Origin of the sequence: Bradyrhizobium vignae, from assembly GCF_004114425.1 — a bacterium.
Lineage (GTDB): Bacteria > Pseudomonadota > Alphaproteobacteria > Rhizobiales > Xanthobacteraceae > Bradyrhizobium > Bradyrhizobium vignae.
Genome location: NZ_RDQF01000061.1, coordinates 1 through 46,167 on the forward strand (window position 1 = coordinate 1; position 46,167 = coordinate 46,167).

At 64.7% G+C, this 46,167-nt stretch carries 46 protein-coding genes, 1 tRNA gene and 1 pseudogene; 16 read left to right on the plus strand and 32 right to left on the minus strand.

Going from position 1 to position 46,167, the window contains the following annotated elements; genetic code table 11:
* Positions 1–133 precede the first annotated feature (133 nt).
* The 3 genes and pseudogenes from EAV90_RS32970 to EAV90_RS32980 form a co-directional block, all read right to left on the minus strand.
* Complete coding sequence (locus EAV90_RS32970) at positions 134–1,312, minus strand: saccharopine dehydrogenase family protein (protein ID WP_122402957.1); 1,179 nt, start codon at positions 1,310–1,312, stop codon at positions 134–136.
* A 9-nt stretch (positions 1,313–1,321) separates the two neighbouring features.
* Positions 1,322–2,094: pseudogene (locus EAV90_RS32975) on the minus strand (DUF169 domain-containing protein).
* A 54-nt stretch (positions 2,095–2,148) separates the two neighbouring features.
* Positions 2,149–2,916, minus strand: coding sequence for a YdcF family protein (locus EAV90_RS32980; protein ID WP_162500586.1), 768 nt, complete (start codon positions 2,914–2,916; stop codon positions 2,149–2,151).
* 168 nt (positions 2,917–3,084) lie between these two features.
* Between EAV90_RS32980 and EAV90_RS32985 the strand changes: the two genes are divergently transcribed.
* The 3 genes from EAV90_RS32985 (at position 3,085) to EAV90_RS32995 (ending at position 4,991) form a co-directional block, all read left to right on the plus strand.
* A complete protein-coding gene (locus EAV90_RS32985) occupies positions 3,085–4,026 on the plus strand; it encodes an acetamidase/formamidase family protein (protein ID WP_122402954.1) in 942 nt (313 codons plus the stop codon).
* 200 nt (positions 4,027–4,226) lie between these two features.
* Positions 4,227–4,424: a hypothetical protein gene (locus EAV90_RS32990; protein ID WP_024341172.1), complete on the plus strand. Its 198-nt coding sequence runs from the start codon at positions 4,227–4,229 to the stop codon at positions 4,422–4,424.
* Between the two features lie 75 nt (positions 4,425–4,499).
* Positions 4,500–4,991, plus strand: a complete 492-nt coding sequence (locus tag EAV90_RS32995) for a GcrA family cell cycle regulator (protein WP_162500249.1) — start codon at positions 4,500–4,502, stop codon at positions 4,989–4,991.
* Positions 4,992–5,264: 273 nt separating this feature from the next.
* Here EAV90_RS32995 and EAV90_RS33000 read toward each other — a convergent pair whose 3' ends face one another.
* Positions 5,265–6,821 (minus strand): porin, encoded by a 1,557-nt coding sequence (locus tag EAV90_RS33000; RefSeq protein WP_122402952.1) that lies wholly within the window; start codon positions 6,819–6,821, stop codon positions 5,265–5,267.
* 408 nt (positions 6,822–7,229) lie between these two features.
* On the opposite strand from EAV90_RS33000, the gene EAV90_RS33005 reads away from it, so the two are divergent.
* The gene (locus tag EAV90_RS33005; protein WP_162500248.1) at positions 7,230–7,736 is read left to right on the plus strand and encodes a MarR family winged helix-turn-helix transcriptional regulator; all 507 of its coding nucleotides are present in this window, start codon (positions 7,230–7,232) and stop codon (positions 7,734–7,736) included.
* Between the two features lie 16 nt (positions 7,737–7,752).
* Here EAV90_RS33005 and EAV90_RS33010 read toward each other — a convergent pair whose 3' ends face one another.
* A complete protein-coding gene (locus EAV90_RS33010; RefSeq protein WP_122402950.1) occupies positions 7,753–8,865 on the minus strand; it encodes an alpha/beta hydrolase family protein in 1,113 nt (370 codons plus the stop codon).
* Positions 8,866–9,128: 263 nt separating this feature from the next.
* The gene (locus tag EAV90_RS33015) at positions 9,129–10,100 is read right to left on the minus strand and encodes an SDR family NAD(P)-dependent oxidoreductase (RefSeq protein ID WP_129145808.1); all 972 of its coding nucleotides are present in this window, start codon (positions 10,098–10,100) and stop codon (positions 9,129–9,131) included.
* 357 nt (positions 10,101–10,457) lie between these two features.
* Here EAV90_RS33015 and EAV90_RS33020 point away from each other — a divergent pair, with 357 nt between their 5' ends.
* Positions 10,458–10,697, plus strand: coding sequence for a hypothetical protein (locus EAV90_RS33020; protein WP_122402948.1), 240 nt, complete (start codon positions 10,458–10,460; stop codon positions 10,695–10,697).
* A gap of 130 nt (positions 10,698–10,827) precedes the next feature.
* On the opposite strand, the gene EAV90_RS33025 is transcribed toward EAV90_RS33020, so the two are convergent.
* Complete coding sequence (locus tag EAV90_RS33025) at positions 10,828–11,802, minus strand: alpha/beta fold hydrolase (RefSeq protein WP_122406630.1); 975 nt, start codon at positions 11,800–11,802, stop codon at positions 10,828–10,830.
* A gap of 121 nt (positions 11,803–11,923) precedes the next feature.
* On the opposite strand from EAV90_RS33025, the gene EAV90_RS33030 reads away from it, so the two are divergent.
* Positions 11,924–12,595 carry a TetR/AcrR family transcriptional regulator gene (locus EAV90_RS33030; RefSeq protein WP_162500247.1) on the plus strand — a complete coding sequence of 224 codons (672 nt, stop codon included), beginning with the start codon at positions 11,924–11,926 and terminating at the stop codon, positions 12,593–12,595.
* Positions 12,596–13,631: 1,036 nt separating this feature from the next.
* On the opposite strand, the gene EAV90_RS33035 is transcribed toward EAV90_RS33030, so the two are convergent.
* From EAV90_RS33035 to EAV90_RS33065, 7 genes are all read right to left on the minus strand, one after another.
* Positions 13,632–13,709 (minus strand) — tRNA-Pro (locus EAV90_RS33035).
* A 114-nt stretch (positions 13,710–13,823) separates the two neighbouring features.
* Positions 13,824–14,402, minus strand: a complete 579-nt coding sequence (locus EAV90_RS33040) for a MerR family transcriptional regulator (RefSeq protein ID WP_122402946.1) — start codon at positions 14,400–14,402, stop codon at positions 13,824–13,826.
* Positions 14,403–14,426: 24 nt separating this feature from the next.
* On the minus strand, positions 14,427–14,771 hold the full coding sequence (locus EAV90_RS33045) for an integration host factor subunit alpha (protein ID WP_162500246.1): 345 nt from the start codon (positions 14,769–14,771) through the stop codon (positions 14,427–14,429).
* A 133-nt stretch (positions 14,772–14,904) separates the two neighbouring features.
* Positions 14,905–15,885: a beta-ketoacyl-ACP synthase III gene (locus tag EAV90_RS33050; protein ID WP_122402945.1), complete on the minus strand. Its 981-nt coding sequence runs from the start codon at positions 15,883–15,885 to the stop codon at positions 14,905–14,907.
* Entirely contained in the window at positions 15,882–16,943 is a 1,062-nt protein-coding gene (gene plsX, locus EAV90_RS33055) for a phosphate acyltransferase PlsX (RefSeq protein ID WP_122402944.1), read from the minus strand. Before plsX ends, EAV90_RS33050 begins: the two co-directional genes overlap by 4 nt.
* Positions 16,944–17,238: 295 nt before the next feature.
* On the minus strand, positions 17,239–17,805 hold the full coding sequence (locus tag EAV90_RS33060; RefSeq protein WP_122402943.1) for a YceD family protein: 567 nt from the start codon (positions 17,803–17,805) through the stop codon (positions 17,239–17,241).
* The gene (locus EAV90_RS33065; RefSeq protein ID WP_129145809.1) at positions 17,802–18,353 is read right to left on the minus strand and encodes a ubiquinol-cytochrome C chaperone family protein; all 552 of its coding nucleotides are present in this window, start codon (positions 18,351–18,353) and stop codon (positions 17,802–17,804) included. Before EAV90_RS33065 ends, EAV90_RS33060 begins: the two co-directional genes overlap by 4 nt.
* A 98-nt stretch (positions 18,354–18,451) precedes the next feature.
* On the opposite strand from EAV90_RS33065, the gene EAV90_RS33070 reads away from it, so the two are divergent.
* Positions 18,452–18,937, plus strand: a complete 486-nt coding sequence (locus tag EAV90_RS33070) for an outer membrane protein assembly factor BamE (RefSeq protein ID WP_162500245.1) — start codon at positions 18,452–18,454, stop codon at positions 18,935–18,937.
* Positions 18,938–19,171: 234 nt separating this feature from the next.
* Positions 19,172–20,158: a Bug family tripartite tricarboxylate transporter substrate binding protein gene (locus tag EAV90_RS33075; protein WP_122402941.1), complete on the plus strand. Its 987-nt coding sequence runs from the start codon at positions 19,172–19,174 to the stop codon at positions 20,156–20,158.
* Between the two features lie 121 nt (positions 20,159–20,279).
* Here EAV90_RS33075 and EAV90_RS33080 read toward each other — a convergent pair whose 3' ends face one another.
* The 12 genes from EAV90_RS33080 to EAV90_RS33135 all read right to left on the minus strand — a co-directional run bounded on the left by EAV90_RS33080 (position 20,280) and on the right by EAV90_RS33135 (position 30,958).
* Positions 20,280–22,400: a sodium-translocating pyrophosphatase gene (locus tag EAV90_RS33080; RefSeq protein WP_122402940.1), complete on the minus strand. Its 2,121-nt coding sequence runs from the start codon at positions 22,398–22,400 to the stop codon at positions 20,280–20,282.
* Positions 22,401–22,635: 235 nt separating this feature from the next.
* Positions 22,636–23,637: a thiamine-phosphate kinase gene (gene thiL / locus EAV90_RS33085; RefSeq protein ID WP_129145810.1), complete on the minus strand. Its 1,002-nt coding sequence runs from the start codon at positions 23,635–23,637 to the stop codon at positions 22,636–22,638.
* A 153-nt stretch (positions 23,638–23,790) separates the two neighbouring features.
* Positions 23,791–24,288: a transcription antitermination factor NusB gene (nusB, locus tag EAV90_RS33090; RefSeq protein ID WP_100232645.1), complete on the minus strand. Its 498-nt coding sequence runs from the start codon at positions 24,286–24,288 to the stop codon at positions 23,791–23,793.
* Positions 24,289–24,292: 4 nt separating this feature from the next.
* Entirely contained in the window at positions 24,293–24,784 is a 492-nt protein-coding gene (gene ribH, locus EAV90_RS33095; RefSeq protein ID WP_122402938.1) for a 6,7-dimethyl-8-ribityllumazine synthase, read from the minus strand.
* Between the two features lie 126 nt (positions 24,785–24,910).
* Positions 24,911–25,534, minus strand: coding sequence for a riboflavin synthase (locus tag EAV90_RS33100; RefSeq protein ID WP_122402937.1), 624 nt, complete (start codon positions 25,532–25,534; stop codon positions 24,911–24,913).
* A complete protein-coding gene (gene ribD / locus EAV90_RS33105; protein WP_122402936.1) occupies positions 25,534–26,682 on the minus strand; it encodes a bifunctional diaminohydroxyphosphoribosylaminopyrimidine deaminase/5-amino-6-(5-phosphoribosylamino)uracil reductase RibD in 1,149 nt (382 codons plus the stop codon). Before ribD ends, EAV90_RS33100 begins: the two co-directional genes overlap by 1 nt.
* A complete protein-coding gene (nrdR, locus tag EAV90_RS33110) occupies positions 26,679–27,161 on the minus strand; it encodes a transcriptional regulator NrdR (RefSeq protein WP_011087793.1) in 483 nt (160 codons plus the stop codon). The genes ribD and nrdR overlap by 4 nt, the downstream gene beginning before the upstream one ends.
* A 15-nt stretch (positions 27,162–27,176) precedes the next feature.
* Positions 27,177–28,475: a serine hydroxymethyltransferase gene (gene glyA / locus EAV90_RS33115; protein WP_122402935.1), complete on the minus strand. Its 1,299-nt coding sequence runs from the start codon at positions 28,473–28,475 to the stop codon at positions 27,177–27,179.
* Between the two features lie 254 nt (positions 28,476–28,729).
* On the minus strand, positions 28,730–28,951 hold the full coding sequence (locus tag EAV90_RS33120) for a hypothetical protein (RefSeq protein ID WP_122402934.1): 222 nt from the start codon (positions 28,949–28,951) through the stop codon (positions 28,730–28,732).
* Between the two features lie 37 nt (positions 28,952–28,988).
* Positions 28,989–29,222, minus strand: coding sequence for a hypothetical protein (locus tag EAV90_RS33125; RefSeq protein WP_122402933.1), 234 nt, complete (start codon positions 29,220–29,222; stop codon positions 28,989–28,991).
* 196 nt (positions 29,223–29,418) lie between these two features.
* On the minus strand, positions 29,419–29,937 hold the full coding sequence (gene ldtR / locus EAV90_RS33130; protein WP_122402932.1) for a transcriptional regulator LdtR: 519 nt from the start codon (positions 29,935–29,937) through the stop codon (positions 29,419–29,421).
* A 523-nt stretch (positions 29,938–30,460) separates the two neighbouring features.
* Positions 30,461–30,958: a DUF6163 family protein gene (locus EAV90_RS33135; protein ID WP_122402931.1), complete on the minus strand. Its 498-nt coding sequence runs from the start codon at positions 30,956–30,958 to the stop codon at positions 30,461–30,463.
* A 122-nt stretch (positions 30,959–31,080) separates the two neighbouring features.
* On the opposite strand from EAV90_RS33135, the gene hemB reads away from it, so the two are divergent.
* The gene (gene hemB, locus EAV90_RS33140; RefSeq protein ID WP_122402930.1) at positions 31,081–32,142 is read left to right on the plus strand and encodes a porphobilinogen synthase; all 1,062 of its coding nucleotides are present in this window, start codon (positions 31,081–31,083) and stop codon (positions 32,140–32,142) included.
* Between the two features lie 303 nt (positions 32,143–32,445).
* On the opposite strand, the gene EAV90_RS33145 is transcribed toward hemB, so the two are convergent.
* Positions 32,446–33,345 (minus strand): DUF6151 family protein, encoded by a 900-nt coding sequence (locus tag EAV90_RS33145; RefSeq protein WP_197711557.1) that lies wholly within the window; start codon positions 33,343–33,345, stop codon positions 32,446–32,448.
* On the opposite strand from EAV90_RS33145, the gene EAV90_RS33150 reads away from it, so the two are divergent.
* Complete coding sequence (locus EAV90_RS33150) at positions 33,259–33,807, plus strand: RDD family protein (RefSeq protein ID WP_122402928.1); 549 nt, start codon at positions 33,259–33,261, stop codon at positions 33,805–33,807. The two genes, EAV90_RS33145 and EAV90_RS33150, sit on opposite strands and share 87 nt — an antisense overlap.
* A 114-nt stretch (positions 33,808–33,921) precedes the next feature.
* Positions 33,922–34,698 (plus strand): arginyltransferase, encoded by a 777-nt coding sequence (locus EAV90_RS33155; protein ID WP_122402927.1) that lies wholly within the window; start codon positions 33,922–33,924, stop codon positions 34,696–34,698.
* A gap of 153 nt (positions 34,699–34,851) precedes the next feature.
* Here EAV90_RS33155 and EAV90_RS33160 read toward each other — a convergent pair whose 3' ends face one another.
* Complete coding sequence (locus tag EAV90_RS33160; protein ID WP_122402926.1) at positions 34,852–36,216, minus strand: Nramp family divalent metal transporter; 1,365 nt, start codon at positions 36,214–36,216, stop codon at positions 34,852–34,854.
* 166 nt (positions 36,217–36,382) lie between these two features.
* Here EAV90_RS33160 and EAV90_RS33165 point away from each other — a divergent pair, with 166 nt between their 5' ends.
* Complete coding sequence (locus EAV90_RS33165; RefSeq protein ID WP_122402925.1) at positions 36,383–37,633, plus strand: MFS transporter; 1,251 nt, start codon at positions 36,383–36,385, stop codon at positions 37,631–37,633.
* Here the strand turns inward: EAV90_RS33165 and EAV90_RS33170 are convergent.
* Entirely contained in the window at positions 37,630–38,889 is a 1,260-nt protein-coding gene (locus EAV90_RS33170; protein ID WP_122402924.1) for an adenylate/guanylate cyclase domain-containing protein, read from the minus strand. The two genes, EAV90_RS33165 and EAV90_RS33170, sit on opposite strands and share 4 nt — an antisense overlap.
* A gap of 174 nt (positions 38,890–39,063) precedes the next feature.
* Between EAV90_RS33170 and EAV90_RS33175 the strand changes: the two genes are divergently transcribed.
* Together EAV90_RS33175 and EAV90_RS33180 are read left to right on the plus strand one after the other, a co-directional pair.
* The gene (locus EAV90_RS33175; RefSeq protein WP_122406627.1) at positions 39,064–40,221 is read left to right on the plus strand and encodes an MFS transporter; all 1,158 of its coding nucleotides are present in this window, start codon (positions 39,064–39,066) and stop codon (positions 40,219–40,221) included.
* Positions 40,222–40,252: 31 nt separating this feature from the next.
* Positions 40,253–40,444 carry a hypothetical protein gene (locus tag EAV90_RS33180; protein WP_122402923.1) on the plus strand — a complete coding sequence of 64 codons (192 nt, stop codon included), beginning with the start codon at positions 40,253–40,255 and terminating at the stop codon, positions 40,442–40,444.
* Positions 40,445–40,450: 6 nt separating this feature from the next.
* Here EAV90_RS33180 and EAV90_RS33185 read toward each other — a convergent pair whose 3' ends face one another.
* A complete protein-coding gene (locus EAV90_RS33185) occupies positions 40,451–41,281 on the minus strand; it encodes an N-acyl homoserine lactonase family protein (protein ID WP_129145811.1) in 831 nt (276 codons plus the stop codon).
* Positions 41,282–41,347: 66 nt separating this feature from the next.
* Complete coding sequence (dmeF, locus tag EAV90_RS33190) at positions 41,348–42,325, minus strand: CDF family Co(II)/Ni(II) efflux transporter DmeF (protein ID WP_129145812.1); 978 nt, start codon at positions 42,323–42,325, stop codon at positions 41,348–41,350.
* A 197-nt stretch (positions 42,326–42,522) separates the two neighbouring features.
* On the opposite strand from dmeF, the gene EAV90_RS33195 reads away from it, so the two are divergent.
* Together EAV90_RS33195 and chrA are read left to right on the plus strand one after the other, a co-directional pair.
* Complete coding sequence (locus tag EAV90_RS33195; RefSeq protein ID WP_145987015.1) at positions 42,523–43,341, plus strand: chromate resistance protein ChrB domain-containing protein; 819 nt, start codon at positions 42,523–42,525, stop codon at positions 43,339–43,341.
* Positions 43,341–44,726, plus strand: coding sequence for a chromate efflux transporter (gene chrA, locus EAV90_RS33200; protein WP_122402921.1), 1,386 nt, complete (start codon positions 43,341–43,343; stop codon positions 44,724–44,726). The genes EAV90_RS33195 and chrA overlap by 1 nt, the downstream gene beginning before the upstream one ends.
* Positions 44,727–44,824: 98 nt before the next feature.
* On the opposite strand, the gene EAV90_RS33205 is transcribed toward chrA, so the two are convergent.
* Positions 44,825–45,229: a GNAT family N-acetyltransferase gene (locus EAV90_RS33205; protein WP_164937213.1), complete on the minus strand. Its 405-nt coding sequence runs from the start codon at positions 45,227–45,229 to the stop codon at positions 44,825–44,827.
* Positions 45,230–46,167 lie beyond the last annotated feature (938 nt).

Below are 46,167 nucleotides of genomic sequence, written 5' to 3' on the forward strand. Positions count from 1 at the left end.
GCCGTCAAAGGCTGGCCGTCGCCCTGGCCTCAACTCCATCTCCGCTGCCGCCAGGCCACGCCTTGACGGCCGCAAACGGCGTCATGCTACCCTCAGCGATCGGGCGAATCTAATGGTTGCTACGAGAGCCAACCTACCCTTCCACCCCGAACGTCAGCCCGGCGTGATCGACCAGCCGCTTGATCAGCTTGTGCTGCATCGCTGCGCCCGGCGTCCAGAAACCGGCCGGAACGTCTGCTGCGTCGCGCAGCAGGCAGATCGCGCATTCGGAGATCATCTTCGAGGTCGAGCCGTAACCGGGATCGCGGTCTCCGGTGACGCCGGCGCGGACCATGCGACCGTCGGGAGCAATCGCGACGTAGAGCAGATTGAACAGACCGTTCTCGCGCTCCTCCTTCGACGGCCCCTCGCCTGGCTTCGGTGCGTTCGGACCGGTCTTCTCGGCATTGGCCGCCATCACGCGCTTCGCATTGGCCTCGCCCTTCTCGCCGGGACCGGTCAGGACCATCTCGTCGTAGACGAAGTCCTTCCCGTACGGAAAGCCCATCAGCATGTTGGAGCGATGGACGTTGCGGGTGTTGATCAGCGCCATCATGAACGGAGCGGCCCAGGATTGCAGGTCCTCCTCGTAAGTCGCCCTGTTGCCCTTCGGCTGTTTCGGGCCGGTGAAGCCCGGCGTCAGCGCGAAGTGATCGTTGAGGATGGCGACGAGGCTGAGATCCTTCGCGACGGCGTCGAAGGTCGCTTTCGCGCTCGCCGCGGTGCCACCGGACAGCGTGCCGCGCATGTCGCGCACGCGGCCCTTCACGCGCGGGGCCGGCGCGCCAAACACACGCCTCGCCTCTTCCTGCACGAAGAAAGTGCCGAGCTCGAACGGCACGGAATCATAGCCGCAGGAAAACACGATGCGCGCGCCGCTCGCCTCGGCCGCCGCACCGTACTTGTCGATCATCTGTCGCATCCAGACCGGCTCGCCGCAGAGATCGAAATAGTCCGCACCCGCAGCGACGCAGGCCGCGAGCAGGTCCTCGCCATAGAATTGATAGGGACCGACCGTCGTGATCACCGACTTGGTCTGCGCCACCATCGCCTTCAGCGACGCCGCGTCCGACGCATCCGCCACGATCAGCGGCGTGTCGGCTGGCGCGCCAATGGCGTCGCGCACCGATTTCAGCTTGTCGAGGCTGCGACCCGCCATCGCCCATTTCAGCGCCATGTCGTCCTTGTAATGGGCCGCCAGATATTCGGCGACGAGCTGGCCGGTGAAGCCGGTCGCGCCGTAGACGACGATGTCGAATTTCGCAGAGCTCATGATCGGCCTTTACTTCTTCGCGTAACTCACGCCCATGCCGGCACGGACGTCACTTTGAATGCCATAGGGCGGGATCGGATAGCGCAGGCCGTTCTTGGCCAGCGCCTTCATGCCTTCAATTGCCTTGGCGAGATGCGAAGGCTTCAATGCCATCAGCATCTCCTCGTCCGGCACGCCGCCATAGCGCCGTTCGGCATAGCATGGCAAGGACAGGCTGGGCTCCCCGGTCTTGAGCGCCCGCCCCCAGGAATCCGCGCACGCGGTCTCGCCGACCACGCCCCACTCGAATTTCTTGTAGCCGGTATATTGCAGCCCGTTGATCAGGATGATCATCTGCCCCGGCGTTGCATAGACGAGGCAGATGTCGGGCGGATCGAGCCGGCCGCTCGCCAGCGGACTGACGGCGAGCGCCTGATAGTGTCCGAACGGAACCACGTCCAGCGCCTCCTGGCGCTTGCGCGCATCTTCTGCGGTACCATGCCATAGTTCTCGCCGGCGAGCCATTTGTCGTCCTGGGGGCTGAGCCCGATCACGGCGCGGCATTGGCTACCTACGAGATCGTCGGCGGTGATGCCGACGGTCCAGCCGAGGCGCGCCGCCATGCTGACGATCTGATCGGTGGTGTGAATTGCATTCGGGCGGCGGATTTTCGGGATCGCCTCCATCTCTGCGGCCGTCGCGAACAACTTCATGCCGATCACGTTGGTCTTCAGCCGCAGCAAGCTGTTGAGATCGGCGACGAGGCCGGCAAGATCGATCCTGTCTGCACTCTGCTGTTGCATGGCTTCCTCCGCGCCGGCGATCGCGCGCCGTGTTCTTGTCTTGGTGCCCTCGTTCTAGTCCCTGCCCGGTCCTGGAAGCAACTCGCCGGTTCGGCCCATCAGACGGTAGGCCACGAGGCCGATCCACTCGCGGATGGCCACTTCCGTTCGGCCGAGTCCGTCCGCACCCATATTCGTGAAGGAAAACAAATCGTCTCGTCCGCCCATCCGCCAGTCCACCGGATACGCCTCGACGTCAAATCCAGCCTTGCGGAAGATCCCCATCGAGCGCGGCATGTGGAAGGCCGACGTCACCAGCAGCCAGCGCTCGCGCGGCTTTGGTGACACCAATTTCTTGGTGAACATCGCATTCTCCCAGGTGTTGCGGGAGTCACGTTCGAGGATCAGGCGCTCCTTCGGTATGCCGAGGTTCTCCAGGATCGGCGCGGAATAGTCGGCCTCCTTCGCCTCGGTCGAAACCAGGTTCGCGTTGCCTCCCGTGAACACGATGCGCGCGCTCGGATAGCGGCGGGCAAGCTCGGCCGGCGCGAACAGACGATCGGCCGCGTGCGCGACGACCGGCGTGCGATGCGCCGCCGACAGATCGGTGTCGACCGAGCCGCCGAGCACGATGATGCCGTCGGGCGCGCCGCGCGAGGCGTCCCACGCAGGAAAGCGAGACTCCAGCGGATAGATCAACAGATTGCCGAGCGGCGAGAACGCCGCGAGCGCCAGCAGCACCAGCGTGATCACGGCAAGCTTGCGGCCGAGCGCGGCAAAGCGCGTCACCATCAGCACGACAGACAGGATTCCGAGCTCGACCAGGAGATTGATCGGCAGCAGCGCGGTGCCGAGGGTCTTGGAAAGAACGAAAAACAGGGGAGCCTCGCTGAAATCATCTTGCCTGTCTGTGCGGGGCTTGACCGGCCCCGCCATCTTCAGAAATCTTCTTGAAAGAGGATCGATCGCCGGGTCAAGCCCGCGGCCGATGAAACCAACCGGACGCGGCATATGACCCATCATCACCTGCATTCCACCCCCGAAACCTGTCATTGGGGCTTCTTCGAAGCCGCGCTCAAGCCCGTCCTCACCATTGCCAGCGGCGATGAGGTGACGGTCGATACCATCAGCGGCGGTCCGGACGTGCTGCCCGATCGCGACAAATTTCACATTCCGCCGGAAATGCACCAGGTTCATGCCACAAACGAGCGCATGCTGCCGGGCCACATCCTCACCGGCCCGATCGCGGTCGAGGGAGCCGAGCCCGGCGACGTGCTCGCGGTCGAGATCCTCGACGTGCAGCTCCGGCAGGATTGGGGCTGGAACATGATCAAGCCGCTGGCCGGCACCCTGCCCGACGATTTCCACGAGACGCGCTTCCTCAACATCCCACTCGACCGGACGCGGATGGTCGGCCGCATGCCCTGGGGTTTAGACCTGCCGCTCAAACCGTTCTTCGGCGTGATGGGCGTATCGCCGCCACCTAGCTGGGGCCGTATCTCCTCGCTGATCCCGCGCGCAATGGGCGGCAATCTCGACAACAAGGAGCTCGGTGCGGGTGCGACGCTGTATCTGCCGGTGTTCGTGCCAGGTGCGATGTTCTCCTGCGGCGACGGCCATGGCGTGCAGGGCGACGGCGAGGTCTGCGTCACCGCGATCGAGACCGCGCTGCGGGGCCGCTTCCGCCTCACGCTGCGCAAGGACCTCAGGCTCGAGTACCCCCGCGCCGAGACGCCGACGCACTACATGACCATGGCGATGGACCCCGATCTCGACCAATGCGTGGTGCGTGCGCTGCGCGACATGATCGCGCTGCTCGGCGAGACGCGAAATCTATCGCGCGAGGATGCCTACACGCTGTGCAGCCTGGCCGCAGACCTGCGCGTGACCCAGACCGTCAACGGCGCCAAGGGCATCCATTGCATGATCGAAAAGACGATCGTGCACGGCTGAGCCGCCGCGCCCTTCCCCGACCTGCCGACATCGAGCCGCCGCCCGGTCTTCCCTGCGGCGCGCCGCGACGTGTCCGATTCCCAAGCGATTCCAACCAGGTGAGCTGCTGCCCCGGCGCTGATTTGACTTCCACCCCCGAAACTAAATAGAGTCTTAATCGTTACTTTTATGTACCCGAGTAAGAGGCTAGCGTTCGGGCCATGGCCACCGAAAAAGCCGAGACTGACCGCATTCCCGTAACCCTGGCGCTCTCGACCATCGCCTATCTGGAGAAACTGGTGAGACAGGGCACCCACGGCACCAGCGTTCCCGGCGTCGCGCGGACATTGATCGAGGAAGGCATCCGTCTCGCCATCAAGGACGGGCTTCTGTCGATCCGCGACAATGGCAGGACGTGAGCGCGCGCCGGACGTGAGGCGGACGGATCTCCGAGCGGGCGGATGGCCGACATCTGCAACCTGGGATCGCAACACATGCCTGTTCTCTCGCCTGCCTCTTCACGAACTTGGACCGACGAACGCATTGAGCTGTTGAAGCGGCACTTCGACGCCGGCCTCTCCTGCAGCGAGATCGCCGCCGACATCGGCGTCAGCCGCAACGCCGTGATCGGCAAGCTGTCGCGGCTGAATCTGACGCGCGGCCGGACATTCGACGACCGCAAGGTCCAGGACAGAGGCTTGGCGCCGGCGCGGGCGCGCAAGGCCGTGCCGCGGCTGCAATACGAGATGCTCGCCACCATCTATGGCGAGGCCGACGCGCCGGTGGTCGCAGGCCCGATCGACGACGCCAATCGCTGCTCGCTGCTGGAGCTGTCCGAGAACCGCTGCCGATGGCCGATCTCGACGCCGGGCGAAGACGATTTCTGCTTCTGCGGCAACACGACGCCCGACGGCCAGCCCTATTGCGCCGGTCACAGCCGCCTCGCCTACCGGCCGTATGCGCGCGCTCGCGCGATGCGCGGTTGATCTGCAGCATCTCCAAAAACAAAAAACCTCCGGCGGGGCATCACCGGAGGTTTCTGGAGGCTTAGCGTGAAGCTAAGAGCCGCAACTTTCGTATTTGGCCAAAAGCCATATAGCTTAGTAACTCAGGTAAGTAAATAAATTTGAGGCGATCGAACCGCATGGCTCGTCTTCGCGCTTCGCAACGGCTGCCGGATTTTCCGAACGCCCCTCATTGCGGAAAAAAGCCCCGGCGGTTTCCCGCCGGGGCTTCATCAAGGGCTCGATACCCCAAGCTTACCAGTTGCGCTGGGCGCGCAGCAGCAGGCTGTAGGTGTCCTGGTCCTTCAGCTCGTAGGTCGCCGCCGGCTTGGCGACGCCGGTCAGGGCTCCGGTCGTGATCGCGCCCGAATACTTCTGGTCGAGATGGCTGTAGGTGAAGTCGGCCGAGAAGGTCAGGTTCTTCACCGGCGTCCAGCGCGTGATGACGCCGACCTGGCCGATGTTGAAGTCCGGGTTGCAGGTGCCGGTCAGGGTGGCGAACGCGGCGCTGCCGCAGATCAGGCCTTTCGCCGTGCCGCTGTAATTGACCGCAGCCCACGCGCCGTACAGCGCCGTGTTCCAGTACGGATTCCAGTTGTGGGTGTAGGCACCACGGAAACCGTAGGTCTTGGTCAGTTCGAGGCTGCCGCCCGGTGCGAACACCGCATCAGACACGCCGGCGAAGCCGATGCTCTGATAGGCCGCGTTCGAGCTGCCGAACATCGAGTAGCTGGTCGCGGCCAGCTCCTGGAAGTTGTAGCGGCTCGCGCCTTCAGTGTAGACGCCCGAGATGTTGATCACGTCGCCGGCGCCAGTCGGGATGTTCTTGATGCCCAATGCGAGCTGGACGGCCCAGCCCCACTTGTCTTCCGGATGACCGGTGGTTTCAGTGGCGCCGTAGTAAGCGACATGGTTGTCGTGCGCCGCGACCGACGCCTGGAACAGGCCCCAGGCTTGATCGACGCGAACCATCGCGACGAGATCGGGCGAGCGGCTGCCGCCGAGGTCGTTCGAACCGTAGGCACCGCCGAGCACGCCCGTGGTCGACATGCCGGCCGTGTTCCAGATGTTGGTCTGGAAGACCTGCGTCTGGTCCTGCGCCGAGAACGAGGCCGTGATGCCCTGGCCGAAATCGGCCGTGTAGGTGAACTGCGCCACGCCGTTGGTGGTGCCGCTGCCGCCGACCAGCTGGTCGAAATTGTTGCCGGGATAGTTGATCCAGGGCGCGTCGAACTGCGACACCGCCTTACCCATGGTGAATCCGGCGAACTGGATGAAGGCGTAGTAGACGCCGAGCGCGCCACCGGAGATGCCGCCGTCCGTGCCGTTGACGGCGCCGCCGCTCGAGCCGGTGAGGCCGGTGCCGGCCGCGTTGAGGCCGATCGTGCCGCTGTACTGGGTCGCTCCCGTGGCCGAACCGGTGCCGCCATAGTTGCCGGTCGTCCAGGTGAAGACCGCGTCGAAATAGGTGCGGACGACGCCGTACTCGGTCGCGGTGCGGGTGTCGATGTTGAGATCTTCACGCGCGCGCATCGAGTAGTAGTTGGTCAGGCGGTTGTTGGCCGCGAACACGCCGTTGTACTGGGCGCTGTAATTGCCGCCGGCGTTGAGCGCCACTTCGGCACGCAAATAGCCGCCCAGCTTGATGCAGGTGTCGCTGCCCGGGATGTAGTAGAAGCCCGCGCCGTAGAGCGTGCAGATCTTGACGTACTCGACCGCCTTGGCCTTGACCGGAAGATCGGCGGCCTGGGCTCCACCGACGGCGATCAGACCCGCCGCAGTGCCGAGCAAAAGGCTCTTCACCACTTTCATTTAAAACCTCCAAGTTGCTCATTTTACGGAGACCGGACCGTGAGGCCCCCCAAGATCCCCGTCTCTCAAATCCGCTCGGCCGCTTTGCGCTTTCGGCCACACCCGCAATCGAGGCGAGGGACGTGAGCGAACCACCTGCAACGGGACGATCGAGTACCCCCCACCGTCACGCATCAATATGCCTGCGCCGTTTCGCTAATCAAAATAGTTTATTTGATCAGCTTTCTGGTTTCGCTAAACCTGTGCCCGCGGCGCAACACTTCCGCCGAAGCCTATAGCCTGACTTTCTCATCTTTGTAATTTTAGTGACAAAATTACCCTGCTCTGCACTTGCGTCGGGGCAGGCTTGCGTGGACTATGGCATCCCACGATCACCGGCCTGAAAGATCAGTTCACGGGAGTGACGCTGTGTCCGCGACGAGGAAAGAGGGAGCGCGCCTGCGCTCGATCGCCAACCTGGATATCATCAGGCGCTTCACCTGGGAGATATCGTCGATCAACATGTATCTGGAGGAAGTGCGGCAGATCTGGGCGCGGACGCTCGGCATCAGCGGCCCGCAATGGCTGATACTGATGGCGATCTCCGACCTCGACAAGGACGATGGCATCCCGGTCAACGTCGTCTCCAAGCTCCTCCACGTCGATCCGTCCTTCGTCACCACGCAATCCAAGCTGCTCGAGAAGAAAGGCCTGCTGCGCCGCCGCCCCTCGCCGACGGACGCAAGAGTGGTGCGGCTGTCCCTGACCGAGAAGACGCAGAAGCACCTCGCGAGCCTCAACGAACAGTACAAGACGATCAAGGAATTCGTCTTCCAGGAGTTCGACGAGCACGAGCTCACCGAATTCACCACCAAGCTCGCGATGTTGAAGTCGCGCCTCGAGAAGGCCTGCGTCCGCCTCAGCCTCGACTTCTAAGGGAGGTCGTAGCGCTTCAGATTCGCAGAGGCGAACTGAGCCGGGATTCAAGCCAGTCGAAGATGTATTCGTTGGCGAGGCTCGGATTGTCCGCGTGGGCCTGCGCGGCGCCGGTTTCACCGGCGGTGAACACCTTGAGCATGACCTCGGAGCTGCCAAGCCGCGACGTCTGCACGATCTGGCGGGCGCGGTCGGCCTTGAGCCAGCCGTCCTCGCCCAGCGTGATCAGCACCGGACATTCGGCGCTGGAGGCCATCAGCGGCGCATGGGGCACCGGAACGATGCTGACGTCGCTCATCGCAAAGCGGCTGGCGAAGAAGGCCCGCTCGTGCAAGTCCCACAGTCCGCCGTCGCAAACGGCCGCCGCCAGTCGCGGCTCCTGCAACACCGCGCGTGCCACGAAGGACGAGCCCCAGCCATCGGCCACGATGGCGATGCGGCCGACATCGACATCGCTGCGCGTCTCCAGATAGTCCATCACGGCCGGAATTGCGCTTTCGAGATCCCGGCGCCGCAGCAGCACATCGAGATAATCGTCGCGCTGATCGCCGAACAGATCCAGCGCCAGCATTGCAAAGCCACGCTCGCGCGCATGCGGCGCCAGCTTGAACAGAAACTCTTCCTTGCGGTGTCCGGGCTCGCCGATGCAGATCACGGTCGGGGCCGGCCCTCGACCCGAGGGCGCAGGCAGGAAATAGCCTTGCAGCGAATGGTCATCGAGCCAGGGGATCGTCACCACTTCGCCGGGGGGCGTGCGTGCCGACAGATAGCGGCGGGCGCATTCCTGCGTCGCGAGCACCGCGACCCAGCGGCGCTCGTCGGCCGCCTCGAGCGGCATCGCCGCCGCAGCGTAGTAGTTCATCGCGCGCAGCCAGTTGCGCTGCGCGCTCGCCATGTGCCCTTCCGCGAACGCGGCTTCGGCGCGGTGCCGGTTGGCCCGCGCGAGCTTTTTCCATTCACGGTGCCAGGACTGATCGTCGCCACGCTTCAGCTGGCGGGCGATCAGCAGGCATTCTGCGATGGTGGCGCCACCCTCCTGCGCCGCGGTGAGGAGCCGCGTGAATTCAGCGGAGATGTCCTCACGCTCCGGGCAAAAGATCAAATCGTCGGAGAGGCATGCGGGCATCATGGTGAGCTACGCTCTGGTCGTCGCGTTACCCTGATTGACTAAACTATTTCAGTTCAGCAACCAAGCTACCGTGCTTCAAATGAGACTCGCTTGAGATCACCATCGCTTGAACGATCGTCCCTGTCGCATGCCCGATATTCCAATTCATCATACGGCTACCAATTGGCGGGAGCTGGCACGCGAAATCAGCCGCGCACCTCTTGTCATGACGACCATCATACCTACATCTGGGCGCTTCTCTTGAGTGGGTCGGCAGTGCCGACTCACCCGAGCCGCCAGCCCACCTCTTGCGTTAAACTTTCGTAGAAGGCGCGGTCGTAAGCCTGCTCCGGCGTGGCGCGCACCCGCTCGTCGAGATGCTTGGCGTCCTCGCCGACGAGAATACGCCAGCGCTCCGCCTTGACGCCGTCGAGAATGATCTTCGCCGCCTGCGCCGCCGTCGTCGGCGCATCCTCCAGGAAGCTGCGGGCGCGCTCGGCGAACGCCGCCTGGATGTCGTCGTCCGACATCTTGTCGGCATCCGGCACGCCGGCCGCGGCCATGCGCTTGCGGGTCAGCGCCACCTCGTCGTCGCTGAGCCGCTCCGAGCCGTCGCCCGTCTGCACCTTGCGCGAATTGGAGACTATCGAGGTGCCGATGTGACCGGGCATCACCACCGAGCATTTGACGTGCGGGGCATGCAGGCGAAGATCGTTGATCAGCGCTTCGGTAAATCCTTTCACGGCGAACTTGGCCGAGCTGTAGGCTGTGTGCGCCTGGTTCATGCCGATCGAGGCCCAGAAGCCGTTGACGCTCGCGGTGTTGACGATGTGGGCCTCGTCCGCCGCCACCAGCATCGGCAGGAAGGTGCGCACGCCGAGATAGACGCCGCCCCAGCAGATGTTGAAGGTGCGCTCCCACTGCTCGCGCGTGTTGGTGAACAGGCTGCCGCCGCCGCCGATGCCGGCATTGTTGAACAGGAGATGGATCTTGTCCGTCTTCTGCTGCTCCGCGAGCTCGTCGCGAAAGCGCTTCAGATGATCCTCGATCGCGACGTCGGCGACATGCGTCGTGACGCGCAGGCCCTGCGGCAGCCTGTCGACCTCGCACAACCGCTTGGTCTCGGCCATCGCCGCTTCCGAGACGTCGCACATCGCGACGTTGCAGCCTTCGGCGACGAGCTGCCGCGCGAGCTCGCGCCCCATCCCCGTGCCGCCGCCGGTGATGACCGCGATCTTTCCAGCAAAATCCTTCATCGGACTTCGGTCCCTCCCCTTGTCGGTATGTTTCTTCGTCGCAGCGCCATTTAGCGAGGCGCGCGCAAAACTGTAGCAGCGCCGCATCCGCGGGTAAAAGCGGATCGGCGATGCCATTCGGCATCAGTTATTTCGGCACACGGATTATCGGCCACTCCAGTGCGGTCACCACGCGGAGCGCGCGGTCGGCGTCTCAAGGCGCACCGCCATAACCCGAAGCCGGACAAATGCGGGAACCACGGGGGAATGGACGCTGGGTTTGAGTCGGCCAAGCCAGCGTGTTGTTTGCGTGTAACAGGCTCTGGCACTCCGCTTGCATCCTCTTCGTGGTCAGAAACAACCAATGAGGTGACAGGAATGTTCGTGACCGTCGTAGCGGTGCTCTGCCGGCTAGGTGCGTCTGCCTCGGGCGCTTGCGTCGAGGAAATCGTGACCGACAGCAACATGACGCCCGAGATTTCGATGATGCAGTGTGCGGTCGGTGCACAGGCCCCCTTAGCGAAATGGATGGGCGAGCATCCGATCTATCACGCCAACTGGCGCCTCGAGCGCTACAAATGCGTGCCAGGTCACTACGAGATCAAGGGCCGCGCCTGAAGGCCCGCAAAAAACGGATAGCAAGACGACGAGGAAACGCCCCGGGGATCGCCTTATCCCTCCACGCGGGCGCCGCCAGCGCCGGACCGTTCGCGGCAACGCGCTCTGTGACGATGATCACGCCACATTCCTACCCAATCTCACGCAGGATGATTGCACGCGCCCGCCGTCCTTCCGGCGTCGGCATCAACGCATAATTATGCGGCTGGCCGCGCAAAAGATGCAGCTCGACCGACACGCCCACCGTCCGCGCCCGCTCCGCGAGATCGACGCTGTCAGGGTAGAGCAGATCGCGCGTCCCCGAGAAGATCGTCATCGGCGCCAGCGCGCGGAAGGCGCCGTTGAGCGGACTGACGAAGGGATGGCCGACATCGAGCTCGCCGGCATAGAGCCGTCCCGCCTCGACGATCCCCGGAATGTCCTGGATCGGATCGCGCGCAGCGATCGCAACCTGCTCCACGCGGCTGACCGACGCATCGGCCGCGGGCGAGATCAGCACCAGACGGCTCGGCTGCCGATGGCCGCGATCGCGCAGCCACTGGCAGGCCGCGAGCGCGAGCCCTGCGCCGGCGGAATTGCCGACCACCGTGACCTTTGCGGACCCTGCGTCTTCCAGCAGCATGCGCAGCAGCTCGGCCGTCGTCGGCACGACGTCCTTCGCAGTCGCGCGCGGCGCCAGCGGATAGATCGGCACGACGCAGCAAACGCGCGCCTGCCGAGTCATCTGTCCGACGAAGCGCCAATGAGCCGGCACGATCTCATTGATGAAGCCGCCGCCATGCAGGAACATGACGTAGTTGCACCCCTCATGGCCCGACGACGGTGCCGTGTAATAGACCGGCCAGCCGCCCATCTTCGTCAGCGTCGCCTCGACGCCGCGGCCGAGCCCCGTCGGCTCGAACGTTACAGGCTCCAATGCGAGCTTCCGCACGTGGGCCTGCACGGCTTCGGCTGATGCCAGCTGCTTCTTGAACGGAAGAAGGCGCAGCAGCAGGTTGAAGGCGCGGCTTTGCAGGCTTGGCGCGGGATCGCGCCGGGCCGGTGGACTGAACACGCAACCACCCGGGCAAAACTGCAAGGCCGACACGATCCTGGCAACGCTCATGGCCATATCCCCATCTGGCGCGTTCGCGGCGGCGACAAACAGGCTTGCCGACCCGCCGCCGCTTGCCGCTATAATGCGAGCATTCACTCGCTTTTCCTACTCGCATTCAGATCACAAGGCCGTGGCCCGCAAACCGCCCACAAAACCCCGGAAAAATGCCTCGCAGGAGCGATCCCGCGCCACCGTCGACGCGCTGGTCGAGGCGACTGCTCGCATTCTGGTCAAGGAAGGTTTTGAGAAAGCCAGCACCAACCGCATCGCCGAGATCGCCGGCGTCAGCGTCGGCTCGCTCTATCAATACTTCCCGAGCAAGGAGGCGCTCGTCGCCGCCGTGATCGACCGCCACAACGAGGAGATCATGGGCCTCGTCCGCACCGCGCTCCTTGAAGTCGCCGACATGCCGATCGAGCAAGCCGTGCGAAAACTCGTCACCGTCGCAATCGAAGCCCACCGCATCAACCCGAAACTCCACCGCGTCCTCGCCGAGCAGATCCCCCGCACCGGCCAGCTGAAGGACGTCGAAGCCTTCAACCGCGAAGTCCACACCTTGGTGCGCACCTATCTCGGAAGCCGCCGCAAGGAGATGCGCAAGATCGATCCGGGCCTAGCGACGTTCATCTGCGTCAGCACGATCGAGGCCGTCGCGCACAACACGGTGCTGAACCACGCCGAGATGCTGTCGGAGAAGAGGGTGAAGGTCCTGGTGGACGAGACGACGCGGATGGTGGTGGGGTATTTGGCCGTAAGCTCAAACCCAGAGCTGCGCGCCGCCGCAAAACCAGCGCTTGGCTAGCCCCTACCTGGCAACTGCCGATTTTGGAGTTGATAGCGTAAGCTCGATGGCATCATAGGACGAATATTCAAGATGCTCTCCCAGACCTCCCCTTGGAGGATCGCGATCGCACGCTGACGGCAGATCATGACAAGAGGCACCAATACAGTGCTGATCCTGCCAACCCACTTGCCATTCGCTCGATCCGAAATTGGAGCATCAATGCATCGGCTCCCCAGGCAGCGGGGTCGGTTGGTTTTCTACGCATGCAGCCTTCGCAAGACTTTGATGCTTCGTTAGCTGATCGCATCGTTGGCTCGGCCTCAAGCTAGCGGGCTTCTGCTCGCGCTTGGTGTAGCGATGATCTCGATCCCTAGAAGAACCCCTCCGACGATGTCGACGGACCTCATAGCTCGCCCCGTCTCGAACTACGCGAAGTCAAAGTCCGCGGGCTATTTCGTCGTGTCACTTGGCGTCGCTGAACACCCTGGGGCTACCGAGGTGCCGATTGAATAGCAGCTGGGTGGGGTGCGAAACACGCTTTTGGTTGTCTCCGATTGTGGGTTCAGTAAGCCCGAGAGAACTGCCAACGCTGCCATAGCCCCGATGGCAGCAAGCGCGATCTTGTCAGGCCTAGTGAAAACTGTGCGGCACCGGAGCCCGCCTGGTGCAATGTGCTTCAATTAACGCAACTCTGAGTTTCAATAAGATTATCATATGTTTATTCCGGTTCCATCGCAAGTGGCGGTCGTTCGGAGCGGTAGTGCTCGCAGCCAGAAGGGCCCGCCAGATGCGTTAGTTGATCGAGCCGTACAGTGCCCTGTCGCGGCGGCTTACGGAGTCGATGCCGTCCGTTGTCATGTTTGGGATGTAGGCTGGGACTTGGTGCCCCGGCGCGGGTCTCGACGACGCGCGTGGTGTCGATCTCGTGGACTCTCCGCCTTTGGCCTCCTAGCCGAAGAGAACGCGGAGCGAACGGATTGCGTAAACCGCCTGTAAACGGGCGGCCCGCTGCAAACGGGCCGTCTCGAGACGAGATCGAAAGTATTTGGAAAAATGGTCGGAGCGAGAGGATTTGAACCTCCGACCCCTAGTCTCCCAGACTAGTGCGCTAACCGGGCTGCGCCACGCTCCGAATGTCGTTCCATTAGCTAGGATCGCCGCTTTGCGCAAGGCGACGTCACACCATTTTGGTGTATCCGCCCAAACCGTCCCGGAACTGCCCGCAAAGCCGGCGGGAAGCAGCTCTTCACCCGTCCTTCAGCGCCTGATCCAGCATCTCCTTGGCTGCGACGAGATCGGCAAGTGCCCGACCCAAGCGCTCCCGGTCCACCGCGCTGGGGCCGGCGGGTGCGGCGGCGGCGCCGCCCTTGCGGAAGGTGGTGAGGATCTCCTCGTCGTCGATCTCGGTGAAGCGGAAGTCGATGCCTTCCTCCTCATCGCCCTGGAAGTCGTCATCGTCGGTGTCGGTGATGCCCTTGATGGGCGCCTCGTCCTCGGGCTCCATCAGGCTCTGCCCGATGGCGTCCTCGATGGCTCCGAACGAGACTGCTGCCGCGCTGTCGGCGAGGCCCTGCACCGATTTGACGCCGTGCTCTTTCAGGATCCGCTGCACCCCGCGGATGGTGTAGCCCTCGCCGTAGAGCAGCCGGCGGATGCCCTTCAGCAGGTCGACATCGTCGGGGCGGTAATAGCGGCGTCCGCCGCTGCGCTTCATCGGCTTGATCTGGGAGAAGCGGGTCTCCCAGAACCGCAGCACGTGCTGCGGAATGTCGAGTTCCTGCGCTACTTCGCTGATGGTTCGGAACGCATCCGGCGCCTTGTCCAAATGCCAGTCCTTTCCGAAAGGCGGTTACGCCTCTTCCTGTTGTGCCTTGGTGGCGTCGCCGTTGGTGCGGTGCTGGGCATTGATCCGCTGCTTCAGGATCGCCGAGGGCTTGAACACCATGACGCGGCGCGGCGAGATCGGCACCTCGGTGCCAGTCTTCGGGTTACGGCCGATACGCTGACCCTTCTTGCGCACCATGAAGGAACCGAACGATGACAATTTCACCGTCTCACCCTTCTCCAGGCAGTCGGTGATCTCCTTCAGCACGAGTTCCACGAAGGCGGACGACTCCGTGCGCGACAGACCTACCTTCTGGTAGACGGCTTCGCAAAGATCAACTCGCGTTACGGTTTTGCTGGTCTCGGTCATCGCCCTGCCCCACCTCACGGCGAACAATTGTTGTCTGAAATTATGAGGTTACGATACGACGGTCAACAGCGCTCATCAATGCCGACGCATTCATAATCGGCGCTGATTCCGGCAAAATTTTATCTGATGTGGCTTACCAGCGCACCAGCGCGGAACCCCAGGTGAAGCCGCCGCCCATGGCTTCCAGCAGGACCAGATCGCCCTTCTTGATGCGGCCGTCCTTGCGAGCCACCGACAGCGCCAGCGGGATCGAAGCCGCCGAGGTGTTGCCGTGGCGGTCCACCGTCAGCACCACCTTCTCCGGCGCGATATGCAGCTTGTGCGCGGAGGCATCGATGATCCGCTTGTTGGCCTGGTGCGGCACGAACCAGTCGATGCTGTCGGCATTGAGCCCGGTCGCGTTGAAGGCATCGACGATGACATCGGTGATCATGCCGACCGCATGCTTGAAGACCTCGCGGCCTTCCATGCGCAGATGGCCGACGGTCTGGGTCGAGGACGGCCCGCCGTCGACGAACAGCTTGGCCTTGTGGCGGCCGTCGGAGCGCAAGTGAGTGGTCAGGACGCCGCGATCGGTCGCGGCATTGCCCGGCTGCTCCTGCGCTTCCAGCACCACGGCGCCGGCGCCGTCGCCGAACAGCACGCAGGTGCCGCGATCGTTCCAGTCGAGGATGCGCGAGAAGGTCTCCGCACCGATCACCAGCGCGCGCTTGTAGGCGCCGGTACGCAGGAAGTTGTCGGCGGTAGCGAGCGCGAATACGAAGCCCGAGCACACCGCCTGGAGATCGAAGGCCGCGCCATGGTTGATGCCGAGCCCGTGCTGCACGGCGACCGCCGTCGCGGGGAAGGTGTTGTCCGGCGTCGAGGTCGCGAGCACGATGAGCTCGATCGATTGCGCGTCCACGCCGCCATCAGTGAGCGCGGCCTGGGCCGCCTTGATCGCGAGGTGCGAGGTGAACTCGCCCTCGGCCGCGATGTGCCGCTCGCGAATGCCGGTGCGCTGGACGATCCACTCGTCGGAGGTGTCGATACGCGCCGCCAACTGGGCGTTGGTCACCACCTGCTCCGGCAAGTAAGAGCCGCAGCCGAGCACGACCGAACGAATTTGAGTCACGAAACAGCCTCCTGCGCGGCCTGCACGGAACTGAGTGCACCACCCTCGCGGTTGAGCATCTGATTGATCTTGTTCAGGAGATCGTAGTGAGCCATCTCATAGCCAACATCGATCGCATAGGCAAAGCCTTCGGCGTTGGTTCCGCCATGGCTCTTGACCACCACCCCGTTCAGTCCCAGCAGCACGCCGCCATTGGACTTGTTGGGGTCCATCTTGTCGCGGAGGACCTGGAAGGCGCTGCGGGCGAACACATAGCCGAGCTTGGAGAGCCAGCTCCGCCGCATCTCGTTACGGAGCAATTCCGCCATCTGCCGCGCGGTTCCCTCGGCGGCCTTGAGCGCGATGTTGCCGCTGAAACCTTCAGTGACGATCACGTCGGCCAGCCCCTTGCCGATGCCGTCGCCCTCGACGAAGCCGATATAGTCGAGCTCCGGCAGGTTCCTCGCCCGCAGGATCTCGCTGGCCTCGCGGATCTCCTCGTGGCCCTTGATCTCCTCGGCGCCGATATTGAGCAGCCCGACCGTCGGCCGCGTCTTGTTGAACAGCACGCTCGCCTTGGCCGCGCCCATCACCGCCATCGAGACCAGGTGGTGGGCATCGCCGCCGAGGGTGGCGCCGAGGTCGAGCACGACGGATTCGCCGCGCATGGTCGGCCAGATCGCGGAGATGGCCGGCCGGTCGATGCCCGGCAGCGTCCGCAGATGGAAGCGCGCCATCGCCATCAGCGCGCCGGTATTGCCGGCGGAGATCGCGACATCCACCTCGCCCTTCTTGACCGCATCGATCGCGAGCCACATCGAGGAGGTCTTGCGGCCGCGCCGCAGCGCCTGGCTCGGCTTGTCCTCCATGCTGACGGCGACGTCGGTATGGACAATCTTGGAGGCGGCTTTCAGCTTCGGGTGCTTATCGAGCTCGGGCTCGATCCTGGCGCGGTCGCCGACCAGCAGAAACTCGGTATCGCGATGCCTGCCCAGCGAGATGGCGGCGCCCGGAATGACCACGGCGGGGCCGACATCGCCTCCCATGGCGTCCAGCGCGATGCGAACCTTGCTTGGCATAAAAGTCCTGGAAACCTGGTCTGGTGCGGTCTGTGCTAGCGGGGCCGCAAAATGGGTTCGCCACGGACATGGCGATCGGCCAAGCGCCACGCCGCACCCGGACCGGGGCGCGACAATAGCGTTTTGTGCCCCCGAAACAACCTCTTGCCCCCAGCCTTTTGCATTCGGGACGATCCGGCCGCGAACACCGTATTTCGCAGGAAACGCATTGAAATCAGAAAGATAAGAGGTTCTTTCAAACCATCAAGGCAAATGGCTCGGGTCCGATCGCAAGGCGGCCGCAAGCGCAAATGCCCTACTGGCCCTTCTTCTTGTCCTGCAGTGCCTTCAGCGCCGCGAAGGGATGGTCCTCGGGATCGGGCGCGGTGACCTCCGTCTCGAACACGGCCCCCTCCTTGCGCGGATAGGGATCGATCGCCAGGAACAGGGCATCGGTGGCGAGGCGGCCGAGGTCGATGATGCCGCCAGCGATCGGCTCGGGCGGGTCGGCGACCTCAGACGGCGCGCCATCCTGTCCCTCCTCGATCAGGTCGGCCAGGCGGCGCGCCTCGGCTTCGGGGGCGAACATCAGGTCCACCTCCTCCTCGATCTCGCTCTCGATCGGATCGAGCGTGACGACGCAGGTCTGGCCGATCCGGCCGCGAACGAGCCCCGTGACCTGGACCCGCCCGCCGCTTTTCGGCACGACATCGAAGCTGGCATGGGCGGACAGGATCTCGCGGAGGCCTGCGACCTCCGCCATGGCCCGTCGCTCGGCCGCCGAGGCCTCCAGCTCGCGATGCAGCCCGGCGTCGGGGATCTGCGCAACGATGACGGGCGCCCGCCAGGGATCGGGCTCGGATCCGGCATTCGGTCGGCTCATGGCGTGACATCCTCAGGGAGTGCTGGAGGAAACTTGAAGGCGGCGCGCAGCAGCGCAGCCTCCTCGGTCCGGCCAAGATCGGCCTCACTGGCCCGCGCATAGGCCGCAAGCCGCTGCGCCTGGTCGAAGCCGGTCCCATTCAAGATATTCTTGCAGATCGCCGATGCCAGCGCCTCGCCGCCGTCCTCCATGGCCTGGTCATAGGCCTGGACGCGGCCGTAGAAGGCCTCGCCGAAGGCCCGCATCCGCTTCGGCACGGTCTGATCGCCCACCCCCATCTCGCGCAGATTGTCATCCATATCCTCGCAGAAGCGGTCGAACAGCGCCTGGGACAGGTCGGTGGCGCCCTGGGCCGTGCGCAGGCGGCGCAGCAGCAGCCAGAGATGCAGCAGCAACAGGTCGAAACGCCCGTTAACCGTATCGGGCACGCCCAAGTCGCGGTAAAATATGGGTTCTCGCGCCTGCGTCACGATCATGCCATAGATGGCTTCAATGGTGTCCGATGGGGTTCGCCGGGGTTTCCTGAAGTGATTGAACGGCCAAAGCATTGTGGTTTCCGCAAGCGGGCGCGCGCGTGTTGCATTCAGACGCCCAGCCCGGTACTTCAGCGCCTCGCGCGACGCAAGGGGACGGAATCAGTTCCACTATGACGACAACGAACGAGACCAGCCTGCGCGCGGACAAGCGGCGCGGCCTTCACGCATGCTGGCACGGCTTGCGCATGCTCGCGGCTACGGCCGTGGTCGGCCTGGCCCTTGCGGGCTGCACCGGTGAACAGTTCCAGAAGGGCTACATCCTGCCGCCCGGCGCGCTCGAGCAGATTCCGATCGGTGCGAGCCAGGACCAGGTGCTGATCGTGATGGGCACGCCCTCCACCGTCGCGACCCTCGACGGTGAAGTGTTCTATTACATCTCGCAGCGCTCGGAGCGCCCGGTCGCCTTCATGAACCAGAGGGTGGTCGATCAGCGCGTGATCGCGATCTATTTCGACAAGAACCGGCGCGTGCGCCGGCTTGCGAATTACGGCCTCCAGGACGGCAAGATCTTCGACTTCATCAGCCGCACCACGCCGACCTCGGGTCAGGAGATGAGCTACCTCGCTCCGCTGTTCAAGCTGCTCAGCTTCAACTGAGGCTTCGCGATATTTTCGAGCGAGGTGGATATCGGTTCGCGTCATCGTGCGCGCACCAATTCCGCTGCAAGGTAAATGGCTCGATCTCTGCGGCTTCGTGCCACCCTCCGCGCGGCGCTTGCCGTCGCGCGCGACTTGCAGCCGCACGAGCGGTTCCGTACCGTCCCAGCAAAGCAAGAAGCAGGGAGCGGATTCGTGCCCAATAAAACTCAGAACACATTTCAGAACACTTTCTTGTCCCGCCGTCGCGTGCTCGCCGGCGCTGCCGGCCTTTCGGCCGCAGCGATCCTGCCGCGATCGAGCCTCGCCGACTGGAAGCCCACCGAAAACGTCCGCCTCATCGTGCCGGCTGCGGCCGGCGGCTCGACCGACGTGATGGGCCGGCTCCTTGCAGCACATCTGCAAACCGCCTGGGGCCAGTCGGCGGTCGTGGAAAACCGCTCCGGCGGCGGCGGCACGATCGGCACGGCTGAGGCCGTGCGCGCCAAGCCGGATGGACACACCATCCTGATCGGCAACCCGGGGCCGAACGCGATCGCCTACAGCATCTTCAAGAACCTCACCTACAAGCCGGACCAGCTGCAGCCGGTGTCGAACATGATCCGGATCCCGAACATCGTCTCGGCGCATCCGAAGACCGGCATCAAGTCGGTCCCCGAGCTGATCGCGTACCTGAAGGCCAATCCGGACAAGCTCAGCTACGCCTCCTCCGGCGTCGGCCAGAGCCCCCACCTCACCGGCGCCTGGTTCCTCCAGCTCACCGGCCTGAAGATGACACACATCCCATTCCGCGGCGCCGGACCCGCGCTGCAAGCGGCGCTCGCCGGCGACATCCAGATCCTGTTCGACAATCTCTATCCGAGCCTGCCTCAGGTGCAGAACGGCACGCTCAACGGCCTCTGCGTCACCACGACCGAGCGCAGCGACCTCGCGCCGAACCTGCCGACCATGCGCGAGAGCGCGCCGGAATTGGCGAACTTCGACGTCTCGTCCTGGTTCTCCGTGTTCCTGCCGAAGGGGGTCTCACCCGAGGTGCTCAACGCGCTCAATCTCCAGGTCAAGGCGATGCTGGAGCGCGACGACATCAAGAAGCAGATCGCCGCGATGGGCGCCCGCGCCGACTACGGCACCCCGCAGCAGTTCGCCGCCTTCGTGGAGGCCGAGACGAAGAAGTTCGCCGGCATCATCCAGAAGGAAGGCCTGCAGATGGATGTGCAATAGCGTTCACGCGAGCGCTGCTGCCTCCTTCGTCATTGCGCAATGACGAGGTGAGAGCATCCAACCCATCAAACAAAACCCCGCGGCTCGCGCCGCGGGGTTTCGTCTTTCCGGCTTCCGCCGCTCAGTGCGCCAAAATCGCCAGCAGCAGCAAGGCGACGATGTTGGTGATCTTGATCATCGGGTTCACCGCAGGTCCCGCCGTGTCCTTGTAGGGATCGCCGACGGTGTCGCCGGTCACCGCCGACTTGTGGGCATCAGAGCCCTTGCCGCCGAAATGACCGTCCTCGATGTACTTCTTGGCGTTGTCCCACGCGCCGCCGCCCGAGGTCATGGAGATCGCGACGAACAGGCCCGTCACGATCACGCCGAGCAGCATGGCGCCGACGGCGGAGAACGCGGCCGACTTGCCGGCCGCGCCGCCGCCCGCGATCGCATAGATCACGAAGTAGACGACGATCGGCGACAGCACCGGCAGCAGCGAGGGGATGATCATCTCCTTGATCGCAGCGCGGGTGAGGAGGTCAACCGCCTTGCCGTAGTCCGGCTTGTCGGTGCCCTGCATGATGCCCGGCTTCTCGCGGAACTGACGGCGCACCTCCTCGACGATCGCGCCGGCCGCACGGCCGACTGCGGTCATGCCCAGCGCGCCGAACAGATACGGCAACAGGCCGCCGAACAAGAGGCCCACGACCACATAGGGGTTGTTGAGCGAGAAGTCCGGATTGACGCCGGCGAAGTAGGCGTGCTGCGCGCTGTCCGCTACGAAGAACTTGAGGTCCTGGTTGTAGGCCGCGAACAGCACGAGGGCACCGAGACCGGCGGAGCCGATCGCGTAACCCTTGGTCACTGCCTTGGTGGTGTTGCCGACCGCATCGAGCGCGTCGGTCGACTTGCGCACCTCCTTCGGCAGGCCCGCCATTTCTGCGATGCCACCGGCATTGTCGGTGACGGGGCCGAAGGCGTCGAGCGCGACGATCATGCCGGCCAGTGCCAGCATGGTGGCAGTCGCGATCGCGATGCCGAACAGGCCGGCGAGGCTATAGGTGACGAGGATACCGGCGATGATCACGATCGCGGGCAGCGCGGTCGCTTCCATCGAGACGGCGAGACCCTGGATCACGTTGGTGCCATGGCCGGTGACCGAGGCCTGCGCAATCGACTTCACCGGACGGTAGTCGGTGCCGGTGTAGTATTCGGTGATCCAGATGATCAGCGCGGTAACGACGAGGCCGACCACGCCGCACTCGAACAGCGCCATGCCCGTGTAATCGACGCCCTCGAGCTTGCCGAAGCCGATCAGGTAGTAGATCACCAGCGCGATGCCGATCAGCGACAGGATGCCGGTCGCGATCAGGCCCTTGTAGAGCGCGCCCATGATCGACTGGCTCGGCCCGAGCTTGACGAAGAAGGTGCCGATGATCGAGGTGATGATGCAGATGCCGCCGATCGCGAGCGGCAGCGTCATCATGTTGGCGAGGATCGGCGTCTTGGCGAAGAAGATCGCCGCCAGGACCATGGTGGCGACCGCGGTCACCGCATAGGTCTCGAACAGGTCGGCGGCCATGCCGGCGCAGTCGCCGACATTGTCGCCGACGTTGTCGGCGATGGTCGCCGGGTTGCGCGGATCGTCCTCGGGAATGCCGGCCTCGACCTTACCGACGAGGTCGCCGCCGACGTCAGCACCCTTGGTGAAGATGCCGCCGCCGAGACGGGCGAAGATCGAGATCAGCGAGGCACCGAAGCCGAGCGCCACCATGGCGTCGACGACGGTGCGGCTATCGGGCGCGAGCTTCAGCGAGTGGACCAGGAAGCCGAAATAGAGGGTCACGCCCAACAGCGCGAGACCGGCAACCAGAAGTCCGGTGATGGCGCCCGCCTTGAAGGCGAGCTCGAGGCCGCCGGCAAGCGACGTCGTCGCAGCCTGGGCGGTGCGCACATTGGCGCGGACCGAGACGTTCATGCCGATGAAGCCGGCCGCTCCCGACAGGACCGCGCCGATGGCAAAACCGATCGCGACATAGACCCCGAGGAAATAGGCAAGGAGCACGAAGATGACGATGCCGACGAGACCGATCGTGGTGTACTGGCGCCGCAGATACGCCTGTGCGCCTTCGCGCACTGCGCCCGCGATCTCCTGCATGCGCGGCGACCCCGCATCCGCGCCCAACACCGAAGACGTCGCCCAAATCGCGTAGACGACGGAAAGCACTCCGCAGAGCACTATCAACCATAATGCTGTCATGTGATTTTTGCCTCAGATCCTTGATGTACCCCCGGCGCCTTTTGTTGTCCGTCGTGCGGTGCGGCGCCTTGATTTTGAACAAAGCCGCCCCCTTGCCCTGAGGGGCGGCTCCAGTCGGTTGCGAGCTTGCCAAAATCAAATTGAGGGTGCAACGCCGGATAAGGCCGAAATCGCCGATCTCGGCAGGTATTTAGGACCAAGTGCTGCGAACTAAGATGCCGGTTTGGCGCAATTCCTAGAAGTGGCTGTAGGACAGCCGCGTCAAGAGCAGTTCCTGGCCCTGCCCGTCCAGGAAGCGCGGCCGCTCGTGCCCCTCCACGATCGTACCGATCGCGGTCACGGCAACGCCCATGGCTTGCCCCGCCGCAATCAGCGCGTCGCTTTGCGCGGGCGGAACGGTGCACAGCACCTCGTAGTCATCGCCCCCCGCGAGCAGCGTCTCGACGCGAACGACGTTGCCGGCGAGCAGGCCGGCTGCCACGGCCGAGAGTGGCACGCTTGTCACATCGACCGAAGCCGAAACCTCGGACGCTGCACAGAGTTTGGTCAGGTCACCAGCGAGGCCGTCGGAAACGTCCATCGCGGCGGTCGCATGATCGCGCACCGCTCGCGCCAGCACGTTGCGCGGCTGCGGCACCCGATAGCGTGAGATGAGAAAATCCCGTGCAGCGGGATCGGATGTCAGCGCGCCGGCAGCGGCGCCGCCTCTGAGCACGTCCAGGCCAAGCGCGGCATCGCCGATCGTCCCTGTCACCAGGATGCGGTCGCCCGGCCTTGCGCCGGTACGGCCGATCATCCGCCCCCGAGGCACACGGCCGAAGGCTGTGATCGAGATCATCTGCGGACCCGGCGTCGACACCGTGTCGCCGCCGAGCAGAGGACAAGCGAAATTCTTTGCGTCCTCGCCCAGCGCGTCCGCAAAAGGACGGAGCCAGGCATCCTCCTTGCTGCGCAATGCCAGCGTCAGCACGAAACCTGCCGGCAACGCGCCCTTGGCGGCGAGATCGGACAGGTTCACCCGCAGCGCCTTGCGCGCGATGGTGTCAGGCGGATCGCTGGCAAGATAATGCACGCCCTCGACGACGGCGTCGGTGGTGACGACGATGTCCTCGCCGGATGAGGGCAGCACCGCAGCGTCATCGACCAGCCCGAACGCGCCGGGGTCAGTCGCCAGCGGCTTGAAATAGCGCGCGATGAGGGAGTCTTCGCCGGAAGCTTTGTTCTTGTCCTGCGTCACGATAGCAGACCCGTCATTCTGAGGTGCGAGCCCTTGCGAGCCTCGAAGGATGGCCGGCCGAGGTGTTGCCTCAGCGGCACGCCGCCGCCCTTCGAGGCCTCCGCTTCGCTCCGGCACCTCAGGTGACGGCTACGGCGGAAGTCATCGCCTCAATTACCCCCGCCCGAACTCGTCACCACGAAACTGGCGGCCGATCTGGTCGAGCACGGCGTTGACCATGCCCGTCTCCTCGCGGTCGACGAAAGCATTGGCGACGTCGACATATTCGGAGACCACGACGCGGCCCGGCACGTCCTTGCGGTGCTGGAGCTCGTAGGCACCCGCGCGCAGCACCGCGCGCAGGATGGCTTCGATCCGCTTCAAGGGCCAGCCCTTCGACAACGCCTCGTCGATCAGCGGATCGAGCTTCTTCTGGTCGCGCACGACGCCGGAGACGACGTCGCGGAAGAACGCGGCTTCAGCCGGCAGGTACGTGTCGCCCTCGACCTCGTTGCCCAGCCAATGGCTCTCGAACTCGGCGAAGATATCGTTGATGCCGGCGCCGGCGATGTCCATCTGGTACAGCGCCTGCACGGCGGCGAGCCGCGCCGCGCCGCGCCGGTTTGCTTTCTTCTCTGGAGTGCCAGCCGGCTTCTTGCTGTTGTCGGCCATGGCTTCAGGCCCGTGCCAGGCGGCGTTTGATGCGCAGCATCGCCAGCGCCGCGCGCGCGGCGTCGCCACCCTTGTTGAGCTCGCTGGCGCGCGCCCGCGCCCAGGCCTGGTCCTCATTGTTGACGGTGAGGATGCCGTTGCCGAGCGGCAGCTTTCGCGTCACGGCGAGGTCCATCAGCGCGCGCGAGGATTCCTGCGACACGATCTCGAAATGAATGGTGTCGCCGCGGATCACGCAGCCAAGCGCGATCACCGCGTCATAGGGCTTGCCGTTCGCCGCCGCGGCATCGACCGCGATCGCGACTGCCGCCGGGATCTCCAGCGCACCGGGAACCGTGATGACGTCATGCGTCAGGCCGGCTGCCTTCAGCTCGGCCACCGCGCCTTCGAGCAGCGCGTCCTGGAGATCGTCATAGAACCGCGCCTCGACTACGAGCGCGCGCGCGCCGGAAATGTCGGTCTGGTCCTTCAGGGGTGCGCGCCGCGCGTCTGCCATCGTTCAATCCGTTCTACTGGGTCGGCGCGTTATGTAGTCGCCGCAGGCGGGTAAGCCAAGTTCAAAAGGGCACCGTCATTCCGGGGCGGCTCGAAGAGCCGAACCCGAAATGACAGCAAGCGCCGGTCACTTCATTTCCGTCAGCCGCGCCGCGTAGCGGGCCATCAGGTCAACCTCGATGTTGACCTCGTCGCCCGCCTTCCAGCCGCCGATGGTCGTGACATCAAGCGTGTGCGGGATGATCAGCACCGAAAAGGTCACGTCTGCAACCGTATTGATCGTGAGCGACACGCCGTCGAGCGTGATCGAGCCCTTGGTGGCGATGTACCGCGCCAGCTCCCGCGTCGTCGAGAGCACGAAGCGCGCCATATCAGGCAGGTCCTCGCGGCTGACGATGGTGGCGATCCCGTCGGCATGGCCGGCGACGATGTGGCCGCCGAGTTCGTCACCGATCTTCAGCGCGCGCTCGAGATTGAGCTTCGTCCCCACCTTCCAGTGCTTGGCGGTCGTCAGCGCCAGCGTCTCGGCCGCGGTATCGACGTCGAACCAGGTCCTTTGCTTAGAGTCCCTGCCGTCGGCAACGCCCGAGGCAACCACGGTCAGGCAGACGCCGTTGCAGGCGATCGAGGCACCGTCGGCGATGGTGCTCTGATCGTAGCGGCAGGCGATGCGCAGGCGGTGCAGCTGCCCCTGCGCCGTTGGCGTGAAGCTGACGATCTCGCCGATATCGGTGACAATGCCGGTGAACATTACGCGCGCTCGTAGATGGTGAGAGTATCCTTGCCGAAGGTCTCGCTAGCATGAACCTTGTAGGCCTGCGACTGCGTGATTTTCGACAGGGGCAATGCATCGAGCGCATCGACGCCGCCTTCGCCCACCGCTTCCGTGCCGCGGAACAGCCAGATCTCGTCGACGAGATCGGCCGCCATGAACGAAGCCGCAACACGGCTACCCCCCTCGACCATCAGCCGCGTGATGCCCTTCTCGGCCAGCGCATGCAGCACGGCCGGAAGATCGAGCCCGGACGCACCGCCCCGAGGCACGCGCAACATTTGCGCACCGGCCGCGCCAAGCCGCATGGCAGCAGCAGCCTCGGCGAGCTCGGAACCAACCACCCAGAGCGGCGTCTCGCGCGCGGATCGCACGAGCCGGCTCGATGCGGGAATGCGCAGGCTCTGATCGAGCACGATACGCACCGGCGAGCGCGCCGCCATGCCAGGCAGCCGGCAGGTGAGAAGCGGATCGTCCGCCAGCACCGTGCCGATCCCGACCAGAATGGCATCGCTCTGCGCGCGCAAGAGGTGCACGCGATCGCGCACGGCCTCGCCCGTGATCGCGACCGGCTTGCCGCCTGCCGCACCGATCTTGCCGTCAGGCGAGATCGCGAGCTTCAAGATCACATGCGGGCGCCTGTCGCGGATGCGACGGAAATGGCCGGCATGATCGAACGCGGCCTCCGCCGCGCACAAACCGACATCCACATTGATGCCGGCCGCGCGCAGGCGCGCATGGCCCTGGCCTGCGACTTCAGGATTGGGATCCTCGATCGCCGCGACCACACGCTTGATTCCCGCTGCAATCACCGCGTCGGCGCAAGGGGGCGACTTGCCGAAATGCGAGCACGGCTCCAGCGTGACGTAGAGAGTGGCGCCCCGCGCGGCCTCGCCCGCGCGCCTTAGCGCTTCAGGCTCGCCATGCGGCCGTCCTCCGGGCTGCGTCCAGCCGCGGCCGATGATGATCCCGTCCTTGACGATGACGGCGCCCACGGCCGGATTGGGCCAGGTCCGCCCCTGCCCGCGCTTACCCAGCGCCAGCGCCAGCTGCATGAAGCGCCGATCGGCATCCCTGGCCTCGCGCGCCTTCTGCGCGAACTGATCCTCCAGGATGCGGAAGATCATTTGCGGATCGCGGCGAGCCGCGCTTCCTCCTCACCGGAGAGCTCGCCGAGCACGTCGGCGAAATCCTTGGCCTCGCGGAAATTGCGGTAGACGGAGGCAAAGCGCACATAGGCGACGTCGTCGAGCGTGCGCAGATGCTCCATCACGGTCTCGCCGATCACCTCCGAGGAGATCTCGGCCTCGCCCCCGGTCTCGAGCTCGCGCACGATGGTGGAGACCATCTTCTCCACCCTTTCAGGCTCGACCTGCCGCTTGCGCAACGAAATCTGCACCGAGCGCATCAGCTTGTCGCGGTCGAACGGCACGCGGCGGCCGTTGCGCTTGATCACCGTGAGTTCGCGCAGCTGCACGCGCTCGAAGGTGGTGAAGCGGAAATTGCAGGCGACGCACACGCGCCGCCTGCGGATCACGGACGAGTCCTCGGTCGGACGCGAGTCCTTTACCTGCGTATCGAGACTGTTGCAGTTCGGGCAGCGCATCCGCTTGGCCTTGCCTTACTGGTAGATCGGGAACCGATCGGTGAGCGCCTTGACTCGTTCCTTGATCGCAGCTTCCACCAGCGGCGCCTTGCCGTCGGAGGACTGCGCGATCGCGTTGAGGACCTCGGCGATCATGCCGGCGACCTGCTGGAATTCGGCGACACCGAAGCCGCGCGTGGTCGCAGCCGGCGTGCCGAGCCGCAGGCCCGAGGTGACGAACGGCTTTTCGGGATCGAACGGAATGCCGTTCTTGTTGCAGGTGATGGCGGCGCGGACCAGCGCCTTCTCCGAGACGTTGCCCTTCAGGCCCTTCGGCCTGAGGTCGACCAGCATCAGATGGTTGTCGGTGCCGCCGGAGACGATGTCGAACCCGTGGCTCTTCATCGCCTCGGCCAGCGCCTTGGCGTTCTCGACGACGTTCTTGGCATAGACCTTGAAGTCCGGACGCAGCGCCTCGCCGAAGGCGACCGCCTTCGCCGCGATCACATGCATGAGGGGACCGCCCTGGAGGCCCGGGAAAATCGCCCCGTTGAGCTTCTTGGTCAGCGTCTCGTCATTCCACAGCATCAGGCCGCCGCGCGGACCGCGCAGGGACTTGTGCGTCGTGGTGGTGGTGACGTGGGCATAGGGCACCGGCGAAGCATGTACGCCGCCGGCGACGAGGCCGGCGAAGTGCGCCATGTCGACCAGGAGATAGGCGCCGACGCTGTCGGCGATCTCGCGGAAACGCTTGAAGTCCCAGGCGCGCGAATAGGCCGACCCGCCGGCGACGATCAGCTTCGGCTTGACCTCTTCGGCCTGCTTGGCCACCGCATCCATGTCGATGATCTGGTCCTCGCGGCGCACGGTGTAGTGCGCGGCCTTGAACCACTTGCCGCTCATGTTGACGGGCGAGCCGTGGGTGAGATGGCCGCCGGCGGCGAGATCGAGACCCATGAAGGTGTCGCCGGGCTGAAGCAGCGCCAGAAACACCGCCTGGTTCATCTGGCTGCCGGAGTTCGGCTGCACGTTGGCGAAGTTGGCACCGAACAGCTTCTTGGCGCGATCGATCGCGAGGTTCTCGGCGACGTCGACCCACTCACAACCGCCGTAGTACCGCGCGCCCGGATAACCCTCCGCGTACTTGTTGGTCATCACCGAACCCTGCGCTTCCAGCACGGCCCGGCTGACGATGTTCTCGGAAGCGATCAGCTCGACCTCATGGCGCTGCCGGCCGAGCTCGCCCTTGATGGCGGCGGCGATTTCCGGATCGGCCTTCTCGAGCGAGGCGGTGAAAAACGAATCGGGCGCGGAGGCGGTTTTGGGTGCGGTCATCTTGCGAATATCTCCACCGCCGCAGCCTTTTGGCGGGCTACGGGCGTGTCTGGTGTGGCGGTCGGAAGCACGCGCGATCTACCACATCGCCCGCAACAGGCCAAGCATTTGCGGGTGGGGCCTGATATTTATGCAAGATATGGGGGATTGGAGGTTCTCATCCCGAGATCGGTTCCGGGGAGCCGCTCCTCGGGGACCAGGGCCGCTTTGGCCTCATTCCTCGCAAACGGCAACCCGGCGGAGCCGGCGTCGTTTCACAGCCCGGTATACCCCGCCTTGACCGGGTCCACGCTGCCGTCGAGCTGGCGCAAATAGGTCAGACCGCAGACCGTCAATCTGTGCGGGTCCGTCTCGCCCGCTTCCATCAGGGTATTGAGGTAGTTCGTCACCTTTTCCCGCGCCTCCTCACTCGCCGCCGCGGTGCGGTTGGCGAGCAGGTCATAGGTCTGCATGATGCGGTCGACGGCGGCTTCCATGGCACCCTCTGGTTTGTCGCTAATTTGGGAGTCTTGATCAGGCAACCGCTCTGGCCTCGGTCTGCTGGAACTTGGCGATTGCCTTGTTCGCCAGCCTGATCTTGTTGAATTCGCCTTGCTGGAGCAGCTTCACGATGAGGCCGAGCAGGCGTTCGTCGGTGACCAGCGAGTCGGGGATGGCGCCCGAACGGCGAAGGAAGTTCGCGGCAATGGCGTAGGCCTTGCTCACGAGTTCTACGTTCGTGGCCTGAAGCCCGCGCTCGACCAGCATCGACGTTTCTCCGATCCGAAGGAGATAAGCGCCCGGCCCGGAACTGGTTCCTCGTGCCCGGGACATTTTTTCGCAGGTGCAAAATATGGAACGCGCCGGTCCGAAATCCGGGCCGGCGCGCTTGGGGGAAGTCAGGCACGTTCGGGAGGCTTGCCGGTCTTGTTGCGGGCCGGCTTGGCCTTGATCCCTTGGAGACTCAGAGGCGATAGAGGATCTGGTCGGTCCAGAACCGCTCGAGGCGGTGCAGCGACTTGTTGAGCGTCGCAAACTCGTCGCCGGAGATGCCGCCGACCTGCTCGACCGTCTTGACGTGCTTCTGGTAGAGCGCCTCGACGATACGGCGGACTTCCTGGCCCTGCGGGGTCAGGCGGATGCGCACCGAGCGGCGATCGACGCGCGAGCGCTGATGATCGAGGAAGCCGAGCTCGACGAGCTTCTTCAGATTGTAGGAGACGTTGGAGCCGAGATAGTAACCGCGCGTGCGCAGCTCGCCCGCGGTCAGCTCCTTGTCGCCGATGTTGTAGAGCAAGAGCGCCTGCACCGAGTTGATGTCCGCACGGCCGCGGCGATCGAATTCATCCTTGATGACGTCGAGGAGCCGGCGATGCAGCCGCTCCACCAGAGTCAAAGCTTCCAGATAGAGCGACTGCACCGAGCCCTGCTGGCCGGAGACGCGCTCTGCGGTATCTGCCGCAGTTGCGACGGCTTTCATCATGACACTTCCCCTGTTGTCGTTTTTATCGACACTTATTCGACGAAACTTGTGTCCCGTCTGATAGGTGCAACTTAAGGGGCGCGTTTGAAGATCGGCTTAAATAAGAGAATAAAGAGATCATGAATTTAAGACAGTGAATTGCGGATTAAGCCTGTGCCACAAGCACTTTTCGCAACCGTCTGTTGACCTTCGCAAGGTCCTGTTCACCCTCCGTCCGCCGTTGTTGTCGCATTCCAGAACAGCCCCGCCCCGTTTCGAAACGAGCGCGTAACAGCTGTGGCGGAACCGGCTGGTCAATGAAAACTTACCGCAAATTTTAGGCAACCAACGGTCAACCAAGCGCAACACTCTCATGTCCCGGACAGGATGCAGCGCGCAGCGATGCATCGCGGAGCCGGGACCCATATGTTGCAAGATGGGACCGCGGTGAGATGGGGCCCGGCTCTGCAGCGCATCACGTCGCAAGAGCGCCACGCTGCATTGCGTCCAGGGCACGAGACCGTTGTGCGAGCGGCGAGGCCGGCTACGGCGGCCGTTCGCGCGCGGCCATCCAGGCGAGCGCCAGATACGCGGCAAGCATGAAGACCTCGACGCCGACCACGGCGAGGCTGCCGCCGTAGATTCCCGGGAACATCAACTCGATCACCGCCATCGACACCACGGTCGTCAGCCACACCACCGCGCCCCAGGGCGTCGCGAGCCACAGGCCGACGGCGGCGACAAGCTCGATCACGGCGAAGTAGACGGTCGCGGCCTGCCAGGCCATCGACTGGTTCTCGAATGCCTCATCCTCGCCGCCGACAAAGCCAGTCACCTGCGCCCAGTGATAAAGGCCCTTGAGGATCGAGAGCAGCGCCATCACCCGCAGGAACAGCACGAGCCGGCGGGTCCAGACATTGTCGTCGGACTCTGAGCGCTCCGATGAGATCGCCGCCACCGACAATGCGCTCTCTCTGGCATTGTCTCGGGCGCCGTCCCTGGCGCTGTCGCGGGTCGCATCGCGGGTGGAGATCTCGGACATGGCCCCTTCTGGCTGCTTCGCCCCACAAAATCAATCGGCTGCCATCCCTTGCGGCAGGTCAAGCCGCGGTGACGGGAACCATGCGAGCTGGTATAAGAATAATTCCAGCCGGAGGAAGAGTAATGGCGATCAAATACGGACGTCCGATCGAATTGCGCGAGGTTTCGCGCAAGGATGGCGGAGCGGCCTCCCCTGCTCTCGATCTGACCGTCCGCCCGCGCCGCAACCGCAAGGCGGAATGGGCCCGGCGGATGGTGCGCGAGAACGTCCTCACCACCGACGATCTGATCTGGCCGCTGTTCCTGATCGACGGCCACAACAAGCGCGAGCAGGTTGCCTCGATGCCGGGCGTCGACCGCCTCAGCGTCGATCAGGCCGTGCGCGAGGCCGAGCGCGCGATGAAGCTGACGATCCCCTGCATCGCGCTGTTTCCCTACACCGATCCCTCCCTGCGCGACGAGGAAGGCTCGGAAGCCACCAATCCGAACAACCTGGTCTGCCAGGCCGTGCGCGCGATCAAGAAGGAGTTTCCGGAGATCGGAATCCTCTGCGACGTCGCGCTCGATCCCTTCACCAGTCACGGCCATGACGGCCTGATCTCTGACGGCAAAATTTTGAACGACGAGACGGTCGCCGTGCTGGTGCGTCAGGCGCTGGTGCAGTCCGAAGCCGGCTGCGACATCATCGCGCCTTCCGACATGATGGACGGCCGCGTCGCCGCGATCCGCGAGGGGCTGGACCGCGCCGGCCTGCTCGACGTCCAGATCATGGCCTATGCGGCCAAATACGCCTCCGCCTTCTATGGCCCGTTCCGCGACGCCATCGGCTCGGCCAAGACGCTCACCGGCGACAAGCGCACCTACCAGATGGACAGCGCCAACACCGATGAAGCCCTGCGCGAGGTCGAGCTCGATATCGCCGAGGGCGCCGACATGGTGATGGTGAAGCCCGGCATGCCCTATCTCGACGTGGTCCGCCGCGTGAAGGACACGTTTGCAATGCCGACCTTCGCCTACCAGGTCTCCGGCGAATACGCGATGATCGCGGCGGCCGCGAACAACGGCTGGCTCGACGGCGAGCGCGCGATGATGGAGAGCCTTTTGGCGTTCAAGCGCGCCGGCGCCGACGGCGTGCTGAGCTATTTTGCGCCCAAGGCGGCGGAGAAGCTGCGCGCGCAGGGGTAAGGTCGTGCCCCGGACGCAATGCAGCACGCCCTTGGCGATGCGAAGCATGGTCCAGTTGCGGCGTGATGCGTTGCAGAGCCCGGGCCCATTTCTTCTCCGCGATCTCACTTGTGACCTCTAAAGCGCGATGAGATTTGGATGAATCGTCATCGCGCTTTAGCTTGTTGTTTACGCATGATCTTTCCGGAAAACCGCTTCGCACTTTTCCGGATCATGCTTTAGGTCCTGGTTCTGCGCGCCGCTTTGCGGCGCTTGTCCGGGACATGAGGGCGGAGTTGCTCGCGCACCCTACCGCTGCAACACTCAACCCGCTTGCGCGTTCGGCTGAGGTCCGCATAACAGACGCAGCGCCTCGCGTTGCTCGCGCGACAGCACGGTAATTGGATAGATCGGCTCACGCGTCTCCCGCTTGAAGAACGGGTGCGGCCAGGTCTTCCCCCGCAGCTTCCATGCCAGCACCTTGCCGATGGCGCGCAAGATGAGAGAAAGATTAAGCCCGGTCGAGCCCGCCGGTGGCTCACCGACCGCGTACTTGCCGAGAATGGCGCCGGTCGGCGCTCCGGCGACATCGTCGACCGCCGGCGTGCCGCCCTCGAACGCCTGCGCGATGATGCCGACAAAGGGAACGCTGGGCGAAAGCGTGTTGCCGACCGGCGTGTTGCAGCAGCTTGCATACCACCGGTAGAGACCTTTCGCGGTCAGCCGCACCCCCGCGATCCGGCTCTGACCCTGCACAAACGAGAGCGTCGATGGCGCGACCTGGATAATGTCGCTGCCGCCCTTCGCGTTCAACAGATCGGCGCGGCCGAGCTGGTGTGCGAAAGCCTGGCAGTCGTCGCAGTAGCAGACCACGCGATTGACCGTCCGCGGCGACACGCCCGTGACCACGGCGCGGACCCCGCCACAGCTGCAACGTAATTCGACCTGACCACCCATGAAATCTTCCTGTGAGGGCTCAGCCCGCCCCAGCATGGTGCAAATCACGCGCCGCGCAAGCGCCTGCGGCCGCCGAATCGCCGGAATATTTTGCGGTATTGATAGACCAACAGCCTTGGCGCGTGGCCGGACTGTTCCCATCTGCTGCCGGTGAGAGATCCGAAAGCGAAAGAGAAGCTCATGTCTTATTCGGGTTCGCCAAATGACAGCGGCACTTGGCGCAATGATGGTGCCATGCAACCGCACGCCTACGATCCCGATCTGCATCCGGAACTGTTCCGCGGGGTCGCGACACGGCGGGTGTTTGCCTTCCTGATCGACATGATCGTGATCTCTGTGCCGGTCATCCTCGGCTACCTCTTCATTGCGTTGTTCGGCCTGGTGACGCTCGGCCTCGGCTGGGCACTGTTCTGGCTGGCTTGGCCCGCCTCGGTGATCTGGGCGATCGTGTATTACGGCGCCTGCATCGGCGGTCCGTCCTCGGCGACGATCGGCATGCGCGTGATGGATCTGGAACTGCGCACCTGGTACGGCGCACCAGGCTATTTCGTGCTCGGCGCCACGCACGCCGTGCTGTTCTGGGTGACCGTCTCGTTCCTGTCGCCCTTCGTGGTGCTGGTCGGCCTGTTCAACGGCCGCCGCCGCCTGCTGCACGATTTCGTGCTGGGAACCGTCGTGATCAACAATTCCATCCGCGCGCCGGTGTCGCAGGCCGCCAGGTCCTGGTGAGGAGCTGGCAACCTGTGCCTGCTAGGATGACGAGCGTGTCCTGCCGCGCAGGCCGATTGACCGGGAGCTTTGGTAGCGCGATGCTGAGATCTTGTTCGGAGGCCACGACGTCCCTTGACCCAGCACTCTCGCGATACCCCGCAATTTTACCTCACGGCGCCATCCCCGTGCCCCTATCTGCCGGGCCGCCATGAGCGGAAGGTGTTCACGCACCTTGTCGGAGATCGTGCGGGCGACCTCAACGACCTCCTGACCCATGGCGGCTTCCGCCGCAGCCAGTCGATTGCCTATCGTCCTGCCTGCGACCAGTGCCGCGCCTGCGTCTCGGTCCGGGTCATCGCCAACGAGTTCCGGCCCTCTCGCAGCTTCCGCAAGGTGATGGCGCGCAATGCCGACATCATCGGCGAGCAGCGCAGCGCGGTGCCGACCTCCGAGCAATATTCGGTGTTCCGCGCCTATCTCGACGCCCGCCACCGCCATGGCGGCATGGCCGACATGACCGTGCTCGACTACGCCATGATGGTCGAGGACAGCCATGTCGAGACCCGCATCATCGAATACCGCAAGCGCGGTCCCGACAGCGGCCTCACCGGCCGTGGCGAGGAGCTGATCGCGGTGGCGCTCACGGACGTGCTCAGCGATGGCCTCTCGATGGTCTATTCGTTCTTCGATCCGGGCCAGGTCAGCCGCTCGATGGGCACCTTCATGATCCTCGACCACATCGCGCGCGCGCGACGTCAGGGCCTGCCCTACGTCTATCTCGGCTACTGGATCGAAGGCTCCAAGAAGATGGACTACAAGGCCCGCTTCCTGCCGCAGCAGCGGCTCGCGCCCTCAGGCTGGCTGCGCATCGATGCGCAGGGCGATACAGCATCCGAGCCGCAGGACTAGGCGCCTCACACTCTCCGTCATGCCCCGGCTTGACCTGGCTTGACCGGGGCATCCAGTACGGTACGGCGCGGCGTCCCGAGTCAATTACAGCCGTCTCTGGAATACTGGATCGCCCGGTTGAACCGGACGATGACAGCTACCCAATGGCTAGCATCACCCGAAAAACGTATCCGCCAGCAGCTTCACGTTCAGCACCACGATCACGCCCGCGACGATCCAGGCAATTGCGGCGACGGATACCGGTATCGCGAACTGGCCCATCTTGCGGCGGTCGGAGACGAAGCGGACCAGCGGGATGACGGCGAAGGGCAGCTGCATCGACAGCACGACCTGGCTGAACACCAGCAGATCGGCCGTGCCGCGCTCGCCGTAGATCGCCGTGACGATGATCACGGGAACAATGGCGATGCCGCGTGTGAGCAGGCGACGCGCCCAGCTCGGCAGGCGCAGATCGAGGAAGCCTTCCATCACGATCTGGCCGGCGAGGGTCGCGGTCACCGTCGAGTTGAGGCCCGAAGCGAGCAGCGCCACCGCGAACAGCGTCGAGGCGATGCCGAGGCCGAGCAGCGGCGACAAGAGCTCGAACGCCTGTCCGATCTCGGCGACATCGGAATGGCCACTTCTGTGGAAGGTCGCAGCCGCCACGACCAGGATCGCGGCGTTGATGAACAGCGCCAGCATCAGGGCGACGGTGGAGTCCGTCGTTGCCCATTTGATCGCTTCGCGCCGACCACTGTCATTGCGTTCATAAGCGCGCGTCTGCACGATCGAGGAATGCAGGTAGAGATTATGCGGCATCACCGTCGCGCCGATGATGCCGATCGCGATGTAGAGCATGTCGGAATTGGTGAAGATCTCGCTCTTCGGCACGAAGCCGCGCAGAACCTCCGCCACCGGCGGGGCCGCCGCCGCGATCTGGACCACGAAGCAGACCGCGATCACCGCGAGCAGCGCAATGACGAACGCCTCGAGGAATCGAAAGCCACGGTTCATCAGGAGCAGCAGCAGGAAGGCGTCGAGTGCGGCGAGAAGCGCGCCGCCGATCAGGGGAATGCCGAACAGGAGTTTGAGCGCGATCGCCGTACCGATCACCTCGGCGAGATCGCAGGCGATGATCGCCGCCTCGCAGGCGAGCCAGAGCAGGAAGTTCACCACCGGCGAATAGGTCGCGCGGCAGGCCTGCGCGAGGTCGCGGTCGGTGACGATGCCGAGCCGCGCCGCCAGCGACTGCAGCAGGATCGCCATCAAATTCGAGAGCAGGATGACCGAGAGCAGCGTGTAGCCGAACTTCGACCCGCCGGCGAGGTCGGTCGCCCAATTGCCGGGATCCATGTACCCGACCGAGACGAGATAGCCCGGACCGACGAAGGCGAGCAGCCGCCGCAACCAGTGCCCGGCGACCGGAATGGCGACGGTGGAATTGACCTCCGCGAGGCTCTTGGTGGTGGGCGCGTCAGCGCGCCAGCCGGCGACGTCTTGGGACGAGGTTTGGGTCAGGTCGGGCGATCGCGCATCCATAAGAGGAGAATACCGAAGTTCGATCTTATTGCAACTCATTTGCAACTGCATCTAGCCGCAGCGGTTCCGGTCCGGCCATTATCCGCTGCCCTGTCGGGAAGCGGGTGGGTTTGGCCGTCCCTGGGAGCGGATATTGGCAGCAACTCGACTTTGCAGGATATGCGCCATGTCAACGCCGTCTCGCCTCCCCGACACCTTCAACCGCCTCGCCTGGTCGAATCTCGCGGCGCAGTCGGCCGAGCAGATCGCGCTCGCCGCAGCGCCCATTGTGGCCGTGCTGACGCTGGGTGTTGCCGAAGGTCAGACCGGCCTGCTCCAGACCGCGCTCACCCTGCCCTTCGTCCTGTTCGCCATTCCCGCCGGCGTGCTCGCCGATCGCATCTCCCGCCGCTGGCTGATGGCGGGTGCCGAGGCGCTGCGGGCGGCTGCGCTCGCCGCCATCGTGCTGCTGCTGGTGCTGGGGGCCCTCAACTTGCCGCTGCTGGCCCTGCTCGGCTTTGCGGCCGTGTGCGGCACCGTCGTCTACAGCGTGGCGGCGCCGGCGCTGGTTCCCTCGCTGGTGAGCTCCGACTTGTTGCCGGCGGCGAATGCGCGGATCGAGCTCGCGCGCACCATCGCCTTCGCCAGCGGCCCTGCACTCGGCGGTGCGCTGGTGGGATGGTGGGGCGCAAGCCCAGCCTTCGGCTTTGCCGCGGCGCTCTCGGCCATCGCGGTGGTGCTGCTCTCCGGCATCTACGAGCCCGCGCGCGCGCCGGCGCCGCGCCGTCATCCGCTGCAGGAGATCCGCGAAGGCGCGGCCTTCGTATTTCACCATCCACTGCTGCGGCCGGTATTCATCACCCAGTTCATCTTCAACACCGGCTGGTTCCTGCAGATCGCGGTGTTCGTGCCCTACGCCGTGCGCCATCTCGGCCTGACGGCCGCCGGCGTCGGCACGGTGCTGACGATGTATGGCGTCGGCATGGTGATCGGCGCGCTGGTCGCCACGCGCGTGATGAAGCGCATCGCGTTCGGCCTCGTGGTCGGACTCGGCCCCGTCACCGGCTTCGTCGCCGCATTGGTGATGGCGCTGACGGTGCTGCTCCCCTCGCCCTGGCTCGCAGCCTTGAGCTTCTTCCTGCTCGGCGCCGGGCCGATCCTGTGGGTGATCTCGACCACGACCCTGCGCCAGTCGGTGACACCGCCGCGGCTGCTTGGCCGCGTCTCCGCCATCAACATCATGAGCTACGGCGCCCGCCCGCTCGGCTCGGCATTAGGGGCAATCGTCGGCGGCCTCTGGAGCGCGGAAGCGTGCCTTTATCTCGCCGCAGCCGTCTTCGGCATGCAGGCTTTGGTGATCCTGCTGTCACCGGCAGTGGCGCTGGATCGGCAGCCGGCCATGGTGGGGGATGAAGCGGCGCTGGAGCAGCCGGCCTAACCCGCCAGATAGCGCTCATAGCTCCCCGCCACCGGCTCGCTCGCCTCAACCTCTGGATCGAGCGTGTAGAGATCCTGCGCGCGGCCGATGCCGCGCAGCGCGTAGCGGCCGGTGGAGACGAGATAGCGACGGCCGGCGGCATCGAGGCCCTTGTAGAACTCGGATGAGGCCAGCAGCTCGCGGTCGACCGAGCGGCTCATCGAGGCGATGCGGCTGACCTCGTTGACGGTCGGGCCGACCACCGTGAAATCGAGCCGGTCCTGGCTGCCGATATTGCCGTAGAAGACCTCGCCGACATGCAGGCCGATATAGGCTGACGTGGTCGGGCGGCCCTCCGCCGCCCGCCGCTTGTTCAGCGCGGCGACGTTCTTGCGGAAGAGATGCTCGGCCCGTAATGCGGCCCGTCGCGCATCCGCCATGTCCTCGCCCCAGAACATCGCGAGCACGCCATCGCCGATCAGCTTCAGCACGTCGCCGCCGGCCTCGTGGATCGGATCGATCACGGCCTGCGCATAGTCGTTGAGGAACGGAATGATCTCGTCGGGACCGATGCTCTCGCTGATGCCGGTGGAGCCGCGCAGGTCCGAATACCACAGCACGGCGTTGATCCGCTCGGTGACCCCGCGCGAGATGCGCCCGCGCAAGACCTGCTCGGAGGCGTCGCGGCCGAGATAGACGCGGCCGAGCGTGCGGGCGATGTCGACCTGCTGCGCCGATTTGATCGCGAGCCCCAGCACCGGCACGAGATCGCGCAGCGCTTCCAGCTCCGATGGCGTGAAGCCGTCCTCGCGCCGGGTGGTCCAGTAGGAGTAGAGACAGTCCATCTGCCCCAGCGCGCCGCTTTCGCCGAAGCGATGGACGAAGGCGAGGAAATGCCGATGGCCCTTCTCGGCGAGGTCGCCGATCTGCGAGAAATCGAGCGTGGCTGCGTCGGCGAGATCGATCACCATCTCGTCCTCGCCATGCTCGAGCAAATGATAGAACACCGACCGCCGCCAGTTCTTGTTCGGATCCCCCTCGGCCGTCGAACCGTATTCGAACATGTCGCTCTCGTTGCTCGACCGGTCGGTCCAGCGAAAGCCGCGGCCCTCGTAGATCGGGTGCAACGTGTCGATGAAGACCAGCCCGCGCGACAGGTCGAGCCCTTCGGCGCAGCAGCGCTCGCAGAAGCCGCGGAGCAGTTCGGGTTCAGGCAGGCCCGTAAGCCCCTGGCTGGTGACCCAGTTCATCAGTGAGAGACGCGAAGTGACTTGCATGCGCCATTATGGCGTGCATTCGTGACCGGCGAAAGGCGCGAGGGCCCGACATGCGCGGCAGGCTCGCGCCCCTTGCAGATCGAATATGTCGCGGGCGCGGTTGACGCACTCGCCACGCGGGCGGCAAATGCCGGCGATGAAGACTTTGTCGGCCAGAATCGGAGGCACGCGCCGATGACCCAGCGCCAGCTTCCGATCATCCTGGCGCTCGGCACCACCGAGACTCTGGCCTGGGCCTCGAGCTACTATTTGCCGGCGCTGCTCGCTGATCCCATGGCACGCGACCTCGGCGTCTCCTCCAACTGGATCTTCGGTGCGTTTTCGGCCGCACTGGTGATCTCGGCAATGCTCGGCCCGCGCATCGGGCGGCAGATCGATCTCGTCGGCGGCCGTCAGGTGCTGTCGGCCTCGAACCTGACCATTGCCGCCGGCCTCGTGCTCCTCGGGCTCTCGCAATCGATCGCGGTGATGGCGATCGCCTGGCTCGTGCTCGGCATCGGCATGGCAATGGGACTCTACGACGCCGCCTTCGCCGCCTTGGGGCGCATCTACGGCATCGAGGCGCGCAGGGCCATCACCGGCATCACGCTGATGGCGGGCTTCGCCTCCACCGTCGGCTGGCCGCTCACCGCCTGGGGCATCGCCCATATCGGCTGGCGCGACACCTGTTTCGCCTGGGCCGCGGCCAACATCCTGATCGGCCTGCCCCTCAACTTCTTCATGCTGCCGGCGATCAAGGGCGCCAAGCAGGCGGCGGCCACGGCCGAGAAGCCGCATTTGCCGCTCGACCGCACCATGCTGCTGCTCGCCTTCATCTTCGCCGCGGTCTGGACCGTCACCGGCGCCATGGCCGCGCATTTCCCGCGCATCCTGGAGACCACGGGCGCAACGCCGGCCGAGGCCATCGCGGCCGGCGCACTGATCGGCCCGGCACAGGTTGGTGCGCGCATGCTAGAGGCCGGCTTCCTCAGCCGCTTCCATCCGCTGTGGTCGACGCGGCTCGCCAGCCTCACCCACCCGATCGGAGCCGTGATCGTCGCGATCTTCGGCGGCGCCGCGGCGAGCGCCTTCGCGTTGTTCCACGGCTCCGGCAACGGCATCTTGACGATCGCGCGAGGCACGCTGCCGCTGTCGATCTTCGGCCCGAAAGATTTCGGCTACCGCCTCGGCATCATCGGCGCCCCGGCGCGGATGGCGCAGGCCGTGGCGCCGCTCGCCTTCGGCCTGCTCATCGACCTCATGGGCGCCAAGGTGCTGATCGTCTCGTCTGCGCTCAGCCTCTCGGCGCTTGTGGCGCTGTTCCTGATCCGCCCCGTGTCGCGGCCTGATTGACGGCACAGCCGCTTTCGCGCACAAGCGAGCCATGAGCAACGATGCCGGCCCGCCCCGCACATTCAAAGGCCTCCTGCGCTGGGCGACCACGCCGCCGCAGGCCTGGGGCGTCTATCTCCTCGCGGTCCTCCTGGTCTGGCTGCTCTCGTTCTATGCCGGCACGCTGAAGCCGAAGAAGACGCCGGACGCGAATCCGCCGACGTTGACCGCGCCGAAAGGCTGATCCGCCTCAGTCGTAAAACTCCGGCGCCATCTTCTGGCCGTCGCGCTGGGCCTTGTCGTGGTTGATCCAGAGCTGCGCCTTCTCCTTGGCGAGCGTGTCGGCGATCTTCTGCATCGAGGCCGCGCTCTGGTCCTTGTCGACGTTCATGCTGGGCACGCGGCGGTTGTCCCAATTGTCCTTGAAGTGCACGGCATCGCCAGACAGCAGAACCGCGCCGGTTTTCGGCAGTTTCACCAGCAGCGACTGGTGACCCGGCGTGTGACCCGGCGTCGATAGGATGGTCAGGCTGCCGTCGCCGAAGACATCCTTGTCGCCCGTGAGCAACTCGACCGGATGCGACGGCTTGAAGCGCGGCGCGTTGTCGGCGCCGGGCCAGTCGTATTCGGCCTTCTGCACATAGAGCATGGCCTGCGGGAACAGCTCGACATTGCCGATATGATCCGGATGCGTATGCGAGACGGCCATCGCCCGGACGTCATCGGGCTTGAGGCCAAGCTGCTCGAGCTGCGCTTGCAACGTCTTCGGCCGACGCCAGGTCACGGCTTTGGGATCGGCGGGCACGAGACCGTTCGGCATCGCGGCGACGGAATCGGCAATGCCGGTGTCCCACAGGAACCAGCCTTTGACATGCTTGATCAGATAGCAGGTGTCGACGAAATCCATCGTCTTGCCTTCGTTCAGGCCCGGCGTCCACCGCGAGATGTCACCGGCGGTACCCTCTCCGCAATTCAGCACATAGAGCTTTTCAACGCCGGCCTTTTCCGATTGCGCCAGCGCCCCGGGGCTGGAAAGAGCGAGTGCGGCGATGGCGACCGCGAACGCGATCCTGTGCATCATTGTTCCTCCCGTACAGGGCTGCGACCGAGGATCAACCCCGGCCGCTCAGCAGAATTCCGCGCTCCGTCAATGCAGGCAGGTCTCGACCTCGACCGTGATGTGGCTGAGGCCCTTCAGCCCCGCGAGCCGCCGCTTGTAGACGGCCGGCTGCTTCGGCTTGTCCGACACCACCGAGAGCAGCACGGCACAATGGCCGGGGCCGACCCGCCAGAGATGCAGGTCAGTCACGCGATCGTCGCCGACTTCCATGCGGGCCCGGATCACCCGCTCCAGCTTCTCGTCGGCGCGCACGTCGAGCAGCACCGCACCCGATGACTTGATGAGGCCGAACGCCCAGCTCGCGATCACGACGCTGCCGATCAGGCCCACGGCCGGATCGGCCCAGACCCAGCCCGAATACATAGCGACGGCGAGCGCTGCGATCGCCAGCACCGAGGTCGCGGCATCGGTCATGACGTGGACATAGGCCGCGCGAAGGTTGTTGTCGTGGTGATGGTGATGATGGCCATGATGATCATGGTCGTGGTCATGATCGTCGTGGTCATCATGCGCATGGCTGTGGCCATGCGCGTGATGATGATGATCATGGCTATCGCGCAGCAGCCACACACTCGCGAGATTGACGCACAAGCCGAGGGCGGCCACCGCCATGGCCTCGCCATAGACGATCGGCACCGGCGTGAACAGGCGCAGCACGCTTTCATAGGCGATCTCGACCGCGATCAGGCCGAGGATGATGGCGCTGGCGAAGGCGGCAAGATCCCCGAACTTGCCGGTGCCGAAGGTGAAATGCGCATTGCCCAGGTGCCGCCGCGCGAAGCGATAGGCGAAGGCGGCAATGCCGAGCGCCGCCGCATGCGTGCCCATGTGCCAGCCGTCGGCCAGCAGCGCCATCGAGCCGAACAGCGAGCCGGCAACGATCTCGCCGACCATCATGACCAGCGTCAGCACGACCACGAACCAGGTGCGCCGTTCGTTCTCGTCGTGCTTCTCGCCCAGGAAGGCGTGGTCATGGGTCCATTGTTCGATGGAATGGGAATGCATCGAATTCTCCCGAAGATTCACGATCTGTCGGCGTGCAATATAGACGGTGGGAACCAATTTTCTAAGCTCCAATCGTCCCGCGGATTGACAGTGCTTCTTAGTTTCGCTGTAATCTGTCTCATGGGGATTTGAGCGATCTCCCCACGAGGCGACAGGCCCAAGCATCGCGTCCCGTTCGTTTCTTGCGAGGACGCATCATGTCTACATTCACGACCATCTCATCTGACAAAATGGCACGGCTGATCGGCACGGCCAACGCGCCTGTCCTGATCGACGTGCGCACCGAGGAGGATTTCGCCGCCGACCGGCGGCTGATCCCCGGCTCCATCAGGCTCAGCCACGACAATGTGACGGACTGGGGCGGCACATTCGCCGGCCGCCGCGCCGTCGTCTCCTGCTTCCGCGGCGAAAAGCTCGCGCAGGGCACGGCGGCCTGGCTCCGTCAGCTCGGCGTGAGGGCCGAGACGCTGGAGGGCGGCTTCGAGGGCTGGAAGGCGGCCAAGCTGCCGCTGCTCGACACCCGCAAGCTGCCGCCGCGCGATGCCAGGGGGCGTACCGTCTGGGTCACGCGGGCGCGGCCGAAGGTCGATCGCATCGCCTGCCCCTGGCTGATCCGCCGCTTCGTCGATCCCAACGCGATGTTCCTGTATGTGGCGCCGTCCGAGGTGGTCGGGGTGGGGGAGCGGTTCAATGCGGCCCCCTTCGACATCGAGAATGTGTTCTGGAGTCACCGGGGCGAGCTCTGCACCTTCGACGTGATGATCGAGGAGTTCGGGATCGCCACGCCGCCGCTGCTCCGCCTCGCGACACTGGTGCGCGGTGCCGACACCGCGCGGCCCGAGCTCGCGCCGGAGGCGCCCGGCCTGCTCGCAGCCTCGCTCGGGCTGTCGCGCATGTTCGACGACGACCTCGAACAGCTCGAGGCCGGCATGTTGCTCTACGATGCCTTCTACCGCTGGTGCCGCGACGCGACCACCGAGACCCACAACTGGCCGACCAACAAGGTGAAGGCGTAATGGATACCCGCAACGTGCAAGCAGGAGCTGACGCCGGCCACGGCGTCAGCTTCAACGAGGCCTTTCGCGTCTGGCTCCGCGTCGCCTGCCTCAGTTTTGGCGGGCCCGCGGGCCAGATCGCTGTGATGCACCGTATCCTGGTCGAGGAGAAGAATTGGATCTCCGAGGGGCGTTTCCTGCATGCGCTGAATTACTGCATGCTGCTGCCGGGACCTGAGGCGCAGCAGCTCGCAACCTATGTCGGCTGGCTGATGCATCGCACGGCCGGCGGGCTGATGGCGGGCGGACTGTTCATCCTGCCCGGCATCATCGCCATCATGGGTCTGAGTTACATCTACGCCGCCTTCGGCAATGTCAGCTTCGTCGAGGCGCTGTTCTTCGGACTCAAGGCCGCGGTCCTGGCCATCGTCGTCGAAGCTGTCGTGCGCGTCGGCAAGCGTGCGCTGAAGAACCGCATCATGATCGCGCTCGCGGCTGCGGCCTTCATCGCGATCTTCTTCTTCGCGGTCCCCTTCCCGATCATCATCATCGCCGCCGGCCTCATCGGCTATGCCGGCGCGCGGAGCGGCCGTCCGGAGTTCGCGCCGGCCGGTCACGGCCATGGCGGCAGCGGCGCCGCGATCGACAGCATGCTCGGCGAGGCCGTGCCCGATCACGTCCGCCCCAACACCGCACGCACGATCCGCCTCAGTGCGCTGTGGCTCGCGCTCTGGCTGGTGCCCGTGATCGCGCTGCTGGTGGCCTTGGGCCAAGCCAATGTGTTCAGCCAGATCGCGCTGTTCTTCTCCAAAATGTCGCTCGTCACCTTCGGCGGCGCCTACGCGGTGCTGGCCTACGTCGCCCAGCAGGCGGTCGAGCACTATCACTGGCTCAAGCCGCAGGAGATGCTCGACGGCCTCGGCATGGCCGAGACCACGCCGGGGCCGCTGATCATGGTGCTGCAGTTCGTGGGCTTCATGGCGGCCTATCGCGATCCCGGCGGCCTCTCGCCGATGCTAGCGGCAACTTTCGGCGGCCTGCTCGCGACCTGGGTCACCTTCACGCCCTGCTTCCTCTGGATCTTCGTCGGCGCCCCCTACATCGAGCGCCTGCGCGGCAACACGGGATTGGCCGGTGCATTGAGTGCGATCACCGCCGCCGTCGTCGGCGTGATTCTGAACCTCTCGATCTGGTTTGCCCTGCACACGCTGTTCCGCGAGACCGTGCCGCTGCACGCGTTTCCGTTCGCGTTCGACCGTCCGGTGCTGACCAGCGTCGACATCCCCGCGCTGCTGCTGTCGATTGCGGCGGCAACCGCGATCTTCCGGTTCAAGCTGGGGATGCTCACCGTGCTGGCGGGAAGCTGCGCGGCGGGAGTGGCGCTGCGGATGGTGGGGGTGATCTAGCGGCGAAGGAGTCATAGGTTCGTCGCGTCCGGTTTGCTGTCGGAAGGCGACATCAAAGCCCACAGGGCTGCATGGCGGCTTGGAGCCGACAAGCGACCTCATACTTGTTTCAGCTCGATGACAAGTCTGGGAAGCATCCTACCGGGTATTGAGCCGGAAGGAGAAAAGCCACAATCTTTGGCACCCATTCGTCGATAGAAAGGTGCGGCCTCTGGGTCGGCTTCGATCACCAAACGACGAGCACCCATCGACTTTGCTTGACTGGAGGCCCAGCGGAGCAGCCTTGTTCCTACGCCGCCGCGAAGCATCATCGGCTCGACGAACAGCTTCAATAAATCGGCCTCGCTTCCATTTATCTTGACTTGGGCAACGCCGACAATTTTGCCGCTCTCTTCCGCCACCGCGATTGAGCTTGATTGCAGTTCACACGCTTTAATAGTGAGCTCGCTGCGACAGGCTCTCATGAAGTCGTCGCCATAGCCCCACACAGCTTTCGACCTCATGCACAAAGCCGAGAGCATTGGCAGCTCTTCGACTGTCGGCGATCGGAGAACAGACGACACGAGACTTGGCTCCGTGGACTGGCCTCGAATAACATATCAAGTCGCTCGTGTGTCATATAGGTCATCAGCGTTGCTTTAACTACGGACCGGTCACTTCCCATCTACCCCGTCCTCAAGGGCAATCGCATTTGACCGGTTTCCCCCTGCAGCCATCCTTCGAGACGCCTGCTTTGGGCGGGCTCCTCAGGATGAGGGCGGAGCGTGCGGCAGCAGTTTCAACGGGCACTCACGCCAATTAGCCTCATCCTGAGGAGGCGCGTAAACGCCGTTTCGAAGGACGAGGCGCGCGCTGAGGCCGCCCGCCCGTCGGGCAACGCAGCCGACCAATTCCGCCACATCGCTTGTCAAGCCTCACCTGGCAAAATATTCCACTTTACCGAAATTCGGATTTGTCGTACATGCAAAGACACCCTGGCCCGAGACAAGGGGCGGATCGCGATCGTCACGAACCGCGGGCCGGGCAGCGATGGACGCGACGGCGTCGGGCGTAGAAGACATTGCAGGGCGGGACACCGTGAGCAATTGCCTTTCCGCGCGAACGACACGGCGCCGACAGCGTCTTCGCATGGCTTCGGGGGCGAGCACACGCCACCCCTCGGATTCCCAGCGAGGACGTGCGCGGACGGAGAAGTCGTGTGGTCCTGACGCCCGGGGTCTGTGCGTCAAGTCCTGCGGTGATGCCTGCAGCCCAACCGGGTCCGCACATCAGTGATCCGCAAGGCGACGGGGGCAATAGTGCATCGCTCCCCGAGGAGCAACTGTGTTGAAGTAGCCCGGCGATCGGCCGGCCTCAAGGCTGGCGCTGGCGCGCCACCGCCTCCGGCGGCTTCCGGCCTTGACCCCGTCCGCTCGCCGGTCTTCAGGGCGTGCAAGCGCTC

What these genes read in the sequence shown, in the direction of transcription:
- EAV90_RS32970 (WP_122402957.1), bottom strand. Translation starts at nt 1,312, where the DNA reads ATGAGCTCTGCGAAATTCGACATCGTCGTCTACGGCGCGACCGGCTTC.
- EAV90_RS32985 (WP_122402954.1), top strand. Translation starts at nt 3,085, where the DNA reads ATGACCCATCATCACCTGCATTCCACCCCCGAAACCTGTCATTGGGGC.
- EAV90_RS32990 (WP_024341172.1), top strand. Translation starts at nt 4,227, where the DNA reads ATGGCCACCGAAAAAGCCGAGACTGACCGCATTCCCGTAACCCTGGCG.
- EAV90_RS32995 (WP_162500249.1), top strand. Translation starts at nt 4,500, where the DNA reads ATGCCTGTTCTCTCGCCTGCCTCTTCACGAACTTGGACCGACGAACGC.
- EAV90_RS33000 (WP_122402952.1), bottom strand. Translation starts at nt 6,821, where the DNA reads ATGAAAGTGGTGAAGAGCCTTTTGCTCGGCACTGCGGCGGGTCTGATC.
- EAV90_RS33010 (WP_122402950.1), bottom strand. Translation starts at nt 8,865, where the DNA reads ATGATGCCCGCATGCCTCTCCGACGATTTGATCTTTTGCCCGGAGCGT.
- EAV90_RS33015 (WP_129145808.1), bottom strand. Translation starts at nt 10,100, where the DNA reads ATGAAGGATTTTGCTGGAAAGATCGCGGTCATCACCGGCGGCGGCACG.
- EAV90_RS33020 (WP_122402948.1), top strand. Translation starts at nt 10,458, where the DNA reads ATGTTCGTGACCGTCGTAGCGGTGCTCTGCCGGCTAGGTGCGTCTGCC.
- EAV90_RS33025 (WP_122406630.1), bottom strand. Translation starts at nt 11,802, where the DNA reads ATGAGCGTTGCCAGGATCGTGTCGGCCTTGCAGTTTTGCCCGGGTGGT.
- EAV90_RS33045 (WP_162500246.1), bottom strand. Translation starts at nt 14,771, where the DNA reads ATGACCGAGACCAGCAAAACCGTAACGCGAGTTGATCTTTGCGAAGCC.
- plsX (WP_122402944.1), bottom strand. Translation starts at nt 16,943, where the DNA reads ATGCCAAGCAAGGTTCGCATCGCGCTGGACGCCATGGGAGGCGATGTC.
- EAV90_RS33060 (WP_122402943.1), bottom strand. Translation starts at nt 17,805, where the DNA reads ATGAGCCGACCGAATGCCGGATCCGAGCCCGATCCCTGGCGGGCGCCC.
- EAV90_RS33065 (WP_129145809.1), bottom strand. Translation starts at nt 18,353, where the DNA reads ATGCTTTGGCCGTTCAATCACTTCAGGAAACCCCGGCGAACCCCATCG.
- EAV90_RS33070 (WP_162500245.1), top strand. Translation starts at nt 18,452, where the DNA reads ATGACGACAACGAACGAGACCAGCCTGCGCGCGGACAAGCGGCGCGGC.
- EAV90_RS33080 (WP_122402940.1), bottom strand. Translation starts at nt 22,400, where the DNA reads ATGACAGCATTATGGTTGATAGTGCTCTGCGGAGTGCTTTCCGTCGTC.
- nusB (WP_100232645.1), bottom strand. Translation starts at nt 24,288, where the DNA reads ATGGCCGACAACAGCAAGAAGCCGGCTGGCACTCCAGAGAAGAAAGCA.
- ribH (WP_122402938.1), bottom strand. Translation starts at nt 24,784, where the DNA reads ATGGCAGACGCGCGGCGCGCACCCCTGAAGGACCAGACCGACATTTCC.
- EAV90_RS33100 (WP_122402937.1), bottom strand. Translation starts at nt 25,534, where the DNA reads ATGTTCACCGGCATTGTCACCGATATCGGCGAGATCGTCAGCTTCACG.
- ribD (WP_122402936.1), bottom strand. Translation starts at nt 26,682, where the DNA reads ATGATCTTCCGCATCCTGGAGGATCAGTTCGCGCAGAAGGCGCGCGAG.
- nrdR (WP_011087793.1), bottom strand. Translation starts at nt 27,161, where the DNA reads ATGCGCTGCCCGAACTGCAACAGTCTCGATACGCAGGTAAAGGACTCG.
- glyA (WP_122402935.1), bottom strand. Translation starts at nt 28,475, where the DNA reads ATGACCGCACCCAAAACCGCCTCCGCGCCCGATTCGTTTTTCACCGCC.
- EAV90_RS33120 (WP_122402934.1), bottom strand. Translation starts at nt 28,951, where the DNA reads ATGGAAGCCGCCGTCGACCGCATCATGCAGACCTATGACCTGCTCGCC.
- EAV90_RS33125 (WP_122402933.1), bottom strand. Translation starts at nt 29,222, where the DNA reads ATGCTGGTCGAGCGCGGGCTTCAGGCCACGAACGTAGAACTCGTGAGC.
- ldtR (WP_122402932.1), bottom strand. Translation starts at nt 29,937, where the DNA reads ATGATGAAAGCCGTCGCAACTGCGGCAGATACCGCAGAGCGCGTCTCC.
- EAV90_RS33135 (WP_122402931.1), bottom strand. Translation starts at nt 30,958, where the DNA reads ATGTCCGAGATCTCCACCCGCGATGCGACCCGCGACAGCGCCAGGGAC.
- hemB (WP_122402930.1), top strand. Translation starts at nt 31,081, where the DNA reads ATGGCGATCAAATACGGACGTCCGATCGAATTGCGCGAGGTTTCGCGC.
- EAV90_RS33150 (WP_122402928.1), top strand. Translation starts at nt 33,259, where the DNA reads ATGTCTTATTCGGGTTCGCCAAATGACAGCGGCACTTGGCGCAATGAT.
- EAV90_RS33145 (WP_197711557.1), bottom strand. Translation starts at nt 33,345, where the DNA reads ATGCAGATCGGGATCGTAGGCGTGCGGTTGCATGGCACCATCATTGCG.
- EAV90_RS33160 (WP_122402926.1), bottom strand. Translation starts at nt 36,216, where the DNA reads ATGGATGCGCGATCGCCCGACCTGACCCAAACCTCGTCCCAAGACGTC.
- EAV90_RS33165 (WP_122402925.1), top strand. Translation starts at nt 36,383, where the DNA reads ATGTCAACGCCGTCTCGCCTCCCCGACACCTTCAACCGCCTCGCCTGG.
- EAV90_RS33170 (WP_122402924.1), bottom strand. Translation starts at nt 38,889, where the DNA reads ATGCAAGTCACTTCGCGTCTCTCACTGATGAACTGGGTCACCAGCCAG.
- EAV90_RS33175 (WP_122406627.1), top strand. Translation starts at nt 39,064, where the DNA reads ATGACCCAGCGCCAGCTTCCGATCATCCTGGCGCTCGGCACCACCGAG.
- EAV90_RS33180 (WP_122402923.1), top strand. Translation starts at nt 40,253, where the DNA reads ATGAGCAACGATGCCGGCCCGCCCCGCACATTCAAAGGCCTCCTGCGC.
- EAV90_RS33185 (WP_129145811.1), bottom strand. Translation starts at nt 41,281, where the DNA reads ATGATGCACAGGATCGCGTTCGCGGTCGCCATCGCCGCACTCGCTCTT.
- dmeF (WP_129145812.1), bottom strand. Translation starts at nt 42,325, where the DNA reads ATGCATTCCCATTCCATCGAACAATGGACCCATGACCACGCCTTCCTG.
- EAV90_RS33195 (WP_145987015.1), top strand. Translation starts at nt 42,523, where the DNA reads ATGTCTACATTCACGACCATCTCATCTGACAAAATGGCACGGCTGATC.
- chrA (WP_122402921.1), top strand. Translation starts at nt 43,341, where the DNA reads ATGGATACCCGCAACGTGCAAGCAGGAGCTGACGCCGGCCACGGCGTC.
- EAV90_RS33205 (WP_164937213.1), bottom strand. Translation starts at nt 45,229, where the DNA reads ATGAGGTCGAAAGCTGTGTGGGGCTATGGCGACGACTTCATGAGAGCC.